General features: G+C 70.1%; 45 protein-coding genes and 1 riboswitch (2 of these 46 running past the window's edge). Of the genes, 13 read left to right on the top strand and 32 right to left on the bottom strand.

What is annotated here, in order from left to right; all coding sequences use genetic code 11:
- The 5 genes from VZQ01_RS18920 to VZQ01_RS18940 all read right to left on the bottom strand — a co-directional run.
- Positions 1–539: the 5' portion of a hypothetical protein gene (locus VZQ01_RS18920; protein WP_426748569.1), read on the bottom strand. It extends 250 nt beyond the left edge of the window; the window shows 539 of its 789 coding nt (coding positions 1–539); it begins with the start codon at positions 537–539; the stop codon falls past the left edge of the window.
- Positions 540–695: 156 nt separating this feature from the next.
- Positions 696–3,005 (bottom strand): putative metal-binding motif-containing protein, encoded by a 2,310-nt coding sequence (locus VZQ01_RS18925; RefSeq protein WP_426748570.1) that lies wholly within the window; start codon positions 3,003–3,005, stop codon positions 696–698.
- Between the two features lie 212 nt (positions 3,006–3,217).
- Positions 3,218–5,482: a membrane dipeptidase gene (locus tag VZQ01_RS18930; RefSeq protein ID WP_223749382.1), complete on the bottom strand. Its 2,265-nt coding sequence runs from the start codon at positions 5,480–5,482 to the stop codon at positions 3,218–3,220.
- 153 nt (positions 5,483–5,635) lie between these two features.
- Positions 5,636–6,994, bottom strand: a complete 1,359-nt coding sequence (locus tag VZQ01_RS18935; RefSeq protein WP_223784281.1) for a CapA family protein — start codon at positions 6,992–6,994, stop codon at positions 5,636–5,638.
- A 138-nt stretch (positions 6,995–7,132) separates the two neighbouring features.
- Entirely contained in the window at positions 7,133–7,612 is a 480-nt protein-coding gene (locus tag VZQ01_RS18940; RefSeq protein ID WP_426748571.1) for a hypothetical protein, read from the bottom strand.
- Between the two features lie 424 nt (positions 7,613–8,036).
- On the opposite strand from VZQ01_RS18940, the gene VZQ01_RS18945 reads away from it, so the two are divergent.
- On the top strand, positions 8,037–8,348 hold the full coding sequence (locus VZQ01_RS18945; protein WP_426748572.1) for a helix-turn-helix domain-containing protein: 312 nt from the start codon (positions 8,037–8,039) through the stop codon (positions 8,346–8,348).
- A gap of 226 nt (positions 8,349–8,574) precedes the next feature.
- Here the strand turns inward: VZQ01_RS18945 and VZQ01_RS18950 are convergent, their stop codons facing one another.
- From VZQ01_RS18950 to VZQ01_RS18985, 8 genes are all read right to left on the bottom strand, one after another.
- Positions 8,575–10,005 (bottom strand): EGF domain-containing protein, encoded by a 1,431-nt coding sequence (locus VZQ01_RS18950; protein ID WP_426748574.1) that lies wholly within the window; start codon positions 10,003–10,005, stop codon positions 8,575–8,577.
- Positions 10,006–10,382: 377 nt separating this feature from the next.
- Entirely contained in the window at positions 10,383–10,940 is a 558-nt protein-coding gene (locus VZQ01_RS18955) for an MXAN_0125 family MYXO-CTERM protein (protein WP_426748575.1), read from the bottom strand.
- Between the two features lie 420 nt (positions 10,941–11,360).
- Complete coding sequence (locus VZQ01_RS18960; protein ID WP_223749387.1) at positions 11,361–12,635, bottom strand: DUF4215 domain-containing protein; 1,275 nt, start codon at positions 12,633–12,635, stop codon at positions 11,361–11,363.
- A gap of 164 nt (positions 12,636–12,799) precedes the next feature.
- The gene (upp, locus tag VZQ01_RS18965) at positions 12,800–13,438 is read right to left on the bottom strand and encodes a uracil phosphoribosyltransferase (RefSeq protein WP_141329226.1); all 639 of its coding nucleotides are present in this window, start codon (positions 13,436–13,438) and stop codon (positions 12,800–12,802) included.
- Between the two features lie 31 nt (positions 13,439–13,469).
- Positions 13,470–14,681 carry a URC4/urg3 family protein gene (locus VZQ01_RS18970; protein ID WP_426748576.1) on the bottom strand — a complete coding sequence of 404 codons (1,212 nt, stop codon included), beginning with the start codon at positions 14,679–14,681 and terminating at the stop codon, positions 13,470–13,472.
- On the bottom strand, positions 14,674–15,927 hold the full coding sequence (locus tag VZQ01_RS18975) for a GTP cyclohydrolase II (RefSeq protein ID WP_223749389.1): 1,254 nt from the start codon (positions 15,925–15,927) through the stop codon (positions 14,674–14,676). Before VZQ01_RS18975 ends, VZQ01_RS18970 begins: the two co-directional genes overlap by 8 nt.
- A gap of 49 nt (positions 15,928–15,976) precedes the next feature.
- Positions 15,977–17,461 carry a CoA-acylating methylmalonate-semialdehyde dehydrogenase gene (mmsA, locus tag VZQ01_RS18980; protein ID WP_426748577.1) on the bottom strand — a complete coding sequence of 495 codons (1,485 nt, stop codon included), beginning with the start codon at positions 17,459–17,461 and terminating at the stop codon, positions 15,977–15,979.
- A 251-nt stretch (positions 17,462–17,712) separates the two neighbouring features.
- Complete coding sequence (locus tag VZQ01_RS18985; RefSeq protein ID WP_408888500.1) at positions 17,713–18,123, bottom strand: hypothetical protein; 411 nt, start codon at positions 18,121–18,123, stop codon at positions 17,713–17,715.
- A 266-nt stretch (positions 18,124–18,389) separates the two neighbouring features.
- Here VZQ01_RS18985 and VZQ01_RS18990 point away from each other — a divergent pair, with 266 nt between their 5' ends.
- From VZQ01_RS18990 to VZQ01_RS19000, 3 genes are all read left to right on the top strand, one after another.
- Positions 18,390–21,434, top strand: a complete 3,045-nt coding sequence (locus VZQ01_RS18990; RefSeq protein WP_426748579.1) for a protein kinase domain-containing protein — start codon at positions 18,390–18,392, stop codon at positions 21,432–21,434.
- Between the two features lie 49 nt (positions 21,435–21,483).
- On the top strand, positions 21,484–22,824 hold the full coding sequence (locus VZQ01_RS18995; protein ID WP_408888502.1) for a sigma 54-interacting transcriptional regulator: 1,341 nt from the start codon (positions 21,484–21,486) through the stop codon (positions 22,822–22,824).
- Positions 22,825–22,888: 64 nt separating this feature from the next.
- Complete coding sequence (locus VZQ01_RS19000; protein WP_223784274.1) at positions 22,889–23,791, top strand: hypothetical protein; 903 nt, start codon at positions 22,889–22,891, stop codon at positions 23,789–23,791.
- Between the two features lie 272 nt (positions 23,792–24,063).
- On the opposite strand, the gene VZQ01_RS19005 is transcribed toward VZQ01_RS19000, so the two are convergent.
- The 3 genes from VZQ01_RS19005 to VZQ01_RS19015 form a co-directional block, all read right to left on the bottom strand.
- On the bottom strand, positions 24,064–25,335 hold the full coding sequence (locus VZQ01_RS19005) for a hypothetical protein (protein WP_223784273.1): 1,272 nt from the start codon (positions 25,333–25,335) through the stop codon (positions 24,064–24,066).
- A gap of 38 nt (positions 25,336–25,373) precedes the next feature.
- Positions 25,374–26,429, bottom strand: a complete 1,056-nt coding sequence (locus VZQ01_RS19010; protein WP_426748581.1) for a hypothetical protein — start codon at positions 26,427–26,429, stop codon at positions 25,374–25,376.
- Between the two features lie 214 nt (positions 26,430–26,643).
- The gene (locus VZQ01_RS19015; protein WP_426748582.1) at positions 26,644–27,168 is read right to left on the bottom strand and encodes a GNAT family N-acetyltransferase; all 525 of its coding nucleotides are present in this window, start codon (positions 27,166–27,168) and stop codon (positions 26,644–26,646) included.
- Between the two features lie 464 nt (positions 27,169–27,632).
- On the opposite strand from VZQ01_RS19015, the gene VZQ01_RS19020 reads away from it, so the two are divergent.
- On the top strand, positions 27,633–28,052 hold the full coding sequence (locus VZQ01_RS19020) for a DUF3575 domain-containing protein (RefSeq protein WP_426748583.1): 420 nt from the start codon (positions 27,633–27,635) through the stop codon (positions 28,050–28,052).
- 8 nt (positions 28,053–28,060) lie between these two features.
- Here the strand turns inward: VZQ01_RS19020 and VZQ01_RS19025 are convergent, their stop codons facing one another.
- Complete coding sequence (locus tag VZQ01_RS19025) at positions 28,061–29,308, bottom strand: phospholipase D-like domain-containing protein (protein WP_426748584.1); 1,248 nt, start codon at positions 29,306–29,308, stop codon at positions 28,061–28,063.
- A gap of 151 nt (positions 29,309–29,459) precedes the next feature.
- On the opposite strand from VZQ01_RS19025, the gene VZQ01_RS19030 reads away from it, so the two are divergent.
- Both VZQ01_RS19030 and VZQ01_RS19035 read left to right on the top strand, forming a co-directional pair.
- Positions 29,460–30,188: a hypothetical protein gene (locus VZQ01_RS19030; protein WP_223749399.1), complete on the top strand. Its 729-nt coding sequence runs from the start codon at positions 29,460–29,462 to the stop codon at positions 30,186–30,188.
- A 176-nt stretch (positions 30,189–30,364) separates the two neighbouring features.
- Complete coding sequence (locus VZQ01_RS19035) at positions 30,365–30,535, top strand: hypothetical protein (RefSeq protein WP_194869373.1); 171 nt, start codon at positions 30,365–30,367, stop codon at positions 30,533–30,535.
- A 101-nt stretch (positions 30,536–30,636) separates the two neighbouring features.
- Here VZQ01_RS19035 and VZQ01_RS19040 read toward each other — a convergent pair whose 3' ends face one another.
- The 11 genes from VZQ01_RS19040 to VZQ01_RS19090 form a co-directional block, all read right to left on the bottom strand.
- Positions 30,637–31,860 (bottom strand): ABC transporter permease, encoded by a 1,224-nt coding sequence (locus VZQ01_RS19040; RefSeq protein ID WP_223749400.1) that lies wholly within the window; start codon positions 31,858–31,860, stop codon positions 30,637–30,639.
- Between the two features lie 12 nt (positions 31,861–31,872).
- A complete protein-coding gene (locus VZQ01_RS19045) occupies positions 31,873–33,099 on the bottom strand; it encodes an ABC transporter permease (RefSeq protein ID WP_223749401.1) in 1,227 nt (408 codons plus the stop codon).
- Between the two features lie 97 nt (positions 33,100–33,196).
- The gene (locus VZQ01_RS19050; protein WP_426748585.1) at positions 33,197–34,345 is read right to left on the bottom strand and encodes a cysteine desulfurase family protein; all 1,149 of its coding nucleotides are present in this window, start codon (positions 34,343–34,345) and stop codon (positions 33,197–33,199) included.
- Between the two features lie 12 nt (positions 34,346–34,357).
- Positions 34,358–36,310 (bottom strand): lysyl oxidase family protein, encoded by a 1,953-nt coding sequence (locus VZQ01_RS19055; protein ID WP_426748586.1) that lies wholly within the window; start codon positions 36,308–36,310, stop codon positions 34,358–34,360.
- 123 nt (positions 36,311–36,433) lie between these two features.
- A complete protein-coding gene (locus VZQ01_RS19060; protein WP_223784266.1) occupies positions 36,434–36,766 on the bottom strand; it encodes a hypothetical protein in 333 nt (110 codons plus the stop codon).
- Entirely contained in the window at positions 36,766–37,962 is a 1,197-nt protein-coding gene (locus VZQ01_RS19065) for a thiolase family protein (protein ID WP_223749405.1), read from the bottom strand. Before VZQ01_RS19065 ends, VZQ01_RS19060 begins: the two co-directional genes overlap by 1 nt.
- A 24-nt stretch (positions 37,963–37,986) precedes the next feature.
- Positions 37,987–38,757, bottom strand: a complete 771-nt coding sequence (locus VZQ01_RS19070; protein ID WP_223749406.1) for a CoA-transferase subunit beta — start codon at positions 38,755–38,757, stop codon at positions 37,987–37,989.
- Complete coding sequence (locus VZQ01_RS19075) at positions 38,747–39,655, bottom strand: CoA transferase subunit A (RefSeq protein WP_223749407.1); 909 nt, start codon at positions 39,653–39,655, stop codon at positions 38,747–38,749. Before VZQ01_RS19075 ends, VZQ01_RS19070 begins: the two co-directional genes overlap by 11 nt.
- An 11-nt stretch (positions 39,656–39,666) precedes the next feature.
- Positions 39,667–41,046, bottom strand: coding sequence for an acetyl ornithine aminotransferase family protein (locus VZQ01_RS19080; RefSeq protein ID WP_267698700.1), 1,380 nt, complete (start codon positions 41,044–41,046; stop codon positions 39,667–39,669).
- A 21-nt stretch (positions 41,047–41,067) separates the two neighbouring features.
- Entirely contained in the window at positions 41,068–42,627 is a 1,560-nt protein-coding gene (locus VZQ01_RS19085) for an aldehyde dehydrogenase family protein (RefSeq protein ID WP_426748587.1), read from the bottom strand.
- The gene (locus VZQ01_RS19090; protein WP_426748588.1) at positions 42,624–43,988 is read right to left on the bottom strand and encodes an aminotransferase family protein; all 1,365 of its coding nucleotides are present in this window, start codon (positions 43,986–43,988) and stop codon (positions 42,624–42,626) included. Before VZQ01_RS19090 ends, VZQ01_RS19085 begins: the two co-directional genes overlap by 4 nt.
- Positions 43,989–44,253: 265 nt before the next feature.
- A riboswitch (cobalamin riboswitch) is annotated at positions 44,254–44,467 on the bottom strand.
- Positions 44,468–44,648: 181 nt separating this feature from the next.
- Between VZQ01_RS19090 and VZQ01_RS19095 the strand changes: the two genes are divergently transcribed.
- Positions 44,649–46,451: an MDR family MFS transporter gene (locus VZQ01_RS19095; protein WP_426748589.1), complete on the top strand. Its 1,803-nt coding sequence runs from the start codon at positions 44,649–44,651 to the stop codon at positions 46,449–46,451.
- Between the two features lie 121 nt (positions 46,452–46,572).
- Here VZQ01_RS19095 and VZQ01_RS19100 read toward each other — a convergent pair whose 3' ends face one another.
- From VZQ01_RS19100 to VZQ01_RS19115, 4 genes are all read right to left on the bottom strand, one after another.
- Positions 46,573–47,799, bottom strand: a complete 1,227-nt coding sequence (locus tag VZQ01_RS19100; protein WP_223749412.1) for an adenylate/guanylate cyclase domain-containing protein — start codon at positions 47,797–47,799, stop codon at positions 46,573–46,575.
- A gap of 137 nt (positions 47,800–47,936) precedes the next feature.
- Entirely contained in the window at positions 47,937–48,713 is a 777-nt protein-coding gene (locus VZQ01_RS19105) for a hypothetical protein (protein ID WP_426748590.1), read from the bottom strand.
- On the bottom strand, positions 48,710–49,828 hold the full coding sequence (locus tag VZQ01_RS19110; RefSeq protein ID WP_426748591.1) for a hypothetical protein: 1,119 nt from the start codon (positions 49,826–49,828) through the stop codon (positions 48,710–48,712). The genes VZQ01_RS19105 and VZQ01_RS19110 overlap by 4 nt, the downstream gene beginning before the upstream one ends.
- A gap of 145 nt (positions 49,829–49,973) precedes the next feature.
- Complete coding sequence (locus VZQ01_RS19115; RefSeq protein WP_426748592.1) at positions 49,974–51,473, bottom strand: M20/M25/M40 family metallo-hydrolase; 1,500 nt, start codon at positions 51,471–51,473, stop codon at positions 49,974–49,976.
- A gap of 404 nt (positions 51,474–51,877) precedes the next feature.
- On the opposite strand from VZQ01_RS19115, the gene VZQ01_RS19120 reads away from it, so the two are divergent.
- From VZQ01_RS19120 to VZQ01_RS19140, 5 genes are all read left to right on the top strand, one after another.
- On the top strand, positions 51,878–52,621 hold the full coding sequence (locus VZQ01_RS19120; protein WP_426748593.1) for an SAM-dependent methyltransferase: 744 nt from the start codon (positions 51,878–51,880) through the stop codon (positions 52,619–52,621).
- Between the two features lie 250 nt (positions 52,622–52,871).
- Complete coding sequence (locus VZQ01_RS19125) at positions 52,872–55,211, top strand: PAS domain S-box protein (protein ID WP_223749417.1); 2,340 nt, start codon at positions 52,872–52,874, stop codon at positions 55,209–55,211.
- A gap of 47 nt (positions 55,212–55,258) precedes the next feature.
- Positions 55,259–56,332: an amidohydrolase family protein gene (locus VZQ01_RS19130; protein WP_141324563.1), complete on the top strand. Its 1,074-nt coding sequence runs from the start codon at positions 55,259–55,261 to the stop codon at positions 56,330–56,332.
- Entirely contained in the window at positions 56,329–56,703 is a 375-nt protein-coding gene (locus VZQ01_RS19135; RefSeq protein WP_267698694.1) for a metal-sulfur cluster assembly factor, read from the top strand. The genes VZQ01_RS19130 and VZQ01_RS19135 overlap by 4 nt, the downstream gene beginning before the upstream one ends.
- Before the next feature lie 72 nt (positions 56,704–56,775).
- On the top strand, positions 56,776–57,671 hold the 5' portion of the coding sequence (locus VZQ01_RS19140; protein WP_426748594.1) for a DUF2380 domain-containing protein. The gene runs 466 nt beyond the window's last position; 896 of the gene's 1,362 nt are visible here — the first part of the coding sequence; its start codon is at positions 56,776–56,778; its stop codon lies beyond the right edge, outside the window.

Here is a 57,671-nt window from a genome sequence, read left to right on the forward strand (position 1 = left end):
AGCACCATGCTCAAGAGCGGCACTCGTCGCCCCGCAACCCGAAGGCCACGCTCATCCTCTTCGGACGCGGAGTTCAAGGCCCAATCGGGAGACTGGGATGAACCGGAGGTATCTCCCTCTGGCATCAAGCTTGGGCGACTGGCCTCTTGGCCCGCGACCACCACGCTCCCATCCCCACGTTGAGGGACTTTCAGACCTCCCCGAGCCAGCTCATCGCGAACCCCCTGCCGCTGCGTCTCGAACTCAAGCGACACCTTCGGGGAGACCTTCAGTGGGAGCTGCGCATCGGGACGGGTCAGCAGCGCCGAGCGGAAGTCCGCCCGTGCCTCCTCCCACTTCCCCATGTCGGCGCGGATGATGCCTCTCAACAACGAGAGGGAGACCGTCTCCCCCTCATCAAGCGGCAACCGGGCGGCGAACTGGAGCCGCTCCAGGGCTACCTCATATTCGAGGTCTTCGTAGAGGCGCTTCGCCTCGGCGAGATGGCGTTGGACTTCGGCAGATGCGCTGGCGGTGCCCCATGGCAGGACCACGGACACACAAAGGACGACCGCCAGGCATTCCCCCCACAGGCATGACTTGGTCATGCCTGGACCTTAATCTCTGACCCGGATATCCCCAAAACCCAGGATAGGGCATTCCATCCAAGAAGCCACGCTCAGGGCAACTTTCCAGAGCGTGGCCAGGCCCGATGGCTATGGCGTTGTCGGTTCCGGGTAGTGGAAGACCCGACCGTCGTCTCCCACGATCCAGATGTCTCCCGACGCAGTGAGGGCGATGTCACGCAGAGGGACATTGGCCCGGTTCGCAGGCAACAGGGTCATCGGACTGGCCCAGCCATACGGTGTCAGCCGACGCAGTTTGCCCGCCGCTCCCTTGTCCACGATGTAGCACTGGTCGTTCAGCGGGTTCGCCGGATTCTGCGCGTCGTACCTCATCACCACGCTGCTGAAATCCACATTCGTTCCCGAAGCTTCCGCCTGAGTCCAGATCGTCGCCCCATTCCAGCGCCACGCCAATCCTCCATCCCCCACCGCACATGCTTTGTTGGCTCGACCCATCCACACCGCATTCGCGAAACCAGAGGCATTGTCCGGCAAAGTCGTATGCAATGAGGAGGGCACCTCATTGGTATAGGACACGAACTCCTGACCAGCATCGCTACCAGTACTTCTACCAGCCACCAGCAAGGCGCTCGCAGTCAGTCCGTGAATACCATAGTAATTAATAGTGTTATCATGCAGCGTCGTAAACGCTGGCGTCCCTCCCACCACCCACCTGATCAAACGACCGTCTGTGTCGGTGATATACAAAGTGGTAGTTGCCGGAGGAGTCTCGAACCCCACGATTCCTGTCAAATTCGCCGTACTGATGCTTCCTGGCGTGCCGACACAAGTACTTCCATCATGGATGGCCACAATCCCTCCCTCTCCCGCCAGGAATACGTGGCCATAGGAGGCGACCCAAGATGCCGTCCAGTTGCGGTCGGTACAACCGTCCCCGGGCTTGGCCGGCGGGCTTCCATCTGGCGTCGCGCCTGTCCCGTCCCCATGACTGAAGCTCTCGAACTTCGATGTGGCCGTTTTACGCACCGCCAGCTTTCCACCTCGACCTGCAATCCACACCGGATAGCCATTCGGCCCTGTCGACACGGTCCTCCAGTCGTGAGAGTCCCCTCCCGTGTGATAGTCAACCACATCCTTCAGTGTGCCATTGCACGACAAGCCTTCATCCACGGCTTCGTCAGCATCACAATCATTGTCGATGGCATCGCACACCTCCGGAAGCAGTGAACTCCTAGCGGGATCCTTATCGTCGCAATCTCCATGGGCGGTCTCCACATATCCCGGCGACGGAGTCTCGCCCTCACAGATCTCGTCCAACGCGCCAACTGCGCGGTCACCATCACCATCTCCATCTCTATCCCGATAGAACATCCTGGGCGGCTTTGCGGTGCACTCCACGTCCGAGAAGTCCGACTTGCAGACCCACATCCCAGTACAGCTCAGATTGTTACATGGCGTGTTCTTTGTCGTGAACCGCTCATCAGCAACCCCATTGCAGTTATTGTCGGCATTATCACAGCGTTCCAGTTTACCCGGCGTATTGTTCGGATCATCATCATCGCAGTCAAAGTCCACATCCTGAGGCTTACGGATATAGCCATCTGGCTGCTCGCATTGAATCTTGCGCGAAGCCAGCTCAACCGCACCATCCCCGTCCCTGTCCTGGTACCAATTTTTATCAATGCCTTCATCCACAACATTATTACAATTATTGTCAACATCGTCGCAGAGTTCAGGTTTATTGGGCGCCCTGACGGGGTCGTCGTCGTCACAATCACCGCCGACAGTCACATATCCAGTTGCCGGCATGCAGCGCTCGAACCGCGCCCCGCCAACCCCATCCCCATCCCCATCTCGGAAGATGGTCATCACAGGAAAACCTTCGTCCACGCCATTGACACAATTGTTGTCAATCTGGTCGCAGACCTCTTCGTTGCCTGGATACATCGCGGCGCCGCGCTGCGCTTTGTCATCATTGCAGTCCGTACCACCAGGTGCTCCTGGTGTACCGACATCCGCTTTTGCTACGAACCCGTCCTCGTCATCGTCTGGAGTTACCAGCGTCACCTCGTACGGACTGTCTTTAGCAACGCCCTCTTCCCCGAGGTCGACTTCTTCAATGGTGCGCGTGTTGACCACCGCCCCAGAGCAATCTTTCTCGTGCGCCGTGACGGTGACCTTCACCTTCGCTGGCCACTCATCCTTTCGAATGAGTCCCACCCGGAGTTTCCCCTCCAGTTTCCCCTCTCCCGTCAATTCGGAGATCGTCTTAGACTCCCTCCCGTCCCCCGAGTCTCCGACATCATTCACCTTGATGACGAAGCACCCCTTCTTGAAACTCGGGGTGTAGTTGACGACAAGAGAGGTCCCTGCTCGCTCCTTCTCTTTGGAGCACGCGAGGAGCAGCAACGGGAACAGGAATAGGGCTATGCGACGCATGGGGCCGCACTCTACCGCACCCCTCCGCCCCCTGGCGCTGTCCTCGTACTCCATGCCCCCTTGCCGTCAGCCTCCCGGCAAAAGTCCCACCCTGCCGTCCTGGCTCCCCCACCACCCACCCGCTCCCCAGCATTCCAAGGTTCCGAGCGCCACATCCGCGCACCCAGGGACACCAGGGGCCCCTCGGCCCCCAGCATCCCCAAGGCTCTCGCCTACTTACACGTGAAGGACCACCGACACGTGCCCGACAGGCACTCGCGGCCGGACCCGCAGGCCGCCCCTCGGCCCTTCTTGTTCTGGCACTTGCCCGAGTTCAACCCCCAGCCACAGTACTGGGTCGCACCACAGTGCGAGTCGCTGTCGCACAGGCAACTGCCCGTCGGATTCAGGTAACAGTCCGCGCTGCAACGGTCCGTCCTGCACTCCCTATCCGACTTGCACGTCTCCCCGTACCCCTTCGAGTCCGGCGTGAAACACCACCCCACCGCGTTCGCACACCCACCACACGCCCCCGACTGGCACTGCCCATCCCGACTGCACGACACCCAGTCCGCCTTCTTCGGCACACAGTCGTTGTCCGCCGGATTCCCCGGCGTGTCCTTCTGGCAGTACCCCACCCCGCCACAGTCCTCGTCCCCGTTGCACACACACCGGCCCTTGATGAGGCTGCACACCACCGACGAACACTGCTCCGTCAGGCACTCGTCGTCGAACCGGCACTGCTCGTTCATGTCCTTGCTGTCCGGCGCGTAGTGCTTCCCACACACCGTCGGATACGCCGCCTCCCGGTCCTCCGGCTTCACCCACGCCGCCACCCCCGACGTGTCGATGTCGTTCGCCGGGTCCGCCATCCCCACCCGCGGCAATGACGCCCGCTCCCACATCCGGATGAACGTCTCCGACGAGCCCGTCAGCCCCGCCGTGTTCACCCCCAGGTTCCTCAGGTCCTTCACCATGTCCGGCAACAACCCCACGTGCGCCAGCCCCGCCTCGTCGAACGCCGTCCCCAGCCGCCCAGGCCCCTGCAGTTCCTGCTGACGCGCCTGCGCGTCCGCCTCCGCCTCGAACCCCGCCGAGCACGCCCCGTTCTCTCCAAACCGCGGCCGCGTCTGCTGGATGAACCCGTTGAAGTCCGCGCCGAACGCCATCGGAACCTTCAACCCCTGGCGGCCGAACTCGTACGCCTGCGCGAACGAGCGCGTCGACCCCTGGCAGTTGTTCTCCACGCCGGACTTCGTATACGTCCGCGTCTCGTCATGCGCCGTGCGCAGACCGAACATGCCGCCCGTGCGCCGCAACATCTGCACCACCCACGCCGGCGTCGTCTTCTCGTTCTCCGCCAGCTTCCCGTTCATCACCTCGCGGAAGTGTCCGTGGCTCACGTACAGCGGGTAGTACTTGTTCGTCTCCGCCACCGAGTACGCATCCTGGATGCCCTTCTCCGACAGGTGCGCCAGGTCGATGAGCATCCCCTTGTCCATCATCGCCTGCACCAGCGCCCGCCCCTCCCCCGTCAGGCCCTTCGTGTTCTTGCAGTTCCCATCCACGTCGAACCCCAACGTCTTCCCGCCCACCGTCAGCCCACAGTCCGAGTCGATGTGACAGTTCTCCAAAAACTGCGCCGCCTGGAAGATGGCGTTGTGCGGCGCCGCACCACCGAACCGGTTGTCCAGTTGGTGCACCGGCTGCAACGTGCGCACCCCCAACCCGTGGAAGCGCTCCAGCTCCGCCCGCCAGTCCTTCGCGCCGAACAGCTTGCTCGTCTCGATGGACAGCACCATCGCGAGCTTCCCCTCGCCGATGATGCGCCGAGCGTCCGCCGGCGTCAGCGCCAGGTCCACCCAGTCCCGCGTCGCCGCGAAGTCGCGCGCCTTCTGCAGCTGCACCTCCACGTCCGTCATCTCGTCGCACGCCCGCGTGCGGTTCTGCGGCGGCAGCGCGTCACACAGGAAGCCGTTGCTCACCGCCGACACCACCACCAGCGACATGCCGCCCTGGTGCGCCTGGCGCAGCCACCCCTCCCACGACTGCTGGTGCGCAATCGTGTCCCAGCGCGGCCACTCGCTGTTCGGGTTGCGCCGCCCGTCGTGCAGGCCCGTGTCGCCCTGCGTGCCCTCAATCTTGCCCAGGAACTCCGAGCCCACCGCGCCCGCCACGCCGAACAGCTGCGACAACACCGGCACCCCGCGCAGGTCGATGTTGCTCGAGTTCGGACACAGGTTCAGCAGGTGGCTCAAGTCCATCCGCACCCGCGCGTGGTCGCTCTCCGGCCACCCTCCGTCACACCGCGTGAGCGCGTCCGTCACCGTGCCGTGGAACCAACCGCCACCAAACGCCTCCTCGGCGAACATGTGGTGGTGCAGCTCCGCGAAGCCCGGCACGCCTGCCAGCCTCGCCGTCTTCTCTGTTTCAACCTCGGCGAGCGCCTGGGGGCTCTCGCCCTCCTCGACGGGCACGCAGGACAACGCGGATGCCATGACCAAGGTGGTACACCATCGCAGCAGACGCGGACGGGACATGGGGGACTCCCTTCAGGTGGAAACCCCCACTTAGCGACACCTCCCACCCTGACTTCAAGCCAGTCGGCGCCATGCCGTGACTGACGCAACGCTGATGCACCGCGTCGCGACTCAGGGGCCCGCGGGCTCCGCCACCACGGTGGGCGCATACACGGGCGGCACGTACGCCGGTGGGACGTACGCGGTGGCGCGCTGGCGCAGCGCGGGGGAGGCGACGGCGAAGCCCTCGGGCAGCATTCGGAGGATTCGCTCCCGGCGGTGACGGGAGCCGTCCAGCCGACGCTCCAGCTCCGCGCGCTCCTCCTTCGTCTCCTGGTCCTGCGGTGCGGGCCGCGCGGCCAGCGTCGCCAGGCGCTCGGTCACCGCCTCCAGCTCCCGGTCGATGAGCACCGGCTGGATGTTGCGCGTCTCCTTGCGCTTGCGGCCCACGGCGTTGTTCTCAATCCACACCGGCAGCACGGCGACGTCGCCCAGCACCACCGGCGCCTTGGGGCTCGGACGCGTCAGGGAGACTCGCAGCAGCATGGAGTCTCGCTTGTCGCCCGCCATGCCCTTCTTCGGCTTGGGCGCGTGGAGATAGAAGCGGTCCTGGTTCGCCACCAGGTTGCCGAGCGAGAACGCGATGAGCCCTCGCCGTCCGTCCGCGGTGGTGTAGCCCTCCAGCGGCTGGAGCACATGGGGATGATGCCCCACGACGGCCAGCGCCCCCGCGTCCAGCAGCGCCTGCCCCAGCTTGCGGTCGTCCGGGTGCGGGCTGTCCGCGTACTCGACGCCCCAATGCACCAGGACGATGAGCGCGTCACAGCGCGCCGAGAGCTCGCGCACCTTCTGCGTCACCTCGTCCGTCGTCAGGCCCCGGTGGAAGCGGTGCTGCGGGTAGGGCACGAAGGCCACGTGCGGCGCCTCGGCCTCCTTCGGGTTGCTGAAGCCGTTGAGCCAGCGCGTGAAGGACAGGAAGCCCACCTTCATGCCTCGCACGTCCATGAAGACGGGCTCCCACGCGGCGTCCCTCGTCGCGCCCGTCCCCGTGTGACGCAGGCCCACCGCATCCAGGTGCCGCAGCGTCTCCACCAGGCCCGTGGGGAGCTGGTCCCTGGCGTGGTTGTTCCCCGTGGACACCACCTTCACGCCCGCGCGCGCCATGGCGCGGGCCATGGAGGACGGCGCGTTGAAGAGCAGCTCGCGCGTCACCGCCTTCTTGTTGTCCGTGACGGGCGTCTCCAGGTTCAAGACGCCGATGTCCGCGGTGCGCAGCACGTCCGCGATGGGGCCGAAGACGTGGTCCCAGCCGTCGTTGTTCAGCGACGGCGCGGGCCCACCCTCGGGAGGCTCGGCGCCGTTGCGCGCGTGCAGCCGCGCCACCGTCTTCACCTCCCCATGCGGAATCACATCCCCGCCGAACACGAGCTCGACGTGGGTGGGCGCGGTGGCGAACAGCAAGGGGACCAACAACAAGACAGGCGCAGGCACGCCCGACAGCTTAGTCCAGGCCCACCACCCGCACCGAATCCCCCTCACCCGCCGGCTCGACGCGGTGTTTCATCCGGTGTCTCTCTTGGGTGATGAGAGGAAGTCCGTTCCGACTCGGCGAGTGTCGCCCGCGCCTCGTCAGAGCAGCTTGGTGACGGTCAACGTCACCACGCCCGCGACATCCGTGACGCCCTCGGGGGTCCAGCACGCCGTCAGGTCCGTCTGAAGCAGCGTCAGCGTGCGCACCACCGTCGCATCCAGGAAGCGCCCTTCCTTCACCTTGCCTGTGAGCACGATGACCATCTCTCCCGCAGGCCGGGCGTTGATGAGTGACGTGCCTTCGACCTTGCTCCACGTTCCATCATTCCAGTCGATGCGCATCGAGAAGGTCGACGACCCCAGCGAGCAGCTCAGCACCCCCGAGCCCACCACCTGGATGCTCGCGGAGATGACGCCCAGCGGGAGTCCCACGCACGGGCCCAGCGTGGATTGCCCCGTGAAGGCCACTGTCCGGGGCGTCTGCGTGACGCCCGGCTCGTAGTGCGTCGCCTCCGTGCCCGGACACGTGAGCTGCACGAGCTGCGCTCGCGCGGACGTCGAGAGGAGGACCACCGACAACAAACACATCCACAGGCCACGATTCGCACACATGTGCATCGACTCCCGTCAGGCCCGTCCGGAGAGAACGGGCCTGACGGTCCTAGGCGCGTCTCGCACCGCAATCCCATCAATCCGGCAGCGCGGCCTCATCTCGCCGTGCTGCGGACCGTCCACGGGTCTCACGCTGAACATCCCCCCTGGAGGAAGGTGCGACTCATCAGAAGTCCTCGCCTCGCAAGAGACAGAGTTCGTCCGTCCCAGCGTTTCGGCTTTGTGCCGCTCAGCGGGCAGGCGCGCTGGCGAAGCCAATCTATTGACCACAAACCCGGATTATACTCAATAGATTGATGAAAACCCGCGCCGAAAGCTCCTAGACTGGTTCCACCCGAACTGAAATCAGCGGCCCAAAATCATGCCTCGCCAGAATCTGACCCAGGAGACGATGCCTTTCGCCGTGGCCCGTTCGGTGATCGCCCTGGGAGCGAACATCAGGCGCGCCCGGCTTCGTCGAGGCATGAAGCAAGCAGACCTCGCGAAGAAGACGGGGCTCGCACTCGGCACTCTCAAGCGCCTCGAAGAGGGCAGCCCCACCACCGCTATCAGCGCCTACTTCGTGGTGTTGTGGGCCCTGGGGCTCGAGCGTGAGTTCGTGAATCTCGCATCCCCTGACCGGGACGAGGAAGGCAAGACACTCGAAGCCGCTCACCAGCCCACGCGGGCTCGTGCATCCAGCCGGCTGGACGACGATTTCTGAATCCCTTCCCGCCCCATCTGTCCCGTGACGAAGCGAGCCGACTCATCACCCAGATGAAGACCACCGTGTCCACGCGGTGGCGCGCCGTGGTGACGGAGTGTGGAGGCACGGAGGCCGACCTGAACGCCATCTCCCGCGCCTTCGACTACGAGGGCTTCGAGTACACCCCCTGAGCCCCTCCAGCGCGCAGGCACCGTGCCCACGCGCCGGAAGTAGTGTCACCCGCTCAGTGCGAGCCCGCGACCACGATGGACCCGACGTAGGCGTGGTGCTTCGGGTGGCACTCGTCGCCGACGTCCTGGCGCTTCAGCGCCCCCGTGAAGACCTGGTCCGCCTGCCCGGCCCGCTTCACCGTCACCGAGTAGTGCACCGGCGTCGCCTCACTCGCCGCCGGGTGGAAGTTCGCCGCCTTCAGGCACACGTCGTACGTCCCCGCCGGCGGCATCGTCCCCTCGTACCAGGCCACGTTCTCCGGCCCCATCCCGCTCGCCACGTCCCCCTCGAACCGCCCCTGGTCCGTGCTCGGCCCAGGCCCCGGGTTCCCATACGAGACAATCTTCCCCGTCGGCGTCCTCACCACCAGGTCCGCGTCGCCGTCCCGCCCCCACGTCGCCGTGAACCGCAGCGGCTCCCCTCCACCGCCACCCCCCACGCACACCCCCGACGAGCACGTCTTCCCCGCCCCACAGACGTTGCCGCAGCAGCCGCAGTTGTTCGGGTCCGAGGACAAGTCCGTGCACACCTGGCCGCACTGGACCCTCGGCGACGGACAGCTCGGCGGATTGCACTGGAAGCCCCCCGGCGTGTTCACACACTGCTCACCCGGCCCACAGTTGTCCGTCCCCAGCGCGCACTCGTCGATGTCCACACACGTGAAGCCATTGCCCGTGTAGCCCGGCCGGCACGTACACGTGTAGCTGCCCGGCGTGTTCGTGCAGTACGCGTTCGGCGAGCACTGCGCCGTGCCGTTGGTGCACTCGTTCACGTCGTGACACACGCTCGGCTGGCCCTGACACGTGTAGCCCGGCTCCACCTGGCACGTGGCGCCACAGCCATCGCCCGCCACCCGGCCTCCGTCATCACACTGCTCGCCCGTCCCCACCATCCCGTCCCCACACATCCCGCCCGTCGCGCCCCCCGTCGCCTCCACCGCGTCCACCTGGTACAGCGACAGCAACGCGCCACGCAGCGTCACGTAACGGTAGGCAGCAGGCTGGAGGTACGGCACCAGCGCGGAGTGCGTCCCCACGCCCACGTCGAGCAGCTGCGCCTGCCCCGTGGCGATGACGCTCATGTCCGCGCGCCGGAACTCCACCTGCACCACCACCCCCAGCGACAACCCCCGGTAGTAGATGCGCAAGGGCCCCGTGCCCTCCTCACCCTGCCCCATGTCCAGCGTCAGCGCGCCGCCCAACAGGCTCAGGAAGTTCGCCGTCTGCCCATCCGGCGCCCCCACCGCGTTCTGCGGATTGGCCACCAGCGTGACGCCACTCTGGACCACCGCGTTCGCGTAGTTCGGGGCCAGGGCCTGCTCCCGTGTCACCACATCCTCCGTCGGGAACGTGTCCTCCTCGAGCGCGACGCCACAACCACCCACGACGAATGCGAACACCGCGCTCAACCAGCGCGACGCCGAGACACCACGATTGACCTTCATGTTCTGCTCCATTCCGCTCGTCTGGCTGGACGGAAAAGCCCGCGTGCAGGGAGATGACGGTGGGGACTTCCGTCTCACTCCAAGAAACGCACGACGGCTTTTTCTTGCGGCGATTTTCCGCGAGCAGCCCCCCGCGCCGTGCGCGAGCGGACATGCCAGTCGCCACACCTCGCCCTGGCGAAAGACAGTCGACACACCCCTCGCCCCCACGTCACGTTCCGAGACACGAACACCCGCCATGTCTCTCTTTTCAAGAACACGGCAGACACATGTTTCTCGAAACACGATGATGGGGTTCGCGCCAGACCCACGGGTCCACCCGGAGACCCCACCCAGGTGGACCTCTCCCCTCAATCAAAGACAGACACGAAACCGGCTCAGCGCGCGACGCGGCGCCGGCGGAGCACCGCGCCCAGGAGGGCCAGCACGCCTCCGAGCAGCAGCCCTCCGCCCGTGGACGTGGAGGAACAGCCGCCCGACGGCGTGTCCCGCGACACACAGGCCACGTTCGCGGAGACCACGACGTCGTGCTCCTGGCCGTCCACGGAGACGACGTAGTGCTCCTCCTCGAAGCGCTCCTCGACCTGCCCCTTCTGGAGCGGGTCCGCGCGCTGGTCGTTGGCGAAGTAGAAGGAGGCCTCCTCGTTCGGCAGGAGCTCCTCGTCGCACACCGTCGCGCCCTCGCAGCCCGCCAGCGGCCAGCCCACCAGCGTCACGGGCTCGTCACACGCGTTGCGGACCCGGCTGGTGCCGCACGTGACGTAGGTGGAGATGATGAGGCACGGCTTCTCCGACACCACGCTCTGTCGCTCGGTGACGCAGTCACACGGCTCGCTCTCGGCCCGGGCCGGCCCCGCCGAACCCACCACCACCGCCGTCGCCAACACCCACCCCAGCCGCATGGACAGGCCCCGGGGAATGAACGTCGTTCGCATCCTCGATACCTCCGCCTCGAATGTCGGCCCCTGCGCGGGCACGCATCCTGGCCCCTGACAGGGAGCGGAGCCAGACATCGTTGCCCAGGGCAACCTTCTCCACCCAGACACCGTGTCCCCTGACTCGGCGAGGGACCGCCCGGTGGTCCTCGGGCGAGCCCAGGCACCTCACGTCACGGCGAGGCAGACCAGGTGAAGGTCCCGGATGCGGGCCTCGCTGTCCTCGGTGCACTCGGACGAGGCCGGCGGGGGCGCCCAGGGCGGCGTCCGGGTTGCGCACGGCGACGGTGGTCCCATCCTCCACCTCGTTCGCGGAGGGGTGCGCCGACAACGCCTGCGCGCCCTGCTCGAGCGAAGCCCGGGCTGGGACATGGCCAACACTCACCATGCCCGGCCCGGCGCCCCCGCGGGGCGACAGCCTCAGGGGATGCCGAAGGACGCCACCGCGGGGTCGCCCCAGTCGCAGCCCCAGGTGGAGGGCAGCTGCGTGAGCGCGCCGGTGTAGACGACCTCCGGCCTGCCCGCGCGTCGGACGCGGACGGTGTAGCCCACGGGATTCGAGGGGCTCGGCTGGGGAGAGAAGCCCACCGCCATCAAACAGACGCGGTAGCCGCCCACGGGCGGAATCCGGCCATTCGCCCAGAAGACGCTCTCCGGGCCGGTGCCCGTCACCTCGTCCCGGTCCAGCTCGCCGTACTCGGTCTGCGCGTCCGGTCCGCGGTTGTTGTAGTGGATGAGCTTGTCGCCCGGCGTGCGGACATACAGGTCCGCGTCTCCGGGCCGGCTCCAGGTCGCTGAAATCTGCAGCAGCGACGTGCCCACGCACGCGCCCGCCTGACAGGCCGCGCCCCCACCACAGGCATTCCCGCAGCCGCCGCAGTGCTCGCTCGAGCTGCTCGGGTCCACGCAGGCCGAGCCACACGGGAGGTTCGGCGGCAGGCACGCGGGCGTCTGGCACTGGAAGCCGCCCGGCGTGTTGACGCAGACCTGCTCCGGCGCGCAGGTGTCCGTGCCCAGGGCGCACTCGTCCACGTCCGCGCAGACGCTCGGCTCGCCCGAGCAGGTATAGCCGGCCTCCGGCCAGCAGACGCTGCTGCAGCCATCTCCGGAGCTCTGGTTGCCGTCGTCACAGCGCTCCTCGGAGCCGTCGATGACGCCGTCGCCACACACCGGGTTGCGCAGGCCCCGCACCGCGTCCACCAGGATGGGCGCCTCGGCCGCCCCGCGCAGCAGCACATAGCGATAGGGGATGGTCTGCCCGTTCCACACGGTCCACTCGAAGGTGCCCTCACCCCGCGGCACCACGTACAGCGTGCTCCCGTACAGGTAGCTGCCGTCCACCGCCAGGAACAGCACCGTCGACTGCGACGACACCTCGCGAGGGCCCCGGTAGTAGACGGTCAGCATCCCCGTCGCCTCCTGCCCCTCGCCCAGGTCCAGCATCAGCCCCGCCGTGGTGTCCATGGGCAGCGTCGCGGCGATGCCGTCCGGCGGGCCCACCGCCGCGCCCGGGTTCAGCACCGACGACGACGTGCCCGAGACGGCCACCGCGTCCGCGTGGTTCGGCTCCGGCGGGGCCAGGGCCGCCCGCGAGACCTCCTCCCGCGGCGCTTCGTCCACCGGCTGCTCGACGTCACAGGCGCCCACCAGACATGCCAGCGCCACCCAGCCCCAGCCGCATCGTCCGCGCATCATCGTGTCCCTCGTCCCCCCGAGGCGGGCTGGAGCCCGGGATGGGCTCACGGCCCCCAGGAGGGATGCGAGGCTATTCGGGACGTCGAGGGCGCGACAATCCCAGACACGGACGCCCCTGAGTTCAAGAAGAACCCGGGGTCATCCATGACAGGCATTGGCGCACGTCACGTCTTGGTGCCGAAGAGCCGGTCGCCCGCGTCGCCCAGGCCCGGGAGGATGTAGCCGTGCTCGTTGAGCTTCTCGTCCACCGCGGCGGTGTAGACGTGCACGTCCGGGTGGTGCTCGCGCAGGTTGGCCAGGCCCTCCGGACAGGCCAACAGGCACACGAAGCGCAGGGAGCCGGGCTTGCTGCGCTTGACGCGCTGGAGCGCCGCCACCGCGGAGTTGCCCGTGGCGAGCATCGGGTCACACACCACCACGTCGCGGTCCGCCAGCTGCCCGGGCACGCGGTAGTAGTACTCCACCGGCGTCAGCGTCTCCGGGTCGCGGTACAGGCCGATGTGGCCCACGCGCGCGGAGGGCACCAGTTGGAGCATGCCGTCGAGGATGCCCTGGCCCGCGCGCATGATGGCGACGAGCACCAGCTTCTTGCCCTCCAGCATCGGCGCGCGCATGGGCGCCATGGGCGTCTGGATGTCCTCGTCGCGGACCTTCAGGTCGCGCAGCGCCTCGTACGCCAGGAGCAGCGAAATCTCCTGGAGCAGCGAGCGGAAGGTCGCGGTGCTCGTCTCCGTGCGCCGCATCATCGTCAGCTTGTGCTTCACCAGTGGATGGTCCACCACGGTGCAGTTGGGGAACTCCATTGCGTCCCTCCCTCGTCGAATCTGCGGGTTGTCAGAACACCGTTCCGTCGCTGTCCACGCGGATGGGCGGCACACCGCCGGGGCGCGCCTCGGCGGCCACCTTGCGCCCCGCCGTCCACGTGCCTCCCTGCAGCACCTTGCCCAGGGGCAGCTCCTCCGCGCTCATCCCCAGCCGGCCGCGCACCAGCGCCGCCACCCGGTCCAACAGCGCCACCGTCAGCGCGCGCCACTCGACGATGGGCTCCTCGCTCGGGTGCAGGGCCTCGCGGGTCAGCCGCGCGTCCCGGGGCACCAGCACGCCCAGGTCCACGAAGAGGCCGCCGTTGCGGTACTCGGGCAGGCCGGTGAGCCCGTCCAGCTCCAACACGCGGAGCCCCGCCTCCTCCAGCGGCTCCACCAGCGAGTACGTCAGCCACTGGGACAGCTTGTGGAAGGGCACCAGCGCGTCCACGCCCTCCACCGGGCCCAGCGCCGAGTGCGGCCACACGTCGCCCAGGTTGACCGCGTCCACCATCACCCGCCCCGGCCAGATGGGGCCCAGCTGCTCCAGCACGTGCCCCAACAGCTCCGAGGCGCGCACGCTGCGCCCCTGCGCCACCACCAGGTCGAACAGCGTCCCGGGCCTGGGCAGCACGCGCCCCAGGCCGTGCATCAGGTGCAGCCGGCCCTCGAGCCCGTCCAGCGGGTTCGCCCCGGTGACCTGGAGCCCTTGCGCGAGCGCGTCGAGCGACAGCCGGCTCAGCGCCTCCGAGTCCGCCCGCAGCGGCCGGTCCGGGTCCGAGGAGAAGACGCCGTCCATGAACATGCGGAAGCTGGCCACCGCCAGGCCTTCCGAGCGCGCCCACGTGCCGCCGCCCTGCTCGCGGTAGCGCCACTTCGGGCCGCTGCCCGCGTCCAGCAGCACGCTCACCACGGCCAGGTCCAGCTTCGCCCGCGCGCGCTCCTCGGGGGACACGCCCTTCAGCCGCGCCTCCAGCTCCTCCACGCGCTTGACGCCGCCCGCGTCGAAGTGACGCCAGCGGCTGTGCAGCGGGATGTCCAGCGTGGGGTACGCCTCGCGCGTGACGGCCAGCACCGTGTCCACCACGGCCGGCAGTCGCGAGGGCTCCACGCGGAAGTGCGTGAGCTTCCCGGCGAGCCCCAGGTCCAGCAGCTGATGGCAGCGCTCGCGGATGGCCGCGGGGGTGCGCAGCCACGCGACGGCCGGGGACACGTCCGTCCTCGCCAGGGGCCGCTCAGACATCGAGGCCCCGTCCCTTCACCTGCGCAAGTCCCGCCGCGTCCGCCACGGGGCCCTTGGTGAAGTAGCCCGCCGCCTTCTTCGCCTCCATCTCCACCTTCGCGTCGGCGGGGATGAGCTCCTCGGGGATGGGCACGCGCTCGAGGATTTCGATGCCCGAGCGGACGATGGCGTCGTGCTTCATGTCGCTCATCGACACGAAGCGGTGGATGCGGGTGATGCCCAGCCAGTGGAGCACGTCCGGCATCAGCTCCTGGAAGCGCATGTCCTGCACGCCCGCCACGCACTCGGTGCGGTGGAAGTACGTGGCCGCGGAGTCGCCACCCTCCTGGCGCTTGCGCGCGTTGTAGACCAGGAACTTGGTCACCTCGCCCAGCGCGCGGCCCTCCTTGCGCAGGTAGACGATGATGCCCGCGCCGCCCGCCTGCGACGTGCGCACGCACTCCTCGATGCCGTGCGCCAGGTACGGCCGGCAGGTGCAGATGTCGCTGCCGAACACGTCCGAGCCGTTGCACTCGTCATGCACGCGCACCGCCAGCGGGATGTCCTTGTTCGCCACCGAGCGGATGTCACCGAAGGCATACAGCGTGAGCCCGCCGATGGGCGGCAGGAAGACGTGCAGGTCCGGGCGGGTAATCAGCTCCGGGAACATGCCGCCCGTCTGCTCGAAGAGGCCGCGGCGCAGCGCGCTCTCCGTCAGGCCGAAGCGCCGCGCGATTCCCGGCAGGTGCCACACCGGGTCCACCGCGGCCTTCACCACCTTGATGTCGCCGTTGGCGGTGAGCAGGTCCCCGTCCGGGACCAGCCGGCCCGCCTCCACCGCGTCGCGCAGCTCCGGCAGGTTGATGTGCGCGCGGGTGACGGCGATGGTGGGACGGAAGTCGACGCCCTGCTCGTAGAAGGGGCGGAAGGCCTGCGGCGCCACCGCGCCCCACGGGTCCAGGGAGACGATGCGGTCGGGGTTGCTCCAGGACGGATGCGGCCCAATCTCCGCGGCGGGCGAGGTGTCCTTCAGGTCCGCGCGGTGGTCCTGCGGCAGCATGCCCGCGGCCACGGCGAGCGCGCGGTAGACGGCGTAGGAGCCCGCGTGCGTGCCGATGACGTTGCGGTGGCCGGGCTCGGTGAGCGTGGCCACCACGGGCCCCCGGCGCAGCGGATCCACCTCGCCCCAGCGGATGGGCACGCTGGGCGTGTCGCCATCCGGATGGGAGGTGAGACGGATGGAGTTGACGGGCTTCTTGTCTGCCATGGGAGCGCCCTCCTTGCGGGCGCGACTGGAGCTCGTGCGGGAGGAACGCTCAGCTCATCCACGAGCCGTCGGTGCGAGCCGACCACTTGCGGGTGACCTTCTTGAGCTGCGTCCAGAAGTCGAGGCTGGAGACGCCGGTGATGTCGCCGTGGCCGAAGCGCGACTCGCCGGTGCCGCCGAAGGAGAACGGCTCGCGCGGGACGGGCACGCCCACGTTGACGCCCACCATGCCCGCGCGCACGCCCTCCACCGCCGCCTGCGCCACCGCGCCGCTGGTGGTGAAGATGGACGCGGCGTTGCCGTAGGTGGACGCGTTCTCCACCGCGAGCGCCGCCGACAGCGTGGGCACGCGGATGATGGACAGCACGGGGCCGAACAGCTCGCGCCTGGCGGCCTCCATGTCCGGGCGCACGTCGTCCAGGATGGACGGGCCCAGCCAGTTGCCGCCGGCCCACTGCTCGCCCGCCGGACGCTTGCCGCGCCCGTCCAGCGTGAGGCGCGCGCCCTCGGACGCCGCGCGGGCGATGGCCGTCTCCAGCCGCTCCACCGCGCCCTTGTCGATGATGGCGCCCATGCCGGGGCCCACCTCGAGCCGGGCCGCGCGCCGGGCGATGTCCTGGAGCAAGGGCTCGATGTCGCCCACCGCCAGGAGCACGCTGCCCGCCATGCAGCGCTGGCCCGCGCAGCCGGTGAACGAGTCCACCACGGCCTGCGCGGTGAGGTCCGGGTCCGCGTCCGGCGCGACGATGAGGTGGTTCTTCGCGCCGCCCAGCGCGAGCACGCGCTTGCCGCGCTCACCGCCGCGCGCGTAGAGCTGCCGCGCCACGGCCGACGAGCCCACGAAGGCCAGCGCCTTGACGTCCGGGTGCTCCACCAGCGCGTCCACCGTCTCGCGCCCGCCGTGCACGACGGAGAAGACGCCGGGGGGATAGCCCGCCTCGCGCATCAGTTCGCCCAGCGCGCACGCGGTGAGGGGCACCTTCTCCGACGGCTTGAGGATGAAGGCGTTGCCCAGCGTCACCGCGATGGGGAACAGCCACATGGGCACCATCGCCGGGAAGTTGAACGGGGTGATGCCCGCGACGATGCCCAAGGGCTCGCGGCGCAGCTCACACGTGACGCCCCGGCTCACCTCCAGGTGCGCGCCGCTGTCCAGGTTCTGCAGGGACAGCGCGAACTCGCACACCTCCAGGCCCTTGAGCACGCCGGCGCGCGCCTCCGCCACCGTCTTGCCCGCCTCGCTCGCGGCGAGGTTCGACAGCCGGTCCAGCTCCCGCTCCAGCAGGCTCCGGAAGCGGAACAGGGGCTGGGTGCGCTCGCGCGGAGACAGGCTCCTCCACAGCGCGGCGGCGGGACGCGCGGCCTCCACCGCCTGCGCGACACCGTCCGCGGGCGTGAGGGGAACCCGGCCGATGACGGTGCCGGTGTAGGGGCTGCGGACATCCAGCAGCGTCGCGCCCGGCGGCAGCAGCCACTCACCTCCCACCAGGTTTCGACACGGAACGACGCTCTCGGGAAGCTCGACGAACGACAAGCGCACACCCCAGACATGGCAACGAGGACGTGCGCTTCATCGTAGCCGCGAACACAGACATCACCGCAACCCACCCCCGGGGCCGCCCGCCAGAATGCCGGGCGACTGTCCTGCACCCCAGCACTCCACCTGTCGGGAAGAGGACCGCCTCCCGCAAAGGCATCCCATGGGGTCTTCAATGCATGGCGTCATGGGCCGCGCCGCGTCATTCATTGACGGGTGCGGGCGGACTCAGGCGACAGTGTTGTCTTTCAAGCGCTCGCGCCGGGACCCAACCACGCACGCAGGCGGGTGAGGACGGCGGAGTCCTCCGCGTCATGGGGGAGGCCCAGGTGGCGCGCCTCGGCATACAGCGCGAGCGCGTACTCGAAGCGCTCGGTGGCCCTCTGGGAGTCGCCCTGCTCCAGGTGCAGCTCGCCGTCCTCGGCCACCAGTCGCGCGAGCACCTTCACGCGCAGCGGGTCGCCCAGCAGGCGCGCGGTGGACGCGGCGTCCACCATCAGCAGGGCCGCGTACTCCATCCCCAACGTGTCGAGCGCCGTCGAGCGGATGAGCGCCGCCGCGTCGGCGAAGCGCTTCTCGTGGCGGGCCTTGAGCAGTCGCGCCAGCGCGGCGGCGAACTGCTCGATGAGACGCTCGACGTAGTCCTTGCGGATGGACATGGCCCACCCAGGCTCGCGCCTTCCCTCGCGTGGGCACAAGGACCTGGGCGCCGTCGACGTGGGGTCTTGGAGGGACCTTCGCGCAGGTGCGACCTTCCCACATCGCGGCCTGTGCTCCGACCTCACCCGAGGGCACGAGGTCCCGGCGGACACCTCGCGCCCGGTCGGCGCGTCTGTCCTGGAGCAGCCAGGCGACTGACGCGAGGCGGCGAGAACCTGGGAGTCCCAAGGAGCTTGGGTACACTCGGGGGAAGGGTGCGCCAGGAATGACCAAGAACGACACAGGCGACAGGGGCGAGGGCTCCGCCGGCACGGGCGGCGAGGACGAGGGGACGATGTCGCTCGTCCCGGCCCCCGCGGACGAGGGGACGATGTCCCTGGGCACGGGCGACAAGCTCGAAGGGACGATGTCCCTGGGCACGGGCGGCGAGCCCGAGGGGACGATGTCCCTGGGCACGGGCGACAAGCTCGAGGGGACAGCGTCCCTGGGCGCGGGCGTCCCGGGCGCGGGCGTCCCGGGCGCGGGCTCCCACGGGACGGGGGCCCGAGGTGCGGGCTCGCGCTCCTATGGCACTGGAGATCGGGATGTGGGCTCGAGCTCCCACGGTGACGACTCCGCCACGGGGCCGGACGAGGCGCGCCGCCGGGCGCCGCCGTTCTCCCAGGTGGGCCGGTATGTGCTGTTGCGCCGACTGGGCCAGGGCGGCATGGGCGTGGTGTACGCGGCCTATGACCCGGACCTGGACCGGAAGGTGGCGCTCAAGCTGCTGCATCCGGACGGACGCCACGACGAGTCCGAGGAGGCGCGGGCGCGGCTCTTGCGCGAGGCGCAGGCCATGGCGCGCGTCTCCCACCCGCACGTCATCCCGGTGTTCGACGTGGGCATGTGGGGCGACCAGGTCTTCGTCGCGATGGAGCTGGTGGACGGCGGCACGCTGGCGTCGTGGCTGAAGGAGTCGCCGCGCTCGTGGCGCGAAATCCTCACGCGCTACGTGGACGCGGGCCGGGGCCTGGAGGCCGCGCACGCGGCGGGGCTGGTGCACCGCGACTTCAAGCCGGCCAACGTGCTCATCAGCCGCGCGGGCCGCGTGTACGTGATGGACTTCGGCCTGGCGCGTCCCATCGGCGAGCTGCGCGAGGAGGACCCGCTCCCCGAGGAGACCCGCGAGACGCTCGCCTCCGGTCGGCGCATGCTGGACACCACGCTCACCGGACATGGCGCGCTGGTGGGCACGCCCAACTACATGTCCCCGGAGCAGTTCCGGGGCGCGACGCTGGACGGGCGCACGGACCAGTTCAGCTTCTGCGCCGCGCTGTACGGCGCGCTCTATGGCGCGCGCCCCTTCGACCCGGGGAGCGTGCGCGCCTACGTCATCTCCAGCATGGTCGAGGCCGGCGGGCGCACCGAGTCGCTCGCCACGCCCCGGGGCGCCCTGGCGACCTCCTCCACGCGGCCGCCTCCGCTCGCGGTGCGCGAGCCGCCGCGCGACTCGAAGGTGCCCGGCTGGGTGCGCGACGCCGTGCTGCGCGGCCTGTCGCTGGAGGCCGACCAGCGCTTCCCCTCGATGTCCGCGCTGCTGGAGGCGCTGTCCCAGGAGCACCACCGGCTGCAGCGCCGTCGGTGGGCGACGGCGGCGGGCGCGCTGGGCACCACGCTCGCGCTGACGGCGGGCGCGGTGTGGCACCAGTCGCGCACGTGCGTGGACGCGGGCGCGCAGATGGACGAGGCGTGGTCGTCCTCCACGCGCGACAAGCTGGCCACCGCGTTCGAGGCCACGGGCCGCCCCTTCGCGAAGGCGATGGCCGAGCGCGTGACGCACGCCCTGGAAGACTACGCCCAGGCGTGGAAGCAGCAGCGCGTGCAGGCGTGCGAGGCCACCCAGGTGCAGGGCGTGAAGCCCGAGGAGCAGTTGGACCGGCAGCTCGTGTGCCTGGAGCGTCGGCGCAAGGACTTCCGCGCCACGGTGGAGCTGCTGTCGAGCGCGGACGCGGCGATGGTGGAGAAGTCGCTGGACGCGGCGCTCGCCCTGCCCTCGCTGTGGGAGTGCGAGGACGCGGAGGCGCTGGCCTCGGCGCAGCGACGGCCCTCGGACCCGCTGCGCCGCGCGGACATCGAGCTGTTGGAGGAGAAGCTCTCCCACGTGCGCGCGCTCATGGACGCGGGCAGACACCCCCAGGCCCTGGAGGCCATCCAACCGCTGATGGCCCCCGTCGAGGCCACCGGCTACCTGCCGCTGCGCTCCGAGGCGCGGTACCTGAACGGCTGGCTGCTCGAGCAGACGGGCGAGTCCGCCGAGGCCGCGAAGCTGCTGTCGCGCGCGGTGTTCGACGCGGAGGCCGGCCACGCGGACCGGCTGAAGGTGACGGCGCTCAACAAGCTGCTCTTCGTGGAGGATGGACTCGAGCACTTCGAGCCCGCGGCGCGCTGGGGCGAGCTGGCCGAGGCCACCCTGGAGCGCATGGGCGGAGACGCCGTGCTGCTGGGCGACGTGCGCGTCAATCAAGCCAACCTGGCCATCACGCAGGCGCAGTACGACGTGGCCAAGGCGCGCGTGGAGGAGGCCCGCGCGCTCTACGCGAGGGCGCTGCCGGAGGAGCACCCCAAGCGCGCGCGCACCACGTTCCTGCTCGCGCACGTGGTGAACTCGCTCGGTGACTCGGCGCTCGCGCTGAGGCTGATGGAGGACGCGCTCCAGAAGACCACCGCCGCCATGGGCCCGCAGCACCCCGACGTGGCCCGGCGCCACGGCCTGTTGTCCATGACGCTGCGCGAGCAGGGGCAGGACGACAAGGCCCTGCCCCACGCGCAGGCGGCGGCGGACATCCTCCAGGCCATCTACGGCGCGGACAACCTGAAGCTGGCGGAGGCGCTCGACGAGCTGGGCATGTGTCAGCTCGGCCTGCGCCGCTTCGAGGACGCGCTGAAGACGTATGAGCGCGCGCTCGCGATGAAGCAGAAGGTGCTGCCCGCGGGCGACGACAAGCTGCAGTTCTCCCTGGACGGCGTGGGCCAGGCGCTGCTCGGGCTGGGCCGCGCGGACGAGGCCGTGAAGCCGCTGCGCGAGGCCGTGGGCTTCCCGGACGCGCCCCCGGACGCGCTGGCGGAGTCCGGCTTCGCGCTGGCGAAGGCGCTGGCCCGGACGGGGCAGGTGCCCCAGGCGCGCGAGGAGGCCGCGCGGGCCAAGGGGTGGTTCACCCAGGCGGAGCTGCCCGAGCGCGCGGGGGAGGTGGACGGCTTCCTCGCCTCCCTGCCCGAGGAGAAGAAGGCCGCGCGGCCGGTGCGCGCGCTGGTGCGCCCCCGGAAGCGGTGACACGCGTGGAAGGTGGCACCCCCGCCGGGGCGTGCTAGCGTCCGCCCTCGTGTCGCTGCCGCCGGACGAGGAAGAGGCGAACCTGGATGCCACGGCCACGCTGACGCGCGGACGGGCGGGTCAGGTGAAGATGGTGCTCCGGATCCTCTCGGGTCCGGACTCCGGCAAGGTGCATCCGCTCCGACAGGGCACGCACGTGGTGGGCAAGGCGCCCACGTGCGACATCGTCCTGGCGGACAAGGCCGTGTCCCGACAGCACCTGAGGCTGGAGGTGCATGACGAGCACGTGGTGGCCACGGACCTGGAATCGCACAACGGCTCGTTCTGCGAGCGGCTGCGCTTCACGTCCCTGGAGCTGCGCCCCGGCACCGTCATCACCCTGGGCACCACCGAGCTGAAGCTGATGCCCGAGGACACGCGCGAGCGCGCCGTCCTGCTGTCGGACAAGGACCACTTCGGGGCGCTCGTCGGGCAGAGCCGCAAGATGCGCGAGGCCTTCACGCTGCTGGAGCGGCTGGCCCCCGGCGGCGCGGACGTGCTCATCCAGGGCGAGACGGGCACGGGCAAGGACCTGTGCGCGGAGGCCATCCACCAGCAGAGCCCGCGCAAGAAGGGCCCGTTCGTCATCGTGGACCTGGCGGGCGTGCCGCCCACGCTCATCGAGAGCGAGCTGTTCGGCCACGTGAAGGGCGCGTTCACCAGCGCGCAGACGGACCGCGCGGGCGCCTTCGAGCGCGCCCAGGGCGGCACGGTGTTCCTGGACGAGGTGGGCGAGCTGCCCCTGGAGCTGCAGCCGCGCCTCTTGCGCGTGCTGGAGCGCCGGCAGGTCAAGCGCGTGGGCGCCAACGACTACATCTCCGTGAACATGCGCGTGGTGGCCGCCACGCACGTGAACCTGGAGCAGGCGGTGCAGCAGGGGAAGTTCCGGCGGGACTTGTTCCACCGGCTCGCGGTGCTGCGCGTGAGCCTGCCGCCCCTGCGCGAGCGCCCCGAGGACATCCCGGCGCTCATCGACCACATGCTCAAGCAGACGGGCCGGGCGCCCAGCGCGCTGTCGGTCCAGACGCGCGCGCTGCTGGCCCAGTACCCCTGGCCCGGCAACGTGCGCGAGCTGCGCAACGTGGTGGAGCAGGTGGTCAACCTGGGCGAGGAGGCCCTGCCGGAGCTGGAGTCCTCCGGCGAGGAGGGGGGCGCCAAGGTCGAGCTGGACCTCCCCTTCAAGGAAGCCAAGGAGCGCCTCATCGAGGGCTTCGAGCGCGACTACCTGAAAAATCTACTGGAGCGCTGCGAGGGGAACATCTCCCGGGCCGCCCGCGAGGCGGACATCGACCGTGTCTACTTGAAGAAACTGCTGCGCAAGCACGACCTGGATACGGGGCGGGACTCTTAACGCGGAGGGACTTTCGGGTTAGAGTGGGATGACCACGTACCCCTTTTGTCCCTGGAGGCCCCCCGTGCGCATCCCCCTCTCTCCGACCCTGGTGAGGACCCTTGAGCAGCCACGCGTCGACGTGACGCCGGCGCCGGGGGCCGCAGCATCCGGGACGGGCACGGCGGCGGCCCCCGAGGTGACGCCGGTGGAGGCGCCCACGGATGCGTACGGCGCGCAGGAGGCGCAGCTGAGCGAGTGGGTGCAGCGCTTCGGTGCACTGGCCAGCGCGGTGGGCACGGCGTCCGCCACCCAGCCCCAGCAGGTGGCCTGCGTGAGTGACTTGTCGTCCATGAAGGTGCCCCAGCTGGGCGGGCCCGCGGACGGCGCTTCGGTGCTCCAGCAGACCAAGGACTCCAACTGCGGGTCCGCGGTGGCGGTGATGCTGGGCAAGGACAAGGGCACCACGGGCGCGAAGCCGTCGACGGAGACGATGGACTCGCTCGAGTCGCGCTTCACCAACGGCGACGGGACGACGCCGCACGAGCTGTCGAACATGATTGCGCATGAGGGCGCGGCGGTGACGCAGGCCTCCGGCTCCTTCGACAAGAAGCTGATGGATGAAGCCCTGGCGCGCGACGGCAAGGCCGCGGTGCTGGTGGACTCCAACAAGGTGGACCCGAACGCGAAGGACGCGGGCAAGGGCCGCGCGCACTGGGTCACCGTCGATGGCAAGGACGCGCAGGGCAACTACACGGTGAAGGACCCGGGGACCGGCAAGAGCGTGAAGATGGACGCCGGGGCGCTCGAGGACGCGGTGGGCACCGCCTGGAGCGAGCACAACGGCGGCGGCATGCTCGTCGTCGAGAAGGCCGAGGGCACCACCGAGGCCGAGCGCGCGCAGCGCGGCGGCGAGATTGCCACGGCGCTGGGCAACTCCGATGGCGGCGGCTCCCGCAGGGGCGCCTTCGCCCGCGAGTCCTCCTGAGCGGAGGGCCTTACCTGGGCCGCGCGTCACGCTCGCCGCGAAGGCTGGCGGACTGACGCGCGGAGCGGGACCTGCGTCTCGAGCCGACCGCATGCCGGCGCGACGCCTCTGCTGAGCAGGCCGAGCTGGAGCCGCGCTGCCCCGCGCAATGCGCGGGCGGCGTGCTCCCGTTGCAAGGGGCACCCTCGTCACACGCGTGTCGGCGCGACGCCTCCCTCGCCCCGCGCCGGAGTGCACGACGCTCGGGCGATGTCCCTCGTGGGCGTCGCTCCTCAGACGTGGAGGTACTCCACGGCCTGGAGCCGGAGGAGCTGCTTCGCGAGCTCCTGCACGCGCTCCACCTCCGCGTCACCCAGTGGCTTTCGCAACGCGAGCTTCAAATCCGTGGAGGCGCGGAACAGGAGGTTGCGCACCTGCGCGTTGCTGAGCAGCGGGTTGAGCGTGCGCAGGTGCCCCACGAGCGAGCCCAGCTGCTGCAGCGTCAGCCCGGCCACCATCACCTGCGTGGCGCTGCCCTCGTCGGCGAAGCGCGCGACGGCGAGCTGGAGCGGGGACAGGAGCAGTGAGCGGGTGAAGGCCGGCTCGCACGACAGCTGGAGCCGGGCGCACTCGGACACCATCGGGCCGGCGTCGTGGCCCTCGATGACGGGCTGGATGCGGGCCGCGTCGTAGCGCGTGAGCACCGCCTCGTACGCCGCGCGGGCCTGCTTGCCCGGCTCGGAGCGCTGGAACACGTCGAAGGCGAGGTGGATCTCCTCGCGCAACAGCTCGAGCAGGTACGCGTCATCCACGTTCGCCGGCACCCCGAGCACCTCGGCCAGGAAGGCCCGGTCATCGGCCGTCCCGGCGGCCACGGCCCAGAACTCGAGCGTGACGGAGCTCTCGCTCATCATGATGGGCACCGTGACGACGCCCTGATGGCGCCCCGGAGCCTGCACGAACTGGGAGAGCTTGGCCTCCAGGTCCGCGTAGCCCCGCATCAGCCGGTCCATCACGGCGGCGCGCACCCTCGCGCGGCCCTCCCGCGAGGCCGGCGTCTCCTCGCGCGGCGCGCGCTCCGCGAGGTCCCGCTCGCGCGGAGCCTGGGCCGAAGTGGACTCACGCGCGGGCTGCTGCGGCGTCGGAGGCGCCTGCTGCTCGGCGCGCGTGGACGGCTGCGGCTGCGTCGCAGGCGTGGGCGTCGCCACCTGCGCGGGCTTCGCCGCCATGCCCGTGGAGGTGCCCGTCGGGGGCGCGGTGCCGAGCGCCTCCGCGCCGCCCTGGGTGAAGCCCTCGAGCCCGCCGGAGCCGCCGCGCTGGGCGCCGGCATCCATCCCGTCGCGGTGGACGCCGCCCTGCGCGCCCTGCTGCGCCTGCTCACCCTCGGCGGGGCGGGCCCCGGTCTTCCCACCCGTCGCGGGCTTGCCTCCGGTGCCCTTCGCCTGGGTGGACTTGTCCGACTTCTTCGCCTCCGCGGGCTTCGCCTGCTCTCGCGCCGCCTCCTCCCTCGCGGACCGAGGGGGGACTCCGGGGCGGGGGGCATTCGGCGGGAGGCGGACGCTCATGGAGGGGACACGGCCGGCGCGCGCGGCGCCGGTGGGACTCAGGTGAGGTTCTTCAAGCGGACGACCAGGTTGCTGTCACCACTGCCCAGCGTGCTCGCGTCGTCGGTGGGGATGACATAACCCTGGTCCGCGCCGACGTGCTTGCGGAAGAAGTCTACCACCGCCGGGTCCTTCACCTCCGAGGTGGTGGTCTTCTTGATGCCATACACCGACCCGTCCTCACCTCGGGCCTTCACGGCGTCGGGCGCGGAGGAGAGCAGGTTCTCCAGGGTCCCGGACGTCCGGCCGCCGCTGGCGGGCTGCATCGTCATCGCGGTGTTGTGCCCCTCGATGTAGCTGACGTCGTAGTAGGTCTTCCCGAAGCCACCGTCGAACTTCACCTCACCGAGCGTGGCGTTCTTGCCGTCGCCCGACGTGCTGCGGAAGTTGCCCGACCACCCCTCGGGGAACTTCACCGTGCGGTTCTCGCCCGGCTGGAGGGTGACCGGGTCCACCGCCTTCTCCCCCGCGTTGGGCGTGAACTGGATGGTCATCGGCTTGTCGCCGTCGTTGTGCAGCGACAGCGTGTTGCCGTCCTTCTTCGCGCCCTGCGAGTCGGAGACCTTCTGCTTCGCGCCGACCGCCTCCGCGGGCTGTCCGGGGGACGGGGCCGCGGCCTTGCCCGAAGGCGACGGCGCCTCGGCGCCGATGCTCGGGACCTGCGGGGACGGGGCCGCGGCGGAGGTCTCGGCGCAGCCCGCGAGCGCGCCCGGCCCCTGCGCGCCACCCAGCGGAGGCACGCCCGTGCCGCCCTGCCCCTGCGCGCCGCTCAGCGGGGGCACGCCCGTGCCGCCCTGCCCCTGCGCGCCACCGAGCACCTGCGCCAGCTCATTGAGGACCTCCAGCTGCGAGGCGAGCACCTTCACCAGCTTCTGGAGTCCCTCCGCGCTCTTGAGGCCCCCGCCCACCTCGAAGCCGTCCTTCTGGAAGAGGGACTGGGCGGAGGGCGCGTTCATCGGCGTCGGCCGCGCCGCCTGCGACACCGACTCGGCGCGGGACGACAGCGAGGGGGCGACAGGGGAGACGGCGGAGCGGGAGATGGGGGAGAGCGCCATGACGAGGTCCTCGGGGGCTGGGCTGCGAGGGCTGAGCCAGGTCAGCCGATGCAGGTGCCTTGAGCACGAGGTGTGCCAGGGTCGGTGACTCGCCAAGCCCCTGGAATCACAGAGGAGGTCCGCGACTCCGGGGGCCGAGGCCGGCGCGCTCCTGGTGACCGCCGTCGAGGGCCTGATGACGGGGGTCATCAGGGCGGCGGCCACCGGGCGACGGCTACTTCAGGCGCAGCACGTACGCCTCGAGGAACACCGTGGGCAGGTTCATGTCGCCCTCGGGCTCGCGCACGTAGCCGCGGGACATGTACATGCGGGCGACGCCGACGGCGCCCCGGCGCACGTGCAGACACACCGCGTCCACGCCCCAGCGCCGGGCCAGGGCCTCGGCGGCATCGAGCAGCGGCCGGGCCAGGCCGGTGCCATGCACCTTCACCGCGGTGGCCAGCCCACGCAGGTCCGCCGCGCGAGGCAGCCACGCCTCCGAGCCCGGCGCGCCGGGAGGAAAGAGGGCCACGGTGCCGACGACCTCGCCATCGAGCTCCGCCACCAGGAGCGAGGCGATCTTCCGCCGAGCCGCCACGTCGCGCAGCTCGCGCTTGCGCTCCTCCGTGTAGACCACCTCCGGCAGCTTCTTCGCGTACTGGGTGGTGAAGGCCTCGACCAGCAGCTCTCCCACCGCCACATCATCCTCGGGCCGTATCTCTCGGATGAGGGCCCGCCCCACCACGTCCTGGGTGCTCATGCCCGCAGCCATTACCACGCGTGGCGCGTCACTGTCTGGGGCGCGTCCGACGACGCACCGCGAGTCCTCCGCCCTCTCACGGCGCCGACCTCGTCGAGCTTGAGCCCGGCGCCGGTGGGCATCGCCACCTGGAAGACGCGGTGCCTCGCGAAGCGCGCTTCGCGTCTGTGCACCGGCTTGCTCACTTCGCGCGTCCCGGGGGTTGTCATCCCGCCGGGTTGCGCCCGGCACACCCTTTGCCCTGGGGCCACGCCACCATGAACTTGAGCTCGTTGCGTCACGGCCTCCTGAGCGGACTCGTCGCCCTGCCCCTCCTCGCCCGAGCCCAGGGGGACACCAGCCCCCCACCGCGCCCCTCCGGGCACGCGCCCTCCAACCTCGAGTCCCGGAACTGGGCGGTGAACGTCGGGGCGCGAGGCCACTCCTGGAGTTTCGACCGGACACGGGCCGAGTTCCCCCTCCTCATGGTGAGCATGGAGCATCAGCCCTTCCGGCACCTGTCGTTCTTCGGCGGCACCCACTTCGGCCCGGACATCAACCTCGTGGGCGCGCAGGTGGGCAGCCGCGTCTTCTTCGGCGAGACGTTCCAGGAAGGTGTCTTCGTCGCGGCGCAGGCGAGCTACACCCTGTTCACCGTGGGCGACGACACGTTCGGCAGTCGCAGCTCCTTCGGCGGGCTCGTGGGTTACTCCCATCCACTGAGCACCCGGTGGCACCTGTCGCTCGGCGTGGGCGTCCAGTCCACGCGGACACGCAGGACGACCTATCCACCTCCGATCCTGCTCTGCCCCTTCGGGATGTGCAGCCCCGCCGCCGCGCCGCGGACCGAATCGTGGGAGGCCGAGGAGCCCCTCGTCCAGTTGGGCACGTCGTTCCGGTTCTGAGGTGTGCCTCAGAGATAGTCGCCGATGAGCCACGGCAGCTTCTCGCCCAGCCGCTGCAGCAGTCCCCGGCGGCGCCAGCCGTCCCAGTGGATTTCGCGCGAGTGGAGCATGTCCTTCTCGAACGCCGCGGCGAGCGACGCGGCCAGCGCCGGGTCCTCCACCACCAGCGAGCACTCGTCCGAGGTGCTCAGCGCCAGCGGGTCCAGGTTCGTCGAGCCCACCACGGACAGGTCCTCGTCCACGAGCATCGTCTTGGAGTGCATCATCGACAGCTCGTACTCCCAGATGCGCACCCCTCCCTCGAGCAGCCTCGCGTAGGACGCGCGCTGCGCGGCGTGCACCGGCGCGATGTCGTGATGTCGCCCGGGCACGAGCACGCGCACGTCCACGCCCTGCTTCACCTTCTCCAGCAGCATGTCGCCGATGGCGTCGGAGGGGATGAAGTACGAGTTTGAAATCCAGAGGCGTCGCCTCGCGGCGGCGATGGTGAGCAGCGTCATGCGGCGCGCGTCGGAGAGGAAGCGGTTCTGCGTGCTCGCGACGAAGCCCGCGCGGGCCGCACCTCGGGAGGCGAGCTCCGGGAAGGCCTCGGGTGGAAGGAAGTCTCCGCCCGCCTCCTGCCAGTTCTGCGCGAAGGCCACCTGCATCTCGCGCACGGCGGGCCCCTCGGCGCGCACGCTCATGTCGCGCCAGTACTCCGGCCCCTCCGCGTCGCCGAGCCAGCTGCGCCAGATGCCGAAGCCCCCGGTGACGCCGACCTCGCCATCGCGCACCACCAGCTTGCGGTGCAGACGCGTCTTGATGCGCGCGGCGTCGAGCGAGGGCATGGCGCCCTGGATGGGACGGAAGATGCGCACCTCGCAGCCCGCGTTCGCGAGCGCGATGCCCACGGAGTCGAAGTTGACGCTGCCCAGCGGGTCCACGAGCACGCGGCACGCGACCCCAGGCTGTCGCTCCCGCAGCGCGCGCACCAGCCGCTCCGAGGGCTCACCCGGGCGCCAGATGTAGCTGGCGATGTGGATGCTGGAGCGCGCGGCGCGAATCTCCTCGTCGAGCACGTCGAAGACCCGGCCGTTCTCCACCAGCTCCACGAGGTGGCCGGGCGTGAGCGCGACGCCGAGCGACTGGAAGAAGGCCAGCGAGCGCGTCTCATCCGCCGCGGTGGGCAGCGCGCGCAGCCGGAGGTCGTGCCGATGATTCGGAGCAGGGCACCCGGCGACGAGCAACGCGACGAGCACGGAGCAGGCCAGCTTCACCTTGGGAAGCTAATGGCGCTCCCCTGTCGCGGCACCTGTCTGGTGACACCGAGCGCACGCGCACGGCGTCCACCGGACAACACCCGGGCGCGAGGACAGTGTGTGACGCACGTCACTCGGCCCCGGAACGAGGTGGAGCGGGTGCATCCACGTGAGCACCCTCCCGTTCTTCCTCACGGCCCGAGCGCGCATGTCACGACATCTCGTCCTCTTGAGCACCTGGCTCCTCGTGGGCGCGAGCCTCGTCGCGCCCCGTGAGTCCCGCGCCGATGTCCCGCTGAGAGCCTCTCGGCTGGAGCCCACCACCCCGCCTCCGCTCGGCGCGAGCAGCACGTACCAGCCCACCCGTCCCGAGGACGCGCCCCTCTCCACGGGCGCCTGGGTCGCGCACGGCGGCCTCGCGCTGCTACCGCTCACCGGCATCTGGGGCGCAACCCGCGTCGGCGGGGACACACGCCTGGGCGCCACGAGCGCGCAGACGGCCACGGGGATGCTCGGGGGCTACCTGCCCTCGCGCCTGCTCTTCTTCCGCCCCGCCACGCCGGGCAGCGGACGCTTCATGGACCTGGAGGTCGCGGCCGTCGGCGGAGGCCTCCTGCTCACCCCGCCCCTCGCCGCGCTCGGGACCTGGGGCCTGGGCGAGCTCGCGTTCGGCCGCAGCGAGGACAGGGCCGACGCCTACGTCGGAGCCCTCGCTGGCGCCGCCGCGGGCACCCTCCTGGCCGCCGCCGTCGACGGCCTGCTGACGAAGCTCTCCGAGCCCAGCACCCGCCTCCAGGCCGTGCGCCAGCTCATCGCCCTGGCCTTCGTCGGCTCCGGCGCGACGCTCGGCTACCAGTGGGCCGGCGGCGGTCCCCGCTCGCACCAACCCACGCGATAGTTACAAGCGCGCCGCAATCCCTCTCCAATCCAGGATGTCTCACCGGCGCGCGTTGTGCGTGTCTCACCAGCAAAGCCACACGCGCAGAGATGTTCTCAATTTCTTAGTTGTCATTAATTACACCCAGCGCCATTCTTGCCGGGCCGTACGGACACGCTGTCTGGAGACACACCCCAATGAAGGCTCTCAAGCACCTCCGCGTTGCCGTCGTCTTCACCGCCGCCGCCGCTGTCTTCGGTGTCACCACGGGTTTCACCACCGAGCCCGCCCCGAAGTCCGAGTGCGCGCCGTTCTGTTACAAGCACCCCATCACCGGCCAGCTCATCTGCACGGCGCCCTGCCCGTAGTCCCCACGCCCTCGCGCGTGGAATAGGAAGGGGCCCGGTCCGCGGAAACGCTCGCGGGCGGGCCCCTTTTCACCAGACACGGCTCGGCGCCAGGTGGCGCATTACTCCGTGCGCATCGCCTCCACCGGGTCCAGCTTCGCGGCGCGAGCGGCCGGATAGATTCCGAAGCCCAGGCCCACGCCGCTGCTCATCGCCAGCGACAGGCCAATGGCCCAGCCCGGCACCTCGGTGGGCAGGCCCAGCACCCAGCGCGCCAGGTGCGCCAGCCCCACCCCCAGCGCCACGCCGAGCAGGCCGCCCGCCAGGGACAGCACCACCGCCTCCGTGGCGAACTGCGCCAGGATGCGCCGCTTCTTCGCGCCCAGCGCCTTGCGGATGCCAATCTCCCGCGTCCGCTCCGTCACGGCCACCAGCATGATGTTCAGGATGCCGATGCCGCCCACCAGCAGCGACAAGAGGCACACGCCGAAGCTGGCCACCGAAATCACCTGCGAGATGTTGTTGAACATCTCCGTGGAGCTCTCGTTGGAGAACACGAAGAAGTCATCCGGCTCCAGCGGCTTGAGGTTGTGACGCCGGCGCATCAGCACCGTCACCTCGTCCTGCGCGCGCTTGACGACCTCCGCGGACGTCGCCTGGATGCTCACCCGGAAGTCGCGCACGCCGAACAGCGGACGGAAGGCCGTCAGCGGCGTCATCACCTGGTTGTCCTGGCCGCTGCCGCCCAGGAAGCCGCCCTTGCGCTTGAGCACGCCCACCACGATGAAGTTGCGCCCCTTCAGGCGGAACGACTGGCCCAGCGGGTCCAGCGAGGGCCACAGCGTCTCCGCCAGGTCCGGGCCGATGACCGCCACCCGCCTGCCATCCAGGTACTCCGTCTGCGTGAAGGCGCGCCCGTGCGCCACCACCACGGAGTTCGTCTGGAAGTACTCCGGCGTCCCCGACCACACGCTCACGTTCGCCCGCGACTCGCGCAGCTGCGTGGACGCCTTCAGGCCACCGGACGAGTCCTCCCCCGCGGCCGTCAGCACCGAAGGCAGCTCGCGGATGGCCTCCAGGTCCTCATGCGTGAAGCGCGGCCGGCGCGACAGCTCCGCCAGCGACAGGTTGCCCGCGCCGAAGGGCAGCCGCTGCACCTGGAAGCAGTTGGCGCCCAGCTCCGACAGGTTCTCGTTCACCTGGATTCGCAGGCCCTCGATGAGACCCATCATCGACACCACCGTGGTGGCGCCGATGACGATGCCCAGCAGCGTCAGGAAGGAGCGCAGCGGGTTGGAGACGAACGTCCCGAACGCCAGCCGCAAGGTGTCCAGCAAGGCCATCATGGGCAGTCGTCCTCAGTCGTGGCGGAGCGCTTCCACCGGGTCCAGGTTCGCCGCGCGCGCCGCGGGCCAGATGCCGAACAGCAGGCCCACCATCGCCGCGAACCCCACGCCGCCCGCCACCGTCAACGGCTCCACCGTCGCGGCCAGCGGCGTGATGAACGACACCGTCTTCGCCAGCCCCAACCCCACCACCGTCCCCAGCGTCCCGCCCACCGCGGACACGCTGGCCGCCTCCATCAGGAACTGGATGATGATGGTGCGCTTCTTGGCCCCCAGCGCGCGGCGCACGCCGATCTCCCGCGTCCGCTCGCGCACCGACACCAGCATGATGTTCATGATGCCGATGCCTCCCACCAGCAGGGTAATCAGCCCCACGCCCGTGGCCGCGCCGTAGAGCGCGCCGGTGAGCTGCGCGTACATGTTGGCCAGCTGCTCCGGCCGGTTGATGGCGAAGTCGTCCTTCGCCTCCGGCGGCGTCCTGCGCTCACGCCGCAGCGCCACGGTGAGCTGGTCCTGCACCTTGAGCACGTTGTCCGGCGAGTCCACCGACACCGCGATGTTGGGCGAGTTGCGCTTGCCGAAGTCCGCCTGGAAGGTGCGGAAGGGCACCACCACCACCGTGTCCTGGTTCTCCCCCAGGATGGTGCCCTTGGCCTCCAGCGAGCCCACCACGCGGTAGGGCTTGGAGCCCAGGATGATGCGGTGGCCCACCGGGTCCAGGCCCGGGAACAGCGTGCGCGCCAGCTCCGCGCCGATGACCGCCACCTGCGCCCGGTTGTCCACGTCCGCCTCCGTCAGGAAGCGGCCCTTGTCCACCGTGAACGAGGAGATGATGGCGTAGTCCGCCGTGGTCCCCAGCGCCGTCACCGACGCCATGCGCCGCTCCAGGAAGCGCGCCTCCACCCGGTCGTAGTAGAGCGGAGCGGCGGCCACCACGTGCTCGGAGGCCTGGAGGATGGGCTCCACCAGGTCCGCCGACAGGTTCTTCCGGTTGCGGTACTCCCACCAGTCTCCACGCATGGTCCAGGGGAACTTGGACACCTGGAGCGTGTTCGCGCCGATTTGCGCGAGCTGGTCCGCGAAGGACTGGTTGATTCCCTGGATGATGCCGACGATGGCCAGCAGCGTGCACACGCCCACGCCAATGCCCACCGTCGTCAGCACCGTGCGCAGCCGGTTGGCCCGCAGGGAGAACAGCGCGATGCGCCCTCCCTCCCACACGTCGACCCTGAAGCTCACGTGAAACCCTCTCGCGCCGGTGGGTGGCGCCGCACCGTTGGCCTGCCCCGGTAGAACGCCCTACGCCGGACGAGGTCGGGTGATTGCACGGAAGTTTTCAGCCCGCCACCTGCTTCCACCCGCGCGCGAGCACAACCACCGCCCGCGCGACTTCTTCCTGGGTGGTGTCCGGTCCGAGGGACAAGCGCACCGCCCCCAGGGCGTCCGCTTCCGGGATTCCCATGGCCCGGAGCACGGGCGACGCCGTCTCGCCCCCGTCATGGCACGCCGAGCCGGTGGACGCGGCCACCTCCGGCGTCGCCGCCAGCACCGCCCCACCCCGAACCCCGGGAAAGCGGACGTTGAGCGTGTTGGGCAGCCGCTCGGCGTCCTGCCCGCTCAGGGCCAGCCCCGGCACCGCGTCTCGCAGTCCGGTCCACAGCCGCTCGCGCAGCGCGAGCAGCGCCTGGGTGCCCTGGGCGAGCCGCCGGCCCGCCAGCTCACACGCGACGCCCAGCCCCACGGCGTATGGGACGTTCTCCGTGCCGGGCCTCAGCCCCCGCTCCTGCCCGCCGCCGAGCGTGACGGCCCGGAGCGGCGTGCCCTGTCGCACGTACAGCGCGCCCACGCCCTTGGGGGCGCGCAGCTTGTGGCCCACCAGCGTGAGCAGGTCCACGCCGAGCGCCGTCACGTCCACCGGCACCTTGCCCACCGACTGCGCCGCGTCCGTGTGCACGCTGGCACCATGACGACGCGCGAGGGCCGCGAGGTCCGCCACCGGCTGCAGCACGCCCGTTTCGTTATTGGAGTGCATCAGTGACACGAGGGCGGTTTCGCCGCCCGCCGCGTCCAGCGCCTCGCGGGCGTCCTCCACGCGCACGCGCCCTTGTGCGTCCACGGGCAGCCACGTCACGCGCCAGCCGCGCCACTCGAGCGCGTCGCAGGGCAGCTTCGTGGCGGGGTGCTCGATGACGGAGGTGAGCAGGTGGCGCCGGTCCGCGCGGGCCTCGGCGGTGCCTCGGATGGCCAGGCTGTTGGCCTCCGTGCCGCCGGAGGTGAAGAGCACCTCGTCGGGCCTCGCGCCGATGAGCGCGGCGACCTTGCAGCGGGCCTCCTCCAGCGCCGCGTGGGCACGACGGCCGTACGCGTGGCCGCTGGAGGGGTTGCCGAAGTGCTCGCGCAGGTAAGGCAGCATGGCCTCCACCACCTCCGGGTCCACGGGGGTGGTGGCGTTGTGGTCCAGGTACAGCGGGCGCTCGGGGCTCATGGCCCCGCAGGATTACGGCAGCACCGTCACCGTGTCTCCCTCCAGGCGCACCGGGAAGGACACGGTGTTGGGGTGGACCGTCCCCTCGTCAACGATGTCGCGCGTGTCCACGCTGACCTGGAAGGTGTAGGTGCCGTCCGGCACGTCCGTGACGTCCACCCACTGGCACGGCACGTCGAGCGAGTAGATGTCCGACCAGCCCGCGGAGATGCCCATCGGCTCGTAGTAGTTCCACGGCTCCGCGTCCGCGCAGTAGCTCTGCACGTCCACCAGCGCGTAGCCCTGCTTGCGGCCGGACATCACCTGGTTCCCCTGGGCGTCGCGCAGCTCGTACGCGGCGAAGTTCGACAGGTGGTGATGCCCATGGCACTCATCGAAGACATACATGTCCGGGTTCTCCTCGATGGGCGGGAAGATGGCGGCCTTGCTGCCCAGGTTCATGATGGACGTGCTGAAGCGCAGGAGCTTGCGGCGCCCCGGCGCAATCACGCACTGCTCCTGCACCTCGCAGGAGTCGGCGGCGAAGGTCTTCCAGGACACGTGCGCGGTGCGCTCGAGCACGTCCTGGTCCACGGTGAGGTCGGGCTTGCCGCTCACCGGGTCCAGGTTCAGGCCGCAGGACGTGGCGGCCATCAGGTGGGGAGGCTCCGCCGGCGACTTCGGCACGCGCCCTCCGGAGAAGACGGCCACGTCCCCGAGAGGACGCTCCAGCAGGTCCCCGGTCGGGATGGAGGCGACAATCAGGTCGTCGAAGCCGTCGCCGTTGAGGTCCCCGGGGCTCGCGGCGCTGTAGCGCCGGTAGTTCTCATAGCCGTTGGGAATGGTGTCGGCGCGAGGCCACGCCCAGACGGGGTGGAGCGACTGCGAGAGGTCCTCCTTGGGTGAGAAGAAGTAGAGCCGGCCCAGGGCGCCCAGCACGAAGTCCTGCCGGTGACCGTCGCCATCCACGTCCCCCACGGCCAGCAGGGGGCTGCCCATCGCCATGAAGGCCGGGTCCCCTTGCGTGGACCAGACGGCGGTCGGCGAGTAGGTCATCCCGTCGGACTCGGACAGGTGCACGGAGATGGGGCCGTTGTCCGCCATGGCGAGGACATCCCGGTGCCCGTCCCCATTCAGGTCCGGGAGCCAGTTGGCCAGGTTCGCGAAGGTCTCCTCGCGCAGGGGCTCGGCGGACAGGAGCCCCTCGCACGCGAACGTGCTGCCCGCCTTGCAGCCGAGGAAGTACCCGCGACCGCCCGTCTCCAGGCCCATGAGCACGTCGTCGGCGCCATCCGCGTTCAGGTCGCCCACCACCTCGATGAAGTAGTAGCCCGGGCGGGAGCTCACGAGGGTGTAGAGCCCCTCCTCCGAGCCCGGGGTCGCCCGATAGAAACGCTGTTCGGTGGAGCGATTGACGATGAGGTCGTCGCGCCCGTCTCCATCCAGGTCCGCGAGCACGCTGTTGAGGAACAGGCCGTTGCCCGGCGAGCGGAAGGCTGGCGCGGCCAGCATCGCCGTCAGGTCCGCCTGCCCCAGGAAGACCTGGCTGCCATAGCGCCCCTGGATGAGCAGGTCCGCGAACCCGTCCCCGTTCACCTCGCCCGTCTTCACGCGCAGGTTGGCCCCGGAGGTCTGCGGATGCGTGTTCGGCCAAGACAACCGCGCGGACGCGGCCTCGGTGGCGAAGTATGGGGGCTGTGCCGGGAAGATGTAGACGCCGCCGGGGTGGCGCGTGGCGCCGAGCAGGACCTGACAGGGCTGTGAGCCGACCACCAGGTCCTTCTGGCCATCGCCATTGAAGTCCGCGAGCGCCACCGAGCCGCCGAAGCACTCCCCCGCCTCGGTCATGGTGCCCTTCACCTGCCACAGCGGCGTCTCGGACAGCTCGGGGCCCGGCTCGGGCTCGGGCCTGGGGTCCGGGTCGTCACACCCCCCCAGGACAGCCAACAGCATGGAGGCCGATACGACGAAGGACAGACGCAACATGGTCGCTCCTCTCGAACGCTCCGGCGCAAGGCGCCCCCCGCCGGGAGTCGTGAGGCGCAAGAGGCTATGTCCGCCGTCGCGGCCCCGTTTGCGATGCTTGCCGGATGAAGGGCATCTGGCGCCCTACGTCTGCTCGCGAGGGCACAGCGTCAGCGCGTGGACATCCGAGCCCACGAGCACGCGCGAGTCATCCCAGCTCCACACCCCTTCGGTGCGGGCTGGCGCCGCGCCACCGAAGGTGGGCAGCACCGTCCACGGCAGGTCCACCAGGTGGCGGCCCCAGCGGCGCAGCACGTCCGCCAGCGCGTCGAGCGACTCGAGCGTGCCGGACTCCTCGTGCCCGTGTGGGCAATCGAAGTGGTAGTGCCAGGGCATCGCCTCCGTCGCGGGGTAGATGTGCAGCGTGGCGGACAAGCGCTCCTCCCGGGCTTCGTGACGCAGGTCTTCGATTCGCATCAGCGCTCCACCGTCAGCGCCAGCCCCTGCCCCACGCCGACACACAGCGAGGCGAGGCCCCTTCGCGCGCCCTGACGCCCCAGCTCGTGCACCAGCGTGGTGACGATGCGCGCCCCGCTGGAGCCCAGCGGATGCCCCAGCGCGATGGCGCCGCCGTTGACGTTGACCTTCTCCGACGGGAGCCTCAGCTCGCGCATGCACGCCAGGGCCTGCGCGGCGAAGGCCTCGTTGAGCTCCACCAGGTCCACGGAGTCCACGCTCCACCCCGCGCGCTCCAGCGCCGCGCGCGACGCGCCCACCGGCCCCATGCCCATGGTGCGCGGGTCCACGCCCACGCTCGCGCTGCTCACGAAGCGCGCCAGCGGCGTGGCGCCCGAGGACTTCAGCGCCGCCTCGCTCATGAGCAGCACCGCCGACGCGCCATCGTTCAGCGTGGAGGAGTTGCCCGCCGTCACGCTGCCTCCCGCGCGGAACGCGGCCTTCAAGCCGGACAGCCGCTCCAACGACGTGTCCGCGCGAGGCCCCTCGTCCACCTGGACACGCACGGGAGCCCCCTTCGCCTGGGGCACGTCCACGGCGATGAGCTCGCGAGCGAAGCGGCCCTCCGCCTGCGCGGCCACGGCCTTGCGGTGCGAGGCGAGCGCGAAGCCGTCCTGCGCCTCGCGGGCGATGCCCCACTGCTCGGCCACGTTCTCCGCCGTCTCGCCCATCTGCTCCAGCGGGAACAGGGCGGCGAGCCTCGGGTTCGGATAGCGCCAGCCCAGGGCGGTGTCCCACGCCTCCCACCTGCCGGAGGGGAAGCCGTCCTCGGGCTTGGGCATGGACCACGGCGCGCGCGTCATCGACTCCACGCCGCCGGCGAGCACGATGTCCGCCTCACCCAGCCGAATCATGCGGCAGCCCTGGATGATGGCCTCCAGTCCGCTGGCGCACAGGCGGTTGACGGTGACGCCGGGCACCGAGTGCGGCAGGCCCGCGAGCAGCAGCGACATGCGCGCCACGTTGCGGTTGTCCTCACCCGCCTGGTTCGCGCAGCCGAGGAACACCTCGTCGACGCGCGCGCCATCCAATGCGTTGCGCTCAAGCACCGCGCGCAGCACATGCGCGGCGAGGTCATCCGGCCGCACGCCCTTGAGCGCGCCTCGGAATCGACCGATGGGGGTACGGACCGCGTCGACGATGAAGGCCTCTGCCATGGGAAGGGGCTCCTGGGGATGCGTTCAGAGATAGAGGCGCTGCGGGTCCAGTCGCTCGCGCAGGAGCGACAGCACGGACAGGTCGGGCTCGCCCGTGGTGCGCACGGAGTCGGCGACGCGCAGCGGCCAGCCACAGGCGGCGCGCACCTGCTCGGGTGTCACGCCGGGATAGACCTCGGACAGCACGGCCTCGCCGGTGGCGTCGAAGTCGAGCACCCCCAGGTCCGTGATGATGCGCGTGGGGCCACCGCCGGGCAGGCCCAGCTCCGCGCGCGTCCTGCCGTTCATCCGGTGGCCCGGGCTCGTGATGAAGTCGCACTTCTCCACGAAGGTCCGCGGGCCCATGCGCATGACGATGAGCAGCCGCCGCGCGTGCACCGCGATTTCACACGCGCCGCCGCTGCCGGGCAGGCGCACCTTGGGGTTCGCGTAGTCGCCGATGACGGTGGTGTTGATGTTCCCCCACCGGTCCACCTGCGCGCCGCCCAGGAAGCCCACCTCGATGAGCCCGCGCTGGAGCAGGCACTGGAAGATGTCCGCCTGCCCCACCACGGCCAGCGAGTCCGTGACGAGCGACGGGTCGCCGATGGACACGGGCAGCCGCTCGGGAATCGCGCCCACGGCGCCGGACTCGTAGATCATGAACAGGCCCGGCGCATGCGTGGCCCGCGCCAGGTTGCACGCGAGGTTGGGCAGGCCGATGCCCACGAAGACCACGTCACCGTCGTGGAGTTCCTGGGCCGCGCGCCACGCCATCCGCTCGGACGCGGTGGAGACGTTGTTCTCAGTACCCATAGTCCACCCCCTCGCAGACGCGAGCCTTCGCGCGCAGCTTGTCGAGCAACCCCGTCTCCAGCTTCGCCAGGTAGCCCTGACGGTCCTTCACGCCGTAAACGAACTCCTCCAGCCAGGCGCGGTACGTCTCCGGCTTGCGGGAGATGTCCTCCCACTTCACGTAGAAGTCGTTGTCCCGGTCATGGAAGCCCTGCACGAAGCTGGGGTGACAGCCCCAGGGCTCGTGCACCACGTGGCTCACGATGATGCCGGGCACCAGCGTGCGGTTGGGGTCCTTGCGGATGACCTCGGTGGGGACAATCTGTTCGGCCACGACGATGACCTTGCGCGCGGCGAAGGCCACCTCCTTCTGCGAGCCGAGCAGGCCCCACACCTGCGCGTTGCCCTCCATGTCCGCGCGCTGGCAGTGGATGATGGCCACGTCCGGGTGGAGCGCGGGCACGGTGGCCAGCTCCCGCTCCGTGTACGGACAGCGCACCGTCTTGATGGCCGGGTTCACCCGCGCGATGTCCGCGCCCTGGTAGTTGCTCAGCGGCCAGAACGGCAGCCCCGCGCTCGCGGCGAGGAAGCGCGAGAGCAGCCCGAAGTGCGAGTACTCCTCCAGCTCCAGCCGCTCGGAGGAGGACGCCTCGCCGCGGCGGCGGAGCGCGTGCAGGCTGCCCACGCCGGGGTTGCCCGCCCAGCTGAAGACCAGCTTCTTCACCGCGCCCGCCTCGATGAGCTGGTCGTAGACCAGGTCCGGGGTGAGCCGGATGGCGGTGAGGTCCTTCACGCCCTGGCGGATGATTTCGTGGCCCGCGGCGAAGCAGATGAGGTGCGTGAAGCCGTCGATGACGATGGAGCTGCCGTCCTTGACGCTGGCCGAGATGGCCTCGCGCATGGAGCAGCGCTTGTCCACGGCCCCTGGCTTCACAGCTTCACCCCCGCCGCGGCCCGGGCGGGCGCGGCCCTGGACAGGTCGAGCGACAGCTCGCCCAGGCACGCGTCGAGGATGCGCAGCATGACGGCCACCTCGTGCTCACCGACGACGAGCGGCGGCGCGAAGCGGATGGTGGACTTGCCACACGACAAGAGCAGCAGGCCCTTGCGGAACGCGAGCTGCTCCAGCTCGCCCACGTAGGCGCTCGCGGGCTCGCGCGTCGCGGGGTCCACGAACTCCGCGCCCACCATGAGGCCCACGCCGCGCACGTCGCCGATGACGGGGTGGCGTGACTGCAGCTCCCGCAGCCCACGCTGGAGCAGCGCCCCGGTGGCGCGCACGGAGTCGAGCAGCCCCTCCACCACGTCCAGCGTGGCGAGCGCCGCCGCGCAGCACACGGGGTTGCCGCCGTAGGTGCTGCCGTGCGAGCCGCGCGGCCACGTCATCACCGACTCCTTCGCGATGATGGCGCCCAGCGGCATGCCGGAGGCGATGCCCTTGGCGGACAGCAGGATGTCCGGCATCACGCCGAAGTGCTCCGCCGCGAACATGTGCCCGGTGCGGCCGATGCCCGACTGCACCTCGTCGAACACGAGCAGGATGCCGTGCGTGTCGCAGATGCGCCGCAGCTCCTTCAGGAAGCTCGTCGGGGGCACCACGTAGCCGCCCTCGCCCAGGATGGGCTCCACGAAGATGGCGGCCACCTCGCGCGGGTCCACGTGGTTGACGAACCACTCGCGCTCCAGCGCCAGGGCCGGGTTGCACGCGTCGCCGCACGCCTGCGGCGCGCAGCCGTTGGGACAGCGGTACGGATTCGCGTACGGGACGTGGATGACGCCGGGCAGGAGCGGCCCGAAGAAGGCGCGCTGGGCCACCTTCGACGAGTTGAGCGAGATGGCGCCGTAGGTCCGCCCATGGAAGCCGCCCTTGAAGGCGACGATGTACTGGCGGCGCGTGTGGTGCCGCGCGAGCTTGATGGCGCCCTCGACCGCCTCCGTGCCGGAGTTGGTGAGGAAGACCTTCTTGGGTCCCATCTCGGGCAGGTAGCCGGCGAGCCTGGCGCAGAGCTTCGAGAAGGCGTCGTAGTAGAAGTCCGTGCCGCAGATGTGCAGGAAGCGGCCCGCGGCCTCCTGGACGGCCTTCACCACGTGCGGATGCGCGTGGCCCGTGGAGGCCACGGCGATGCCCGCCATGAAGTCGAGGAAGCGGTTGCCGTCGACGTCGTGGACCCAGGGGCCCTCGCCGCGCTCGACGACGAGCGGGTACTCCTTGATGTACGAGGGCGAGCTGAAGCGCTGGTCCAGCTCGATGATGGCGCGCGCCTTCGGCCCCGGCAGGGCGGTCTTCACTTCGGGATGGAGCATGGTCATGGGGGTCTCCTGTCGAGGGCGTCAGCCCATCCGTGTCTGCGCCTGCTCGCGCATGAATTGAGCGACGTAGTAGGGGCCGCAGCCGCCCTTGCCGGACCCGCCGCTGCCCTTCCAACCGCAGAAGGACTGCACGCCGGGCCACGCGCCCGTCGTCGCGCCCGTGCGGCGGTTGGCGTAGAGGACGCCCGCCTCGGCCTGGGCCATGAAGCGCTCCACGTCCTCGGCATCGCGGCTGAAGATGCCGGCGGTGAGGCCGTAGTCGCAGTCATTGGCCCGCTGGAGCGCCTCGTCCAACGTCGAGAAGCGCGTCACGCCGACGAAGGGCAGGAACAGCTCGTCGCGCATGAGGCGATGTCCGTGCGAGAGCGCCACCACCGTGGGCTCCACGAAGTGGCCCTCCTCGAGCGCGGCCTCCAGACGGGGACGTCCACCTCCCGCAATCACCGCGCCGTCCTGGCGGGCCTCGTCCACCGCGCGCTCGAAGCGCTTCACCGCCGCCGCGTTGATGACGGGGCCGGTGAAGACGGACGCGAGCGACGGGTCACCCACCCGCGCGTCACGCGCCTTCGCGGCGAGGCCGTCGGTGAACGCGTTGTAGAGCGACTCGTGAACATAGATGCGCGACAGGGCGCTGCACTTCTGACCGGACATGCCGAAGGCGGAGCGGAAGCAACCCTCGATGGCGGCCTCCAGGTCCGCGTCGCGACAGACGATGGCGGGGTTCTTCCCGCCCAGCTCCAGGAGGCACGGCCGCACGCGGCCCGTGGACATCCGCCGGTGCAGCTCCATGCCCACCGCCTTGCTGCCGGTGAAGGACACGCCGTCGATGCCGGGGTGGCGCACCAGCGCCGCGCCCACCGCCTCGCCCTCGCCGTGCGCGACCTGGAAGACGCCCGGAGGCAGGCCCGCGTCGACGAGCGCCTGGTACAGGCCCTCCGCGCACCAGGGCGTCTCCTCGCTGGGCTTGAGGATGACGCTGTTGCCGCCGAGCAGCGCGCCGCCGCTCATCCCCGCCGCGAGCGCGAGCGGGAAGTTGAACGGCGAGATGATGACGAAGACGCCGTAGGGCCGCAGCACGCTGCGCGTGTCCTCGTTGGGGGACAAGCGCGCCATGGGCCGCGAGTAGCCCTCCGCCTGCTCGAGCTGACCCGCGTAGTAGCGCAGCAGGTCCGCCGACTCCTCCACGTCACCGAGCGACTCGAGCCGGCTCTTGCCCACCTCCAGCGTCATGCGCGCGGACAGCTCCATGCGCCGCTCGGAGATGAGGTCCGCGGCGCGGCGGAGGATGCGCACGCGCTCCTGCCACGGCGTCGCGCCCCAGCCGCGCTGGGCCTCGCGCGCCACGCGCACCACGCGGTCCACCTCGGCCACGGGCGTGCGGTGGACGGACACGAGAAGCTCGTCCGGCCGCGCGGGGTTGCGGCTCTGAAGCAGGTCTCCACTCCGGAACGCCTCGCCGCCGAGCCACGACGGCAGCTCTCCGCCCAGCGTCGAGCGCACGGCGGCGAGCGCCTCGTCGAACTGCGCGTGCAGCGCGGACAGGTCCGCCTCCAGCACCGAGTAGGTGATGCGGAAACTCATGACGCCTCCTGGAAGAAGTGGTGGATGCCGCGGGCGAGCGTGTCGACCAGTTCGTCGACCTCCGCCTCGGTGATGACCAACGGAGGACCGACCATGAGCAGGTCCCCGTTCGTCCCGTCCGCGTGGCCCGTGTTGGACCAGAGGACCAGCCCCCGCTCGAACAGCGCCGACAGCAGTCGCTCGATGACCTTGCGCGCGCGTGGGAAGGGGCGCTTGCTCGCGGTGTCCTCGACCAGCTCGATGCCGGCCATCAGCCCCACGCCCTGCACGGAGCCGACATGTGGCAGCGCGCCCAGCGCCTCACGCAGGCGGCGCTGGAGGTGCGCGCCCACGCGCCCGGCGTGGGCCACCAGGTCGTGCCGCTCGTAGTAGTCGAGCACCGCCAGCCCCGCCGCCGTCATCGCGGGCGCCTGGAGGTACGTCTGCGCGTGCATGAAGCCGCCCGAGCCCCGGCACAGCTCCTCCAGGTGCTCCTCGCGGATGAGCAGCGCGCTCAAGGGCGCGTAGCCCCCGCTGATGCCCTTGCCGAGCACCAGCACGTCCGGGGTGAAGTGGAACAGGTCGCTGGCGAAGAAGCGGCCGGTGCGCCCGCAGCCGCACATGACCTCGTCGGCGATGGTGAGGATGCCGTACTCGCGGCACACGGCGCTCACGCGCTCGAAGTACCCGGGCGGTGGAGGCGACGCGCCCGCGGACGAGCCGATGACGGGCTCCGCGATGAAGGCGGCGATGGTGTCCGGGCCCTCGCGGCGAATCGTCTCCTCGAGCAGCCGCGCGTAGTGCTCGGCGCCGTCGCGCGCGTAGTCCTCCAGCCCGGAGCGGTACGGGTACGGCGCGGGCGTGGTGACGACCTCCGCCAGCAGGGGGCCGAAGAAGGTCTTGTAGTGGGGCCGCCCCGACAGCGAGAGCGCGTACAGCGTGTTGCCGTGGTAGCCGGGCACGCGCGCGATGACCTTGCCGCGCTGGGGCTGGCCGCGCTCGACCCAGAGCTGGCGGACGAACTTCACCGCGGCCTCCACCGCCTCGGAGCCCGAGCCGAGGAACGCGGCGCGCGTGAGCCCCTGGGGCGCGAGGGCGCACAGGCGCGTGGCGAGCGCCTCGGTGACGTCGGTGGTGAAGTGGGTGCCGTTGACGTAGGCGACGCGCAGCAGCTGCTCATGGATGCGGTCCGCCACCTCGCGGTTGCCGTGACCCACGCTGGCCACGAGCGCACCGGCGGAGGCGTCGAGGTAGCGCTTGCCGCTCGCGTCGAAGAGGTGGACGCCCTGGCCGTGCGTCACCACGGGGAAGTCGCGCGCGAGATTGCGCAGCAGCACGTTCCCCTGGGGGTAGCGCACCGTGTGCCTGGCTTCGTCCCGCATCGTCCGTCCTCCACGCAGCGCGGACGACCGGAGGTCGCCCGACAGGGCTCCCGCGTGGAAGAAGGGCAGTCACGATGCGCGCGTGAGCGCACACCAGGCCCCGACTGGAGCCCACGGACCGACCTTCGCCCCCACGGGCGACTGGAGACACGGGGGATGGAGGTCGGAGAAGTCGAGCGTGCGTGAGGGCCCGTCGAGGCACGAGCGCCGCTCGAACCTTCCGGCCGTCCCACGCGGCTCCAGGTCGAAACCGTCCGTGGATTTCTCCCACGGTCGGATGCGGGCAGGTCTTCGGGCTCGTGAGCGCTTCGGCCTTGGGGGCCGGCTTCCTACGACTCGTCGCTTCCCAGCTCCCCAGGGGAACCAGTGCGGATGACGAGGCTCGTTCTCACTTACCGCTGCGGGGCAGCCCCGGATTCGAACCGGGTTCCCTTTTAAGCTCGGACCGAGGTCCGAGCACCAACATGGGGCGGTATGTACTGTTCGCCTCTTCGGACTGTCAAGCGAAGCGCCGGTGCGCGCTCGACGCGCGGGGACGTGACGTCTGCCGGTGCGCGGGGATGTTCGACGAGCAACCTGCCGTGCATGAGCGCTGGCGCATCCCGCGCGCAGGCGTCACCTTCATCGGTGGCGCTCCGCGTCGGAGGACGCCTCCAGACCATGGCTCCGTCCGCCGCGAACACCGCCGCCGCGCCCTTCACGTTCACCCGTGCACAGAGGGTGTTCACGATGTCGGGCGCGCTGCTCGGGCTGCTGCTCGCGGCGCTGGACCAGACGATTGTCGCCACGGCGGGTCCCTCCATCCAGGCGGACCTGGGCATCTCCCCCGCGCTCTATCCGTGGCTGACGACGTCGTACCTGGTCGCGTCGACGATGATGGTGCCCGTGTGGGGGAAGCTGTCGGACCTGCTGGGCCGGCGCATTGTGCTGGCGGCGGGAATCGTCGTGTTCCTGCTGGGCAGCTTCCTGTGCGGCGTGTCGCGCTCGACGCTGACGCTCATCCTGTACCGCGCGGTGCAGGGGGTGGGCAGCGCGGCGCTCTTCACCGCGTCGCTGTCGGTGGTGGCGGACCTCTATCCGCCGCGCGAGCGAGGCAAGTACCAGGGCCTGTTCGGCGCGATGTTCGGCCTGTCGAGCGTGGTGGGGCCGCTGGCGGGAGGCTTCATCACGGACCGGCTGGGGTGGCACTGGGTGTTCTTCATCAACCTGCCGGTGGGCGCGGTGGCGCTCGCGCTCGTGCTCTCGCGCATGCCGGCGCTCAAGCCTCCGGGGGCCTCGCGCGGGAGGCTGGATGTGACGGGCGCGGTGCTGCTGGCGCTGGCGGTGGTGCCGCTCCTGCTCGCGCTCAGCCTGGGGCGTGGCGCGGAGCAGGTGGCGCACGGTGGCGGCTGGGCGTGGGGTTCGTGGCAGGTGCTGGGGTTGTTCGCGCTCGCGGCGGCGGGGACGGTGTTGTTCCTGCGCGAGGAGAGGCGCGCGCAGGAGCCGCTGCTGGACCTGAAGCTGTTCCAGGACCGGACGTTCGCGCTGGGGAACGCGGCGGTGTTCGTCATCGGCGCGGTGTTCCTGTCGGGCGTGGTGTTCCTGCCGCTGTTCATGGTGAACGTGGTGGGGCTGTCGGCCACGCACGCGGGGCTGACGTTGACGCCGCTGACGTTGGGCGTGGTGGCGGGCAACATCCTCAGCGGTCAGCTGGTGTCGCGCATCGGCCGGTACAAGGGGCTGATGCTGGGCTCGCTGGTGGTGTTGATGGTGGGCTTCACGGTGATGGGGTTCACGCTGACGCCCACGTCGACGCAGACGGAGGTCACGGTGAAGATGGTCCTGGTGGGCGTGGGCCTGGGACCGTCGATTCCGCTCTACACGCTGGCCATCCAGAACGCGGTGTCACCCCAGCGCATCGGCGTGGCCACGGCGATGGCCACGTTCTTCCGTCAGCTCGGGATGACGCTGGGCGTGGCGCTGCTCGGCGCGGTGTTCGCGACGACGCTGTCGCATCAGCTGGGCACCCGCGTGGCGAGCGCCACGGAGGGACTGCCGCCGAAGCTGCGCGCCGAGCTGGCGTCCGCGGTGCCCGGTGTCGACGGGAGCGAGGCGGGCCCCGCGCAGTCGGCCTTCCAGGCAGAGAAGGTGAAGGAGCGCGTGCGCGCGGAGCTGGAGGCCGAGCGGCAGGCCTTTCAGCGCCCGGAGGTACGGGAGCAACGTGCGAAGGAAACGGCGCCCTCCGATGCGCGCGAGCAGCCTGCCGCGGCGTCAGCGCTCTCCACTGTGGACGCGAAGGAACAGCGGACGCTGGAGGCGGTCGACCGGACAGCGCTGGCGCTGAAGGAGTCCTTCACGCGGGCGGTGGAGGCGGTGTACCGCTGCGCCATCTTCGTCGCGCTGCTCGCGTTCCTGGTGACACTGCGGCTGCCCGAACAACCCCTGCAACGCGGGCGCGCGCGGGCACCGGCACCCACGGAATGAGCTCGGCGGCGCGCAACGAGCACGGAGGCGGACCGGGCCTTGCGCCGGTACACACGCCAGTGCGCGAGGGCGCCGGGGCGGTGTGCCGGGCGTCACCACCACGGACCGGACAGCGCCGGGCTCACGCGGCGGTGAGCGCGGAGGACTCCGAGTCGAGCGTGTAGATGCGCACGGGGTGGGGCACGCCCTTGACGGGGTGGTGCCCCAGGTCCTTCACGTCGCCACGGTAGTGGGAGACGAAGGACTCGGAGAGGAGCACGGGCTCGTTGAGCCCCGCGCACAGGCCCGCGATGCGGCTGGCCAGGTTCACCGCCGGGCCGATGACGGTGAAGTCGAGCCGGTCCGACGCGCCGATGTTCCCGTACATCACGTCGCCGACGTGGAGCGACGCGCCGAACTCGTAGGTGGGCAGGCCCCTGCGGCGGCGCGAGGCGTTGTCCTGCTCGCTGGCACGCACCGCCTCGTGCACGGTGCGCGCGGCGGCGGCGCAGCGGTCCTCCACGAGGGCGTGGTCGTCGATGCGGAAGATGGCCAGCACGGCGTCGCCCATGAACTTGAGCACCTCCGCGCCGTGCGAGTGGAACGCGCCGACCATCGTCTCGAAGTAGGCGTTGAGCAGCTCGAGCAATGCGTCACGGGGCAGCGCATCCGACAGCGCGGTGAAGCTGCGCAAGTCGCTCAGGCAGATGACGGCGGAGGTCGTCTCGCCGTCGCCGCGCCGAATCTGTCCCTGGAGGACGCGGCGCCCCGCGTCGCGGCCCAGGTACGTGTCGAGCAGCACGCCCGTCATGTCCTTGCGCGCGAAGACCTCCAGCACCAGCTCCAGGATGGGCTGCAGCTCGTGGAGCAGGGCGCGGTGCGCGTCCGTGAAGCCCCCGGGTTCGGAGGTGGCCCAGGAGACGCCGTGGCGCGAGTCATCGCTGAAGCACACCGGCAGCGCGAGGTACTCGGTGAGCCCCTCGGCGCGCAGCTCGGTGAACATGGGGAAGTCGCCGTCCGGGAGCGGCTGCTCCAGGCGGCGGTGGATGACGGGCAGCCCCTCGCGCAGGGCCTTGAAGGGGCTCTTCGAGAACGCGGGCAGGTGCTGGAGGCCGTGGGGGTGGACCTCGGCGGTGGCGCCATGTCCGACGCGCCAGCGGAAGCTCCGGGCGTGCAGGAGCGGGTGCAGCGTGAAGAGGACGATGGAGGCGCGCGACACGGGCACACCGCACGCCGTCAGCCGTTCACACAGGCCCGACAGCAGCGGCACGGGATTGGGCAGACGCCTTGCTTCCACGGCGAGCCAGCCCACCACGGAGGAGAAGGCATGGTCGCGAAGGCTTCGCGAGTCTCCGGCATTCACTTTCACGAGGCGCTCACCACCCCCCGGCGGGCCGAGCCGGGCCGGGCGCGAAGCAACCATGACGAACCCGGAGCGTCAACGGAGACCTCGGAGAGCGAGCGGGCGGGTGCCTGTCCCCGCCCCCCCACGAGTGTGCGTGGACCTCACAGCTCGTCGAACAGGTCGACGACGGCCTGCGCCAACAACTCCTGCTCGTCGGAGGAATGCTGCGACGCGTACGTGAGGACATCCCGAACGCCCGCCGCGTCCCTGCTCCAGAAGAGCGTCTTCAGCCGCGCTCGCAGCCGCTCACCCTCGTCACCCGCCGAGTCGAGCGCCTCGCGCGTGGACTGCGCGCCCACCAGCTTGACGTAGACGAACATGTCGAAGCTGTCCTTGGACTTCTCGGGACGATGTTCGCGCTTGGCGCGCTCCTTCATCGTGAGGAAGCCCACCGCGTCGGGCAGGAGAATCGCCAGGGACTTTCCGCCCACGGTGAGCGACACCTGCTGGCTCCGACGCAAGGCGACGCGAGAGTCCAGCAGCGGCGTCATCTGAGTGGGGAGCGCGTCGACCTCCACATCGCCTGGCGCGAAGAGGTCCAGGTCCATGCGCTGACCACTGGGCAGGTCCTTCGACCAACGGTAACCCTTCGAGCGTCGGGAGAAGCCTCGTCCCGAGAAGACCTCGGGGAGCCGGCCCGCCATGAACTCCGAGCCGTCCATGTCGAACAGCAGGTCGGGCTCGAACGAGAACCCCCGCTCCACTGCCACGCCCGTGTCCGTCTCGACGGCGATGACCCCCGAGCCTCCGCGGCGCTTCGACTCCAACGCGAGCACCTGTCCACCGATGAGCATCACGGGCGTCGACAGCGCTCCCAGGTCGAGCAACAGCTCCCGGAGCTCGCCCAGGATTTCGTCGAACCGCTCCTCGTCGGTCACTCGAAGTCCTCGACGAGCGGCAACGACCTTGCGAAGCGACGCAGCAGCTCGTCCGCCTGTTCCTCACCACGCCCGCCGCTGTGCTGGAAGTCCACGGCCAGTTGGGGGAGCGCCACGCCCGGGCCATGCGGGAGGGCGCGCGGACTGAAGTAGATGCCTCCCACCTCCGTCTCCGCGGAGGGCTCCGCGCGGAGAATCCAGAAGTTGTGCGGCGTCATCCGGCGCAGCTCGAAGGCGCGGATGGCCGCCTCCTGCGAACCGGAGAGATAGAGCCCGTGGGGCAGCCCCGAGACGAACCGCTCCTCGGGTTCAAGGGCACTCGCCAGGGAGAAGATGGAGCGAATCCCCTGGGAGCTCAGCCTCCGATACCCCGCCTCGAGCGCCTGGGACGTCGTGGAGGGCGCGTTGAACCCCTCCTTCGAGATGGCCGTGGGACGTCCGTGCTTCATCCACGTCTTGAGCAGACCCACGGGCTCGCGAAGGCGCACGCCGCCACCGACGTCCACCAGTCCCTCCTGGGTGAGTCGCTTGATGACCCCATGCGCATACGCGTAGCTCGTCTGGGTCTGGTCCGAGAGGGCGCGCACCGTCCAGCGACGGCCGGGGGACTCGAGCAGCGCGCGCACGATACGACTGCCCTTGCCGTGGAACACCGGCTCGCGAGGGACGCGGTTCGAGGAGCCGCGCCCCTGAATCCGGATGAAGGTGCTCCCCGTGCGCAGGAAGAACGTGCCGCGTTGATCCACCAGCGCGAGCTCTTCGTTCGCGCAGGCCTCGACCACGCGAGGCGACGCGGAGTCGGTGACGAGCATCGGCACACGGAAGGTCGGCAGCTTGTCGAAGTCCGTCTCCCGGTGACGAAGCTGCTCGCGGAGCGACAGCAGCTTGTCCTTCTGGGCCACCACCTGCGCGGGGAACAGGGGCGCGCGGTAGCTCAACAGCACCGGGACCCTGGCCTCCGGAAGTCGGACCTCCGCGAGGTCATACGCCGACTCCCCTCCCGGACCGGTCCGCGGGATGATCAACCCCTCCTGACGCACCAGCTCCACGCCCGCCGGAAGCGTCGGCGGGTCCTTCCAGAACTCTTCCCTGAAGTGGGGTCTATCGGGCTTCATTCAATTTTGTCGATACTGCTACCATTCATGGCAATCAGCCAGTCCGCTGATAGCTATCTCGTGATTATCGACAAAATTGAGTCACCGGCCCTGGAGCCCCTCAGGCGCCACGGAGGGGCTCGGAATCCCGAGCCCCCACTCCTGCTCAGTGCCCCGACGAGGCCTTCGCAGGGGCGGCCATGGGAGCCCCGCCACCCGGGGGCGCAGCCGGAGCCTCCGGCCGCGCGAGCGTGTCCGGGGACTCGGCCATCGCATACGTCACCCACGCGGTGGCGGCCGTGCTCCGCGCCAGGTCCTGAGGGTCCACCTTGTCCAACGTGTCCGCGTGCGTGTGGTGCACATCGAAGTAGCGGCTCGCGTCCACCTCCACGCCGAAGAACGGCACGCGCGCGGGGAGCAGCGGGCTGATGTCCGCGCCCCCGGCCTCGCGCGGGGAGAACTGCGCCGCGCCGAGCGCCACCAGCGGCGACAGCCACGGCTCCAGCAGCTCCTTGCCACCCGGCCCAGAGCGCAGGCTCACCGCCACCGGCCGCCCGCCACCCGAGTCCATCTCCATGGCGGCCACGTGCTTGGACAGCTCCGCCGCGTGCGCCTCCGCGTACGCGCGGCCACCGCGCAGGCCGTTCTCCTCGTTCATGTACAGCACCACCCGCACCGTGCGCCGGGGCGCCTGGGGCAGCTTCGCGATGAGCCGCGCGGCCTCCATCACCATCACCACGCCCGCTCCGTCGTCATGCGCGCCCGTCCCCACGTCCCACGAGTCCAGGTGCGCGCTGATGAGGACGATTTCCTGCGGCTTCTCGCGGCCCCGAATCTCCGCGACCACGTTGTGCGAGTCCGCGTCCGGGAGCTCCGAGCACCCGAGCACCATCTTCACGCGAACCGGGCCCTTCGCGAGCAGGCGGTGCAGTTGGTCCGCCTCCTCCGTCGTCACCGACGCGGCGGGGATGCGAGGCCCCTCGTCATCGAAGCGGGTGGAGCCCGTGTGCGGCGTGCGCAGCGACGCCGTGGCCAGCGAGCGCACCAGCGAGCCCACCGCGCCCGCCTTCGCCGCGAGCGCCGGGCCTCGGCCGCGCAGCCCCGCGAAGCGGCCGTAGTCCGCGGGCGACGACATGGTGTGGTTGAAGAAGACGATCTTCCCCTTCACCGAGTCACCCAGCGTGGCGAGCGCCTCCAGCGACGTCACCTCCACCACCTCGGCGGTGAGGCCCTCGGGGGCCGTGGGCGGGCTGCCACCCAGCGCGAGGATGAACAGCGGATGGCCGCGCGTGGTGGCGGAAGGGAGAATCTCCGCGCGCTCCTCGCCGCGCACCCAGCGAGGCACCTTCACGGGCTCGGTCCATGCCTTCACGCCGTCGGCCTTGAAGCTCTTGAGGGCCCACTGCACCGCGGCGGCGGCGCCCTCGGAGCCCGACAGGCGCGGGCCAATCCCATCCGTCAGCTCCGCGAGCCGCGCGTAGGAGTGTCCTTCCGTCAGCGCGGGGCCCACCAGCTTCTCCGCCACGGCCAGCGGCGGCGCATACGCCTTCTTCGCGGGCGCGGCGGACTTCGCGGGGGCCTGGGGCTTCGCGGGCGCGGCGGGGGCGGCGCCCGACACGAGCTGCAGCGCCAGGGATGACGACAGGATGAGCGTGGAGACGGGCAAGAGGACCTCCGGAAGAGGCGCCCACTCTCCGCCCGGCCCTCAGGGCTCGCAAGCCAGATGCGCTCGACGCACCGTGCGAGTCACGGACGCTTGCCTGGTGAAGGTGGAGAGGATTTCGGAGAATCCCAGGGGCCACCGCGCGCCGAGAGGGGGAACGCGGCGCGCGGGGCTCAACTGGGACTTCATACGGCGGTATCGCTTTTGGGGGAGGCGATAGCCGCCGCTGCGTCTCACTCTTTGGGAGGAAACGTGGCGGGCATGTTGAAGATCATTCGCAACGCCGTCAAGCCCGGCACCTCACTCAGCGTACAAGCGGACAATCTTTTCCCAGGAAGTGGTTCAATTTTACAGCCACAGCGCCATCCACGGGTGGGCAACTGTGGTCTTCAGCGAAGAACGAGCCCATGACGACAGACGAAGCCTTCTTCACCCTCTACAGCGACCTGCCACGGTTGGGCCCTGGCAGTGATGCCTGCACACGTGAGGCATTGGGACGCCTCCCCTCCCTGCCACCCGCCCCCCGCGTCGTGGACCTGGGCTGCGGCAACGGAAGACAGACGCTGGCGCTCGCAGAAGCCTTGCGGACCCACATCCTCGCGGTGGATCTCCACCCACCCTTCCTCCAGCAGTTGGAGCAGGACGCCCGCGCGCGAGGACTGCAAGCCTTCATCCAGACACGCTGTCAGGACATGGGTGCGCTCGACCTCCCCCACCAATCCGTGGACCTGCTCTGGTCCGAGGGCGCCATCTACCATCTGGGCTTCGGCCCCGGCCTCACGCGCTGGCGGCCCCTGCTCGCACCCGGCGGCCTCGCCGCCATCACCGAGTGCACCTGGCTCACCGACACCCGCCCCGCCGAGGCCGTGGAGTTCTGGACCGAGGGCTACCCCACCATGGGCACCGTCGAGGAGAACCGCGCCGCCGCGCTCGCCGCGGGCATGGAGGTGCTGGACACCTTCACCCTCCCGCCCTCCGCGTGGTGGGATGACTACTACACCCCGCTGCTCGAGCGCGCCCGGCGCCTCGCCCCCACCGCCGACGAGACCCTCCGCCAGGTCATCGCCGGCGCCCACCGCGAGACGGACCTCTACCGTCACCATGGCCACGCCTACGGCTACGTCTTCTATCTGTTGCGCCGCCCCACTTGAGCGCTCGCGCGGTTCCAGGAATGCGACAGGAATTGAGCCCCACCGTCAGGGCTCGGCCCTGTGGTTGCCCTGCACCCGGGCACCCACTCACTCCCCTGGGTCAAAGAAATACGGACATGCATTTTTTCCAGAAATGGTGTCTATGTCGCTGAAGGCACGTTAGTCCCCGTCACGCACCCCAGCGACGCCATGACCTCCCCCCAGGGCCGTGGTGTGTCGAGCCTCAGGACGTCGAAGGAACGCAATGTTGATGGAGCAGTGGGCTCACCGATTCTTCGAGCTCTCGACCGAGCTGTTCGCGGTGCTGGGCTCGCAGGGACGGATTCTGGAAGCCAACCCGGCCTGGAACGTGACGGTGGGTTGGTCTCCCACGGAGCTGCGGCTGGAGGGCTATCGGGGCTTCATCCATCCCGAGGACCTCGCCCAGGTGGACTCCCGGTTGGAGTCGCTGGCGCGGAGGATGGGCACCACCCGCTTCTCCTGCCGGTGGCGCTGTCGGGACGGCACGTGGGCGTGGCTGGTGTGGAGCGTGGCCTGCTCCGCGGTGGGCGGCCCGCTGTACTGCACGGTGCGCAGGCTGGAGTCGCCTCCCGCGCTCGAGCCCGGCCCCACCACCTCCGAGCCCGGCGGTCCGCTGCCGCCGTGGGCGATGAGCGACAGCCTGCCCCTGGGCCTCTACGTGGTGGAGGTGCGCACGGGCGCGGTGCTCTACGCCAACCGCCGCTTCTGCCAGCTGTGGGGCATCGAGTCGCTGGAGAGCGCCATCCGCAAGGGGCAGGTGACCCACGAGGATGTGCTCGGCCACTGCCTGCGCGCGGGTGAGGCGGCGAGCGTGCTGCGCCTGGTCTCCCCGACGGAGGCAGACACCCCGCCTCCGCTGCACGCGGACGAGGCGCAGCTGACCAACGGCCGCACCCTGCGCCGGCTGTCCACGCCCATGGGCGCCAGCGGCGACGAGTCCCGCTACCGGCTGTTCGCCTTCGAGGACGTCACCGAGCGCAAGCGCACCGAGGAGGCCCTGCACCGCTCCGAGGAGAGCTTCCGCAAGCTCATCGAGACGGCGCCCGAGGTCATCTTCGTCCACCGCGACCAGCGCTTCGTCTACGTGAACCCCACGCTGCTGCGCGCGCTGCGGTACGAGCACGCCAGCGAGCTCATCGGCCGGTCCATCTGGACCATCGTCCACCCGGACGACCTGGACATGGTGCGCCAGCGCGTGCACGCGGTGGTGGCCCGGGGCGAGCTGGCCCCGCTGCGCGAGATCCGCTACCTGCGCCGAGACGGCACCTGGTTCGACGCGGAGAGCGCGGGGCTGCCCGTGGACTTCGACGGCGTGGGCGCCGTCGTGGTGATGGCGCGCGACATCACCGAGCGCAAGCGCATGCAGGCCCAGCTGCTCCAATCGGACCGGATGGTGCTCGCGGGCACGCTGGCCGCGGGCGTGGGCCACGAAATCAACAACCCGCTCACCTACGTCATGGCCAACCTGGAGTCGGCCCTGGACGCGATGCACCGGCTGGGCGGCGAGCTGGGGAGGATGCTGCCCGACGGCGCGCTGGCGCCGAGCTGGTCCATGACCCTGAAGGACACGGTGGAGCTGCTCAAGGAGGCGCACGAAGGCGCCACCCGCGTGCGCAACATCGTCCGGGACCTGAAGTACATCTCCCGCCAGGACGAGGAGCGGCGCGAGCTGCTCGACGTGCGCGAGTCGCTGGAGTTCTCGCTCAAGCTGGCCTCCAGCGAGCTGCGCCCGCGCGCCCAGGTCATCAAGAAGTACGAGGACGTGCCGCTGGTGCACGCGGACGCGTCGCGGCTGGGGCAGGTGTTCCTGAACCTGGTCGTCAACGCGGCGCAGGCCATCCCCGAGGGGGACCCGACGAACCAGCACGTGACGCTCTGGGTGCGCCCGGGGCCCCACGGGGGCGTGGCGGTGGACGTGAGCGACTCGGGCAGCGGCATGCCGCCCAGCGTGCTCGCGCGCATCTTCGACCCGTTCTTCACGACCAAGGCGGTGGGCTCGGGCACGGGCCTGGGGTTGTCCATCTGCCACGGCATCATGCGCGGCCTGGGCGGCGACATCACGGTGCGCAGCGAGCCGGGCCAAGGGACGACCTTCACCGTGCTGCTGCCCCCCGCGCCCGCGGACGCGGCGCCTCGCGAGGTGCCCGTGCTGCTGCCGCCCTCGTCCGAGCGCGCCGGCCGGATGCTGGTCATCGACGACGAGCCCGCGGTGGGTCGCTCGCTGGCGCGCATCATCGGCAAGCGCCACCAGGTGACGGTGGTGAGCAGCGGCGAGGAGGCGTTGGCGAAGCTGGACTCGGGCGCTCCCTTCGACGCCATCTTCTGTGACCTGATGATGCCGGGCATCACCGGCATGGACGTCTACGAGCGGGTGCGCGAGCGGGAGCCGGGGTTGAGCCTGCGCTTCATCTTCATCACCGGCGGCTCGTACACGGCCCGGGCGCGGCAGTTCCTGGAGCGCATCCCCAACCCGCGCATCGAGAAGCCGTTCGACGCGCAGATGATTCAGCAGCTGGTCGGAGAGGTATTGGCCGTCGGGGTTGACGGTGATGTCTCCGGCCTGGAGTGAAACCACCGCGCCGGATGTCCCGGCGCGCCCCTGAAGGGAGTTCCCTGGTGATTGGCGGCGGATTCGTCATCGATGCGGTTACGCACGCGTACAACCTGCACCCGTCCAACTGGCGTGCCGGGAAGTACGCCGAATCCCTGGCCCAGCTCATCTTCGGCCTGCACTCGGGGCTGTCCGGCGACACGCACCGTGTCGTGAAGCCGGAGCAGTTCATGAAGGACTGGTCCGTGGACGAGCTGGCCCACATCCTCTTCGTGGAGAGCGACGTCGACCTCGCGGTGCACCACGTGCTGCCGCTGCAGACGCTCTACACGGACGGGCTGTGCTCGTACGAGAAGACGCTCGACATCAAGCGGCGCTTCCCGGACCGCTTCCTGGTGTACGCGGGCGTGGACCCGCTGCGGGGCACGGCGGCGCTGGAGGACCTGGAGAAGCAGGTGGAGGAGCTCAAGCCCACGGGCCTGAAGCTCTATCCGGCGGCGTGGCTGGGGGACTCGTTCAAGCACACGGGCTGGCGGATGGATGACCCGCGCATCGCGTTCCCGCTGTTCGAGCGGGCGCAGAAGCTGGGCATCAAGAACATCGCGGTGCACAAGGGCCTGCCGATGGGGGCGGTGCCCATCGAGGCGTACAAGGTCGACGACATCGGCGGCGCGGCGGATGCGTTCCCGGACCTGAACTTCGAAATCGTCCACGGCGGCATGGCGTTCCTGGACGAGACGGGCATGCAACTGTCGCTGTTCCCCAACGTGTACGTGAACCTGGAGGTCACGGGGGCGCTCTTGGTGAAGCGCGAGCGCTGGTTCGCCGAGTCGCTGGCGCAGCTGCTCAAGTGGGCGGGCCCCGCGAAAATCATGTGGGGCTCCGGCACGGTGTTCAGCCACCCGCAGCCGGCGCTGGAGAAGTTCTGGAACGACTTCCAGCTGCCCGAGGAGCTCACCCAGGTGTGCGGCATGCAGGTGACGCCCGAGGTGAAGCGGATGATTCTCTGCGACAACTACGCGCGCTACGCGGGCGTGGACGTGGAGGCGGTGAAGAAGCGCATCGCGAACGACGAGTTCGCGCGCAAGAAGGCGAAGGGGAACATCCAGCCGTACAGCTACCAGGGAGGGCGGCCGTGACGCCCGTGGAGAGCGCGCTGCGCGAGCGCATCCAGGGGATTCCGGACCCGTGCAGCCTGGCCACGGGCGTGCCGCTGGGCATCGGGGAGATGGGGCTCATCGAGAGCGTGGTTCATCAGGAAGGGAAGGTGACGGTGCGTCTGCACATCACCTCGCCCATGTGCATGATGGCCGCGTACTTCATGCGGGAGATCGAGCAGCGGCTCACGGGCCAGGAGGGTGTCGAGTCCGTGCACGTGGAGTTCGACCACGACCTGAAGTGGACGCCGCAGGACATCCACCCGGACGCCCGGGAGCGGCTGGCGGCGAAGCGAATCACGATGCTCGGGGGACGGATGATTCCCCGAGGTGAGGCGCCGACGTCGCGCTGAAGCGGCTGTTCGTCTGGGTTGGAGCGGGCTCGTCATCCGGGTGGGTGACGGGCCCTTTGCTTTGGGATGGGTATGGCGCGATGGATGGTGGTGGTGTTGTGGCTCGTGATGGGCTGTGCCTCCGAGGACCACGGGCTGCTGCGGTACCAGAGGTTCAGTGAGGACTCGACGCGGGGTGGGCGCGAGGACGTGGCGTCGGTGCATGGCGCGGTCCTGCACTCCGTCGATGAGGTGAAGGGGTCCCTGGGTGAGAGCAGGGCGGCGCTCGCCGTGCTCCAGGAGCGCCCGTCGGACTTCGGGGGTCGGGGGTTCGACGGGGTGTTCGGGAGGTATCTCGAGCAGGGGACGCGGCAGCTGACGTGGGCGCGTGGCGAGCTGGGGAGCGCGATGGTGTGGATGGGCGAGGCCTCGGAGGTGGAGGACCCGGACATGGAGCTGGCGCTGCTCCGGATGGCGGGGCCTCGGCTGCAGTCGGCGATGTTCGGGGCGCTGTTGGCGGCGACGTGGGTGGACTTCCTTCAGCTCGCGAACGCGGTGCTTCGACACTGCGCGGTGTGCGGGTCGGAGAAGTTGTTCGTGGACCTGGACCGGGTCCAGCGGCGGATGGAGCCTTCACTGAAGGAGCTCGCGTCAAAAGACTCCGCGCGCATCGAGGCGGCGGCGACAGCGATGCCGGTGTTGATGGGGACGCTGACGCGCGAGTTCGAGGGGATTCGTCGGGAGACGCGCGAGGCGATGGAGGTGGGAGGGAAGGTGATGGTGGCGGTGCAGGTGCTGGAGCTGGCGGCGATGGTCTCCACATTGAAGATGTCGCTGCCCCGGCTGCCTCCGGCCGCGCCCATGACGATGGGCGCGGGACTGGTGCTGAGTTCGGGGGGAGTGATGACGGGCTCGCGAATCGTCGTCTCCGCGGAGTGGGTGGAGATGATGCGGAGGCTGGTGCAGGCGGGCGTCATCTCCTCACCGGC

It is taken from the genome of Myxococcus faecalis (assembly GCF_050039385.1).
Taxonomy (GTDB): domain Bacteria; phylum Myxococcota; class Myxococcia; order Myxococcales; family Myxococcaceae; genus Myxococcus; species Myxococcus fulvus.

What these genes read in the sequence shown, in the direction of transcription:
- VZQ01_RS18925 (WP_426748570.1), bottom strand. Translation starts at nt 3,005, where the DNA reads ATGCGTCGCATAGCCCTATTCCTGTTCCCGTTGCTGCTCCTCGCGTGC.
- VZQ01_RS18930 (WP_223749382.1), bottom strand. Translation starts at nt 5,482, where the DNA reads ATGGCATCCGCGTTGTCCTGCGTGCCCGTCGAGGAGGGCGAGAGCCCC.
- VZQ01_RS18945 (WP_426748572.1), top strand. Translation starts at nt 8,037, where the DNA reads ATGCCTTTCGCCGTGGCCCGTTCGGTGATCGCCCTGGGAGCGAACATC.
- VZQ01_RS18950 (WP_426748574.1), bottom strand. Translation starts at nt 10,005, where the DNA reads ATGAAGGTCAATCGTGGTGTCTCGGCGTCGCGCTGGTTGAGCGCGGTG.
- VZQ01_RS18955 (WP_426748575.1), bottom strand. Translation starts at nt 10,940, where the DNA reads ATGCGAACGACGTTCATTCCCCGGGGCCTGTCCATGCGGCTGGGGTGG.
- VZQ01_RS18960 (WP_223749387.1), bottom strand. Translation starts at nt 12,635, where the DNA reads ATGATGCGCGGACGATGCGGCTGGGGCTGGGTGGCGCTGGCATGTCTG.
- upp (WP_141329226.1), bottom strand. Translation starts at nt 13,438, where the DNA reads ATGGAGTTCCCCAACTGCACCGTGGTGGACCATCCACTGGTGAAGCAC.
- VZQ01_RS18970 (WP_426748576.1), bottom strand. Translation starts at nt 14,681, where the DNA reads ATGTCTGAGCGGCCCCTGGCGAGGACGGACGTGTCCCCGGCCGTCGCG.
- VZQ01_RS18975 (WP_223749389.1), bottom strand. Translation starts at nt 15,927, where the DNA reads ATGGCAGACAAGAAGCCCGTCAACTCCATCCGTCTCACCTCCCATCCG.
- VZQ01_RS18985 (WP_408888500.1), bottom strand. Translation starts at nt 18,123, where the DNA reads ATGTCCATCCGCAAGGACTACGTCGAGCGTCTCATCGAGCAGTTCGCC.
- VZQ01_RS18990 (WP_426748579.1), top strand. Translation starts at nt 18,390, where the DNA reads ATGACCAAGAACGACACAGGCGACAGGGGCGAGGGCTCCGCCGGCACG.
- VZQ01_RS19005 (WP_223784273.1), bottom strand. Translation starts at nt 25,335, where the DNA reads ATGAGCGTCCGCCTCCCGCCGAATGCCCCCCGCCCCGGAGTCCCCCCT.
- VZQ01_RS19010 (WP_426748581.1), bottom strand. Translation starts at nt 26,429, where the DNA reads ATGGCGCTCTCCCCCATCTCCCGCTCCGCCGTCTCCCCTGTCGCCCCC.
- VZQ01_RS19015 (WP_426748582.1), bottom strand. Translation starts at nt 27,168, where the DNA reads ATGAGCACCCAGGACGTGGTGGGGCGGGCCCTCATCCGAGAGATACGG.
- VZQ01_RS19020 (WP_426748583.1), top strand. Translation starts at nt 27,633, where the DNA reads ATGGTGAGCATGGAGCATCAGCCCTTCCGGCACCTGTCGTTCTTCGGC.
- VZQ01_RS19035 (WP_194869373.1), top strand. Translation starts at nt 30,365, where the DNA reads ATGAAGGCTCTCAAGCACCTCCGCGTTGCCGTCGTCTTCACCGCCGCC.
- VZQ01_RS19040 (WP_223749400.1), bottom strand. Translation starts at nt 31,860, where the DNA reads ATGATGGCCTTGCTGGACACCTTGCGGCTGGCGTTCGGGACGTTCGTC.
- VZQ01_RS19050 (WP_426748585.1), bottom strand. Translation starts at nt 34,345, where the DNA reads ATGAGCCCCGAGCGCCCGCTGTACCTGGACCACAACGCCACCACCCCC.
- VZQ01_RS19055 (WP_426748586.1), bottom strand. Translation starts at nt 36,310, where the DNA reads ATGTTGCGTCTGTCCTTCGTCGTATCGGCCTCCATGCTGTTGGCTGTC.
- VZQ01_RS19060 (WP_223784266.1), bottom strand. Translation starts at nt 36,766, where the DNA reads ATGCGAATCGAAGACCTGCGTCACGAAGCCCGGGAGGAGCGCTTGTCC.
- VZQ01_RS19065 (WP_223749405.1), bottom strand. Translation starts at nt 37,962, where the DNA reads ATGGCAGAGGCCTTCATCGTCGACGCGGTCCGTACCCCCATCGGTCGA.
- VZQ01_RS19070 (WP_223749406.1), bottom strand. Translation starts at nt 38,757, where the DNA reads ATGGGTACTGAGAACAACGTCTCCACCGCGTCCGAGCGGATGGCGTGG.
- VZQ01_RS19080 (WP_267698700.1), bottom strand. Translation starts at nt 41,046, where the DNA reads ATGACCATGCTCCATCCCGAAGTGAAGACCGCCCTGCCGGGGCCGAAG.
- VZQ01_RS19085 (WP_426748587.1), bottom strand. Translation starts at nt 42,627, where the DNA reads ATGAGTTTCCGCATCACCTACTCGGTGCTGGAGGCGGACCTGTCCGCG.
- VZQ01_RS19090 (WP_426748588.1), bottom strand. Translation starts at nt 43,988, where the DNA reads ATGCGGGACGAAGCCAGGCACACGGTGCGCTACCCCCAGGGGAACGTG.
- VZQ01_RS19095 (WP_426748589.1), top strand. Translation starts at nt 44,649, where the DNA reads ATGGCTCCGTCCGCCGCGAACACCGCCGCCGCGCCCTTCACGTTCACC.
- VZQ01_RS19110 (WP_426748591.1), bottom strand. Translation starts at nt 49,828, where the DNA reads ATGAAGCCCGATAGACCCCACTTCAGGGAAGAGTTCTGGAAGGACCCG.
- VZQ01_RS19120 (WP_426748593.1), top strand. Translation starts at nt 51,878, where the DNA reads ATGACGACAGACGAAGCCTTCTTCACCCTCTACAGCGACCTGCCACGG.
- VZQ01_RS19125 (WP_223749417.1), top strand. Translation starts at nt 52,872, where the DNA reads ATGGAGCAGTGGGCTCACCGATTCTTCGAGCTCTCGACCGAGCTGTTC.